This window comes from Rhizobium changzhiense, from assembly GCF_013087625.1.
GTDB lineage: Bacteria > Pseudomonadota > Alphaproteobacteria > Rhizobiales > Rhizobiaceae > Rhizobium > Rhizobium sophorae.
Genome location: NZ_JABFCQ010000003.1, coordinates 916,237 through 973,907 on the forward strand (window position 1 = coordinate 916,237; position 57,671 = coordinate 973,907).

General features: G+C 61.2%; 46 protein-coding genes and 1 pseudogene (1 of these 47 running past the window's edge). 24 read left to right on the plus strand and 23 right to left on the minus strand.

All coding sequences use genetic code 11. The features are described 5' to 3' along the window. Window positions 1-91: 91 nt before the first annotated feature. From G9X68_RS19350 to G9X68_RS19365, 4 genes are all read right to left on the minus strand, one after another. The gene (locus tag G9X68_RS19350) at window positions 92-361 is read right to left on the minus strand and encodes a cyclase (RefSeq protein WP_171603751.1); all 270 of its coding nucleotides are present in this window, start codon (window positions 359-361) and stop codon (window positions 92-94) included. A 44-nt stretch (window positions 362-405) separates the two neighbouring features. After that, entirely contained in the window at window positions 406-669 is a 264-nt protein-coding gene (locus tag G9X68_RS19355; protein ID WP_171603752.1) for a hypothetical protein, read from the minus strand. 228 nt (window positions 670-897) lie between these two features. Further along, window positions 898-1,503: an RES family NAD+ phosphorylase gene (locus G9X68_RS19360; RefSeq protein WP_171603753.1), complete on the minus strand. Its 606-nt coding sequence runs from the start codon at window positions 1,501-1,503 to the stop codon at window positions 898-900. Then, on the minus strand, window positions 1,454-2,263 hold the full coding sequence (locus tag G9X68_RS19365; protein WP_171603754.1) for a hypothetical protein: 810 nt from the start codon (window positions 2,261-2,263) through the stop codon (window positions 1,454-1,456). Before G9X68_RS19365 ends, G9X68_RS19360 begins: the two co-directional genes overlap by 50 nt. A gap of 217 nt (window positions 2,264-2,480) precedes the next feature. Here G9X68_RS19365 and G9X68_RS19370 point away from each other — a divergent pair, with 217 nt between their 5' ends. After that, the gene (locus G9X68_RS19370; protein ID WP_171603755.1) at window positions 2,481-2,987 is read left to right on the plus strand and encodes an HIT family protein; all 507 of its coding nucleotides are present in this window, start codon (window positions 2,481-2,483) and stop codon (window positions 2,985-2,987) included. A 46-nt stretch (window positions 2,988-3,033) separates the two neighbouring features. Here G9X68_RS19370 and G9X68_RS19375 read toward each other — a convergent pair whose 3' ends face one another. From G9X68_RS19375 to G9X68_RS19405, 7 genes are all read right to left on the minus strand, one after another. After that, complete coding sequence (locus tag G9X68_RS19375; RefSeq protein WP_171603756.1) at window positions 3,034-4,884, minus strand: DUF2264 domain-containing protein; 1,851 nt, start codon at window positions 4,882-4,884, stop codon at window positions 3,034-3,036. A gap of 72 nt (window positions 4,885-4,956) precedes the next feature. After that, window positions 4,957-6,231 (minus strand): ABC transporter substrate-binding protein, encoded by a 1,275-nt coding sequence (locus G9X68_RS19380; RefSeq protein WP_171603757.1) that lies wholly within the window; start codon window positions 6,229-6,231, stop codon window positions 4,957-4,959. Between the two features lie 40 nt (window positions 6,232-6,271). Further along, entirely contained in the window at window positions 6,272-6,997 is a 726-nt protein-coding gene (locus G9X68_RS19385) for a DUF624 domain-containing protein (RefSeq protein ID WP_171603758.1), read from the minus strand. Between the two features lie 20 nt (window positions 6,998-7,017). Continuing rightward, a complete protein-coding gene (locus G9X68_RS19390; protein WP_171603759.1) occupies window positions 7,018-8,127 on the minus strand; it encodes an ABC transporter ATP-binding protein in 1,110 nt (369 codons plus the stop codon). Between the two features lie 15 nt (window positions 8,128-8,142). Then, entirely contained in the window at window positions 8,143-9,315 is a 1,173-nt protein-coding gene (locus G9X68_RS19395; RefSeq protein WP_171603760.1) for a glycoside hydrolase family 88 protein, read from the minus strand. Window positions 9,316-9,319: 4 nt separating this feature from the next. After that, on the minus strand, window positions 9,320-10,156 hold the full coding sequence (locus G9X68_RS19400; protein ID WP_171603761.1) for a carbohydrate ABC transporter permease: 837 nt from the start codon (window positions 10,154-10,156) through the stop codon (window positions 9,320-9,322). Further along, window positions 10,153-11,139: a carbohydrate ABC transporter permease gene (locus G9X68_RS19405; RefSeq protein WP_171603762.1), complete on the minus strand. Its 987-nt coding sequence runs from the start codon at window positions 11,137-11,139 to the stop codon at window positions 10,153-10,155. Before G9X68_RS19405 ends, G9X68_RS19400 begins: the two co-directional genes overlap by 4 nt. A 130-nt stretch (window positions 11,140-11,269) precedes the next feature. Between G9X68_RS19405 and G9X68_RS19410 the strand changes: the two genes are divergently transcribed. After that, window positions 11,270-13,066, plus strand: a complete 1,797-nt coding sequence (locus G9X68_RS19410) for a heparinase II/III domain-containing protein (RefSeq protein ID WP_171603763.1) — start codon at window positions 11,270-11,272, stop codon at window positions 13,064-13,066. Between the two features lie 11 nt (window positions 13,067-13,077). Further along, window positions 13,078-13,905, plus strand: coding sequence for a carbohydrate-binding protein (locus tag G9X68_RS19415; RefSeq protein WP_171603764.1), 828 nt, complete (start codon window positions 13,078-13,080; stop codon window positions 13,903-13,905). Here G9X68_RS19415 and G9X68_RS19420 read toward each other — a convergent pair. From G9X68_RS19420 to G9X68_RS19435, 4 genes are all read right to left on the minus strand, one after another. Beyond that, window positions 13,900-14,910, minus strand: coding sequence for a GlxA family transcriptional regulator (locus tag G9X68_RS19420; RefSeq protein WP_171603765.1), 1,011 nt, complete (start codon window positions 14,908-14,910; stop codon window positions 13,900-13,902). The two genes, G9X68_RS19415 and G9X68_RS19420, sit on opposite strands and share 6 nt — an antisense overlap. Continuing rightward, complete coding sequence (locus G9X68_RS19425) at window positions 14,907-15,485, minus strand: isochorismatase family protein (protein ID WP_171603766.1); 579 nt, start codon at window positions 15,483-15,485, stop codon at window positions 14,907-14,909. Before G9X68_RS19425 ends, G9X68_RS19420 begins: the two co-directional genes overlap by 4 nt. A 123-nt stretch (window positions 15,486-15,608) precedes the next feature. Beyond that, window positions 15,609-16,391 carry a FadR/GntR family transcriptional regulator gene (locus tag G9X68_RS19430; protein ID WP_171603767.1) on the minus strand — a complete coding sequence of 261 codons (783 nt, stop codon included), beginning with the start codon at window positions 16,389-16,391 and terminating at the stop codon, window positions 15,609-15,611. A 140-nt stretch (window positions 16,392-16,531) separates the two neighbouring features. Further along, on the minus strand, window positions 16,532-17,539 hold the full coding sequence (locus tag G9X68_RS19435; RefSeq protein ID WP_171603768.1) for a LacI family DNA-binding transcriptional regulator: 1,008 nt from the start codon (window positions 17,537-17,539) through the stop codon (window positions 16,532-16,534). 207 nt (window positions 17,540-17,746) lie between these two features. Here G9X68_RS19435 and G9X68_RS19440 point away from each other — a divergent pair, with 207 nt between their 5' ends. The 6 genes from G9X68_RS19440 (at window position 17,747) to G9X68_RS19465 (ending at window position 25,570) form a co-directional block, all read left to right on the plus strand. After that, a complete protein-coding gene (locus G9X68_RS19440; RefSeq protein WP_171603769.1) occupies window positions 17,747-19,075 on the plus strand; it encodes an alpha-L-fucosidase in 1,329 nt (442 codons plus the stop codon). A 50-nt stretch (window positions 19,076-19,125) separates the two neighbouring features. Next, entirely contained in the window at window positions 19,126-20,349 is a 1,224-nt protein-coding gene (locus tag G9X68_RS19445) for an ABC transporter substrate-binding protein (RefSeq protein WP_171603770.1), read from the plus strand. Between the two features lie 82 nt (window positions 20,350-20,431). Continuing rightward, complete coding sequence (locus G9X68_RS19450; protein WP_171603771.1) at window positions 20,432-21,406, plus strand: carbohydrate ABC transporter permease; 975 nt, start codon at window positions 20,432-20,434, stop codon at window positions 21,404-21,406. After that, entirely contained in the window at window positions 21,396-22,280 is an 885-nt protein-coding gene (locus G9X68_RS19455; protein ID WP_171603772.1) for a carbohydrate ABC transporter permease, read from the plus strand. Before G9X68_RS19450 ends, G9X68_RS19455 begins: the two co-directional genes overlap by 11 nt. Window positions 22,281-22,479: 199 nt before the next feature. Then, window positions 22,480-23,409 (plus strand): substrate-binding domain-containing protein, encoded by a 930-nt coding sequence (locus G9X68_RS19460; RefSeq protein WP_171603773.1) that lies wholly within the window; start codon window positions 22,480-22,482, stop codon window positions 23,407-23,409. 16 nt (window positions 23,410-23,425) lie between these two features. Further along, on the plus strand, window positions 23,426-25,570 hold the full coding sequence (locus G9X68_RS19465; RefSeq protein ID WP_171603774.1) for a methyl-accepting chemotaxis protein: 2,145 nt from the start codon (window positions 23,426-23,428) through the stop codon (window positions 25,568-25,570). 47 nt (window positions 25,571-25,617) lie between these two features. On the opposite strand, the gene G9X68_RS19470 is transcribed toward G9X68_RS19465, so the two are convergent. Together G9X68_RS19470 and G9X68_RS19475 are read right to left on the minus strand one after the other, a co-directional pair. Continuing rightward, window positions 25,618-26,880: a DUF3422 domain-containing protein gene (locus tag G9X68_RS19470; RefSeq protein ID WP_171603775.1), complete on the minus strand. Its 1,263-nt coding sequence runs from the start codon at window positions 26,878-26,880 to the stop codon at window positions 25,618-25,620. 441 nt (window positions 26,881-27,321) lie between these two features. Next, window positions 27,322-28,608: an ABC transporter substrate-binding protein gene (locus G9X68_RS19475; RefSeq protein WP_171603776.1), complete on the minus strand. Its 1,287-nt coding sequence runs from the start codon at window positions 28,606-28,608 to the stop codon at window positions 27,322-27,324. A 191-nt stretch (window positions 28,609-28,799) separates the two neighbouring features. Between G9X68_RS19475 and G9X68_RS19480 the strand changes: the two genes are divergently transcribed. Genes G9X68_RS19480 through G9X68_RS19505 form a run of 6 tightly spaced genes read left to right on the plus strand, consistent with a single transcriptional unit; the run spans window position 28,800 to window position 36,947 of the window. After that, entirely contained in the window at window positions 28,800-31,322 is a 2,523-nt protein-coding gene (locus tag G9X68_RS19480; protein WP_171603777.1) for a hypothetical protein, read from the plus strand. Between the two features lie 17 nt (window positions 31,323-31,339). Continuing rightward, window positions 31,340-32,434 (plus strand): beta-galactosidase BglB, encoded by a 1,095-nt coding sequence (gene bglB / locus G9X68_RS19485; protein ID WP_171603778.1) that lies wholly within the window; start codon window positions 31,340-31,342, stop codon window positions 32,432-32,434. Next, window positions 32,431-33,795, plus strand: a complete 1,365-nt coding sequence (gene pglB / locus G9X68_RS19490; protein ID WP_171603779.1) for a polygalacturonase PglB — start codon at window positions 32,431-32,433, stop codon at window positions 33,793-33,795. Before bglB ends, pglB begins: the two co-directional genes overlap by 4 nt. After that, window positions 33,783-34,889, plus strand: coding sequence for an ABC transporter ATP-binding protein (locus G9X68_RS19495; protein WP_171603780.1), 1,107 nt, complete (start codon window positions 33,783-33,785; stop codon window positions 34,887-34,889). Before pglB ends, G9X68_RS19495 begins: the two co-directional genes overlap by 13 nt. Window positions 34,890-34,891: 2 nt before the next feature. Next, window positions 34,892-35,887, plus strand: coding sequence for a carbohydrate ABC transporter permease (locus G9X68_RS19500; protein ID WP_171603781.1), 996 nt, complete (start codon window positions 34,892-34,894; stop codon window positions 35,885-35,887). 13 nt (window positions 35,888-35,900) lie between these two features. After that, window positions 35,901-36,947 carry a carbohydrate ABC transporter permease gene (locus tag G9X68_RS19505; protein ID WP_171603933.1) on the plus strand — a complete coding sequence of 349 codons (1,047 nt, stop codon included), beginning with the start codon at window positions 35,901-35,903 and terminating at the stop codon, window positions 36,945-36,947. A gap of 277 nt (window positions 36,948-37,224) precedes the next feature. Here G9X68_RS19505 and G9X68_RS19510 read toward each other — a convergent pair whose 3' ends face one another. After that, window positions 37,225-38,376: an ROK family transcriptional regulator gene (locus tag G9X68_RS19510; RefSeq protein ID WP_171603934.1), complete on the minus strand. Its 1,152-nt coding sequence runs from the start codon at window positions 38,374-38,376 to the stop codon at window positions 37,225-37,227. Between the two features lie 283 nt (window positions 38,377-38,659). On the opposite strand from G9X68_RS19510, the gene G9X68_RS19515 reads away from it, so the two are divergent. Beyond that, complete coding sequence (locus tag G9X68_RS19515) at window positions 38,660-39,679, plus strand: helix-turn-helix domain-containing protein (protein WP_206679800.1); 1,020 nt, start codon at window positions 38,660-38,662, stop codon at window positions 39,677-39,679. 43 nt (window positions 39,680-39,722) lie between these two features. On the opposite strand, the gene G9X68_RS19520 is transcribed toward G9X68_RS19515, so the two are convergent. Together G9X68_RS19520 and G9X68_RS19525 are read right to left on the minus strand one after the other, a co-directional pair. Continuing rightward, window positions 39,723-40,802: a LacI family DNA-binding transcriptional regulator gene (locus tag G9X68_RS19520; RefSeq protein ID WP_171603782.1), complete on the minus strand. Its 1,080-nt coding sequence runs from the start codon at window positions 40,800-40,802 to the stop codon at window positions 39,723-39,725. Between the two features lie 75 nt (window positions 40,803-40,877). Beyond that, complete coding sequence (locus G9X68_RS19525) at window positions 40,878-41,510, minus strand: TetR/AcrR family transcriptional regulator (protein ID WP_171603783.1); 633 nt, start codon at window positions 41,508-41,510, stop codon at window positions 40,878-40,880. Window positions 41,511-41,619: 109 nt separating this feature from the next. Between G9X68_RS19525 and G9X68_RS19530 the strand changes: the two genes are divergently transcribed. The 5 genes from G9X68_RS19530 to G9X68_RS19550 all read left to right on the plus strand — a co-directional run bounded on the left by G9X68_RS19530 (window position 41,620) and on the right by G9X68_RS19550 (window position 49,792). Beyond that, a complete protein-coding gene (locus tag G9X68_RS19530; RefSeq protein WP_171603784.1) occupies window positions 41,620-42,693 on the plus strand; it encodes an efflux RND transporter periplasmic adaptor subunit in 1,074 nt (357 codons plus the stop codon). Continuing rightward, a complete protein-coding gene (locus tag G9X68_RS19535) occupies window positions 42,690-43,775 on the plus strand; it encodes an efflux RND transporter periplasmic adaptor subunit (RefSeq protein ID WP_171603785.1) in 1,086 nt (361 codons plus the stop codon). The genes G9X68_RS19530 and G9X68_RS19535 overlap by 4 nt, the downstream gene beginning before the upstream one ends. Next, the gene (locus G9X68_RS19540) at window positions 43,772-46,843 is read left to right on the plus strand and encodes an efflux RND transporter permease subunit (RefSeq protein ID WP_171603786.1); all 3,072 of its coding nucleotides are present in this window, start codon (window positions 43,772-43,774) and stop codon (window positions 46,841-46,843) included. The genes G9X68_RS19535 and G9X68_RS19540 overlap by 4 nt, the downstream gene beginning before the upstream one ends. A gap of 273 nt (window positions 46,844-47,116) precedes the next feature. Next, the gene (locus G9X68_RS19545; protein ID WP_244956223.1) at window positions 47,117-48,202 is read left to right on the plus strand and encodes an alpha/beta hydrolase; all 1,086 of its coding nucleotides are present in this window, start codon (window positions 47,117-47,119) and stop codon (window positions 48,200-48,202) included. A 138-nt stretch (window positions 48,203-48,340) separates the two neighbouring features. After that, a complete protein-coding gene (locus G9X68_RS19550; protein ID WP_171603788.1) occupies window positions 48,341-49,792 on the plus strand; it encodes an NCS1 family nucleobase:cation symporter-1 in 1,452 nt (483 codons plus the stop codon). Window positions 49,793-49,859: 67 nt separating this feature from the next. Here G9X68_RS19550 and G9X68_RS19555 read toward each other — a convergent pair. Beyond that, window positions 49,860-50,183: pseudogene (locus tag G9X68_RS19555) on the minus strand (methyl-accepting chemotaxis protein); the annotation flags it as partial. Window positions 50,184-50,288: 105 nt separating this feature from the next. Here G9X68_RS19555 and G9X68_RS19560 point away from each other — a divergent pair. Together G9X68_RS19560 and corA are read left to right on the plus strand one after the other, a co-directional pair. Continuing rightward, window positions 50,289-50,999 (plus strand): DUF4272 domain-containing protein, encoded by a 711-nt coding sequence (locus G9X68_RS19560; protein ID WP_171603789.1) that lies wholly within the window; start codon window positions 50,289-50,291, stop codon window positions 50,997-50,999. A gap of 157 nt (window positions 51,000-51,156) precedes the next feature. Next, a complete protein-coding gene (gene corA, locus G9X68_RS19565) occupies window positions 51,157-52,200 on the plus strand; it encodes a magnesium/cobalt transporter CorA (protein WP_171603790.1) in 1,044 nt (347 codons plus the stop codon). Between the two features lie 32 nt (window positions 52,201-52,232). On the opposite strand, the gene G9X68_RS19570 is transcribed toward corA, so the two are convergent. Together G9X68_RS19570 and G9X68_RS19575 are read right to left on the minus strand one after the other, a co-directional pair. After that, the gene (locus tag G9X68_RS19570; RefSeq protein WP_171603791.1) at window positions 52,233-53,000 is read right to left on the minus strand and encodes a phosphotransferase; all 768 of its coding nucleotides are present in this window, start codon (window positions 52,998-53,000) and stop codon (window positions 52,233-52,235) included. Beyond that, on the minus strand, window positions 52,997-53,875 hold the full coding sequence (locus G9X68_RS19575; RefSeq protein WP_171603792.1) for an MBL fold metallo-hydrolase: 879 nt from the start codon (window positions 53,873-53,875) through the stop codon (window positions 52,997-52,999). Before G9X68_RS19575 ends, G9X68_RS19570 begins: the two co-directional genes overlap by 4 nt. A 688-nt stretch (window positions 53,876-54,563) precedes the next feature. On the opposite strand from G9X68_RS19575, the gene G9X68_RS19580 reads away from it, so the two are divergent. Continuing rightward, on the plus strand, window positions 54,564-57,671 hold the 5' portion of the coding sequence (locus G9X68_RS19580; protein ID WP_171603793.1) for an alpha-1,4-glucan--maltose-1-phosphate maltosyltransferase. Its footprint extends 117 nt past the window's final position; the window shows 3,108 of its 3,225 coding nt (coding positions 1-3,108); the start codon lies at window positions 54,564-54,566; its stop codon lies beyond the right edge, outside the window.

The window sequence follows — 57,671 nt, forward strand, 5'->3', positions numbered from 1 at the left end:
GGCGTGATCGCGCGCATAACCCCGCTTTCATGTCATGTCCCGGGAGCGACCGTAACCTGCTCCGCTGCGGCGGAGGCCTTCTGGCCCTCTTTCATGCTTTGTTGGTAAACCACACCGTCGGGGCGCCGAGTACGCCTCCCGTGCGCATCGCCGTCTTCAGCTCGTCCAGCTTGCTGAACGACTGAGCCGCTTCCAGCGTGGCAAACTCGTGGGTGACGGTAATATCATTCGGATTATCGACGGCTCGATAAACAGCTTGCGCTGTCACCCCATTGGCCTTCTGCACTGGCGAAAAGGCATCATATACCTTGCGCCAGGCGGTGTAGTCGGAGACCTCGTGCCTTACGAATAACGTCGTCATATCATCCTCCCGCGTTGCATTTCCGGCTTTGGTCGAGACACATGTTACGATTGGACGAGGAACACCATGGTTTCGGGCAAGACGCCGTCACTCGCCATCGCATCGGCCGCTGCCTTGGTCTGCATGAAAGCCATCCACTTATCCATATCAGCAACGTCCATGACCAAGCCGACGCGGTTGGACGTCTGAGGGTCTGTAAACGTGCGAATGTTGGTGACGCCAACGGGTTCCAACACCTGCTTGCGTACAGGTGAAGCGAGCCAGTGCTTCGTGTCTTTGACGTCGTGACAGATCATTATGGTGGGCATTGCGTCCTCCTCTCAAGATTTCGGAAACTGAAAGCTGAGTATGCTGCTGCGCTTGGCCGGATTTCATTACAGCAATGTTGCGAAGAGTGGGTTTTTCTTATTCATTAGTTGAGGATATAAATATAATTATTGAGTAATTCGAAAATATTATGCGGCGGTGTTGAGCGCGCATTGGTTTTTTGAGAATAGCTTTGGTGGCGGTTCCGGAGTCAGCGAGCGTCATTGGCGCTAAGATATGATCGTGATGCCCGCACGGCGCCCATAATCCCGCAGTTCGAGAAGGAGATCGGCGTCCGCACCGACGTCGATGGATTGAACGACGTCGAGCCGGTCCTCTGCCATGCGATCCTCGAACAGGATGATGCATTGCTCGGGGTCGCACTGGCGGGACGTCCAGATCAACCCGTCAACGTCTGCGCGCGCCCGATGAATGGCTTCGGCCCACAGCACGGTCTCGCCATAGGTCGACTTCGGTGTTTCGATGAGATCCGTTCGGGTGAGTTTCCAGGCCTTCAAATCGGGGGCGAAAAGGCTTGCCAACCGTAGATCACGCTTCGGCGCGACGACGCTCACCGTCCGCGCTTCGACAACGGCAAGCCGGACCGTCTTGAAAGCGGCGGCTGGTTCGATGTCGTGAAAGATCGACTCGAAGGCAGCCGCCTCTCTGCTTGTTGCTGCATAGAGCGTTGCGACAGATGGTTTCGATGAAACGCCGTACCTGCCTTGATCGTCCGGATGTTGATCGTTGGAAAAGGCGACGGCGGGCTTGGCAGAGGAGGGTGGCTCACCCAGAGACCTCTTGCCGTTCGCGTGCGGCTGCAGCAGCCACCGCATCGATATCGTCAAGCACATCCATGGGCGCCTTGTCGTCCAGCCAGCCGTTCGTTGAAACGAACCAGAATGCGCGCTGCCATGGAGACAGGTTTTCCGGAAGCGCCGCAAGCGCCTTCTTGATTGAAGGATGCGGCCGTCCGTCCCGGAGCTGAAACGCCGGAAAATATTCGGTGCCGCGATGATGTACCGAGAAAATGTCGCCGGCCTTCTTCCAGCGCGCTGCGGTCGCGTACAGGTTTCTCGCGCTGGAACCGGCGCGGTTTCCAATCTCCGCGCTGGTAAGTTGCGGGACCTCAGCGATGAAGCGGTCCCTGAGTTCCAGATTGTCCGCTGCGAGCGCTCCGCGCGCCTGGGCATGCTCATCGGGCAGGATAACATCCGCAAGCTTGTTGATCGCATTTTCCAGCCGGCTTTCCTCCAATGAGCCGCTGACGCGGACCATCGTCTGGAGGAATGTCTTGACGGATCGGCGATGTCCTTCCGGGAGATCGGGTTTCAAACGGATCACCACGGAATCGCCGACCGCAACATCCGCCATCGCCCTGGCGAGCTTGGCGAGCTCGGGAGCAGCGGAATGCTCAACGGTCAGCTTCGTCAGCGTCTGCAGGAAGGCATTGGTGAACGCATTCCGCAGGGCGTTGTTATCTGATGCCTGTTCGGGAGTGCCTTTGCCCCGGCGGCCAGCCGATGGCGCAGTTTGCCCCGCGCCGGCGGTCGACCGGTCAACCATGAAAAATTCGGAAAAGAGGGCTTCGGTCATGGTGGCCACGTGAGATTAATGATGACTACCTCAATATCACTTAAGTCACGCGAAGTCGATTGCAATAGGGATCGGCAGAATGACATAGCTTCGCATATCCCCCAGCACGCGCATATTTAGCTCAAACGGACATATTGATGCTTGCTCACTCCCTCCGATTGTCGCATCAATCTGGCAATCGGATAAGCCGCCGCGTGCGAGATGGCAAAGGTTTGGAATGATCGAACACCAGCCATTTGATCTCAAAGCCTATGTGCACGACATCGGAACAAGGGCATGCTTTATCTGCGGCTTGGTCAGGAACGATCCTGCCTTCTTTCATCATCGCATTCTCGAAGACGACTATACGATCATTTTCCTCAGCAAATATCCCACTCTGCCCGGCTATTCCCTTGTCTGTCCGAAGGAGCATCGTGAGGATCTGGCGCGGGACATGTCGACGGATGAATATCTTCGACTACAGGAGAAGGTGCATATCTTGTCGCGCGCCCTCAAAAGCGTATTCGACGCCGAGCGAATTTATGTGCTTTCGCTCGGCAGCCAACAAGCCAACAGCCACCTGCATTTTCATGTCGTTCCATTGCCTTCAGGTGTGCCTCTTGAAGAGCAGCAATACCATGCGCTGATGGCGGAGTACGGGGTTCTGCAGATAGCTGACGATCAAATGGCACAGCTGGCGCAGCGCATTGCCGAAGCATACCGTTCTGAGCTGATCGCACGATAATCAACCGCCTGGCCCGCAGTCGAAACCCGGAAGCCAGGGCTCCAAGCTACGTCCCGAGGGCGAATGCCGGCACCCGGGTGCCTTTCTCGCGAAAGAGTCGCTCCACCTCGTCGAGGCGGGGGCAGGTGGGCGGGTTATCGAGCGCTTTTACCCAGTCCTCGCGGCTGGGCAGGGCCATCGCGGCCGTCACGAGCACGGTGGTTCCGGGACCCACGTTACCGCGCAGCTGCGGCAGCAGGGTCTTGGCGTGGATGAGATTGGTGTTCGGGATCGGGCTCATCGCATGGCCGGCCCTCGGATTGGGCGATAGATCGACGATCGCGCTGACGTCGGTCTGTCCGTACCAGACGGCCCGGCCTTCGCTTACATCGGAGCGGTCGGCATTGAAATCCGCGCGCTCGATCGCAAAACCGCCCTCGATGGTGCTGAGGGCGCGCGGCGTGGCGATGCGGTGCATGCGGATGTGCCACGGGTTTTCGGGAAGCAGCCAGGTTTCGATTGCGACGTCGTTCCAGGGGCGCCAGCGCGAATAGAGTAGGCCGCCTGTTATCAGCGCCTCTTCGAGGGTTTCCCGCATGCGGAAATGGACGCCGTCGTCGGAGAGGCCGAGCATGCTGTCGAGGCTTGCGGCGGTGAAATTCCGGTCGTCGGCTTCGATGTTGAAGGCGTAGCGCGTGGAATAGACGAATTTCGAATATTTCTCGTTTGCGCCGAGCATTTTGTCGTGCTGCTGCCCTGAGGAGAGCACGACCACGTTTCCCGGTGTGTGCATGGCGACCATTCCCGCTGGCCTCAACACAACCGGCTCCAGAAACTCCGGCTGCGGTGCCTCCTCGGCGGCCCAGAATGGATGATCCCCTGCAAGGGCGAGCGGCAGGAAGAATTTCAGCGCCCAATAGGGCGAACCGGGCGAGTTGTAGCTCTCGCTCATGAAGAGATTCGGATAGCCGTAGCCGACGGAGAGAACGCCGTCGCGCTCGGCAATCGGCATCGTCGACCACCAGCGGATATGGCGCATGTAATAGCCCTTGATCTCGGCCCAGGGCAGGGCTTCGACGCCGGCAAAGGCAAGTGCGCCCCAAAAACCTCCCGCCGCAAAGCGGTAGGTCTGGCTGCGGCCGAAGGCAAGGGCTGCCCCATCGGGGCCGAACCAGTGGCGGATATCCCTGGCGAATGTCCGCGCGCGATCCCGGAAGCGCTCCTTGCGCGCCTCGTCGCCCTTGGCCAGCACTGCATAGATCAGGCCGTAGAAATGCATGGCGAAGGGAATGTAATGATCGACCCGCCGGACCGGCCCGTCGCGATACCAGCCGTCCCCGAGGTCGAAAGCTTCCAATTCGTCGAGATAGGCGAGGGTTTTCCGGTGATCGAACGCCACGCTCACGCGTTCCAGCCCGAGATCGATGAGCACACGGAAGAATTTCCAGTTGTTGTCGATGAATTCCAGCTCGCGCGCGCTGAGAAGATAGGCGGCGACCGTCTTCTTCTCGCTGTCGTCAAGCGGTTCCCAGATGTGCTCGGGCACGAGCGCCAGGGCGAAGCCGACCGCGGCGAGTTCGACCAGCCGCTGATTGCGGTCGGCAAGATCGCCCCAATATTCGGGATGAGCAGGATTGGTGCCGTTTGCCAGCCCACGGCGATAGAGATCCCAGTGCGGGAACGCGCCGCCGCCGGCAACGAGCGGAACGATCCCCCAGAGCGGCCGCGCAAATCCCTCCAGATCCGCCGCCGCCCGATCGAAGATCGCGCCGGCCGCACCGAGGCGCACACGGGCGCCGCCTTCGGAAAAATACGGCAGCAACGGCTCGAAGAGATCGGTGACGGCCTTGGCGAGGTCGTCGCGTGTCTTCAGCGCATTGCCGAAAAGCGGATTGGCCCGGGCGGGATCATATATCATTGTCAGCTCAATACCTCAAAACGGGATCGGCCGCGGGCAGATGCCGACCCGCGACCGTCGATATTCTTGGGCCTACTTGATGGCCTTCACGCCTTCGGTCATTTCCTTCAATCCGTCGTCGATTGAGGTGTTGTCGGTCATCATCGCGTCATGCACGCGATTGAGCACGACCTCGATCTTGGCGGCGTTCGGATTGACCGCCATCTCCAGATAGGCCTTCGACGGTATCAGCGCTTCCTTGCTGGCCTCGTCCTGCGGGAAGCCGGGCGTTGCTGCGATCTTTGCGCTGACGTCAGCGGTCTTGAGCGCCGGAAAGGTGCCTGTCGACGCAATGACGGCTGCGCCCTCGGGACCGGTGACGAACTTGATGAAATCGAGAGCTGCAGCCTTGTGCTCGGAATTTGTATTGACCGCCAGGCCCGAGATCTGCGCAGCCGTTGTGCCGGCTGCCACGCCGTCCGGATGCGGGAACTTCACGATGCCCCAGTTCTTGCTCTTCGATTCACCCGATTTCACCTTGGCGATCTGCGTGCCGACGAACCAGGTTCCCATCGGCAGCATGCCGATCGTGCCGTTGAAGAACAGCGCCGAATAATGGGTGTTCGATGTCTTCAGGAAGGCATAGGAGGGGATGGCGCCATCCTTCTGCAGGGTGAGCGCCCTCTCGTACCAGGGCTTGAGGAAGGCGTAGTCGCCATCGACGAGCGTGTGTTTTCCGTCGAGGATGCCGGGCAGCTGGACGGTCGAACGCCAGGTATGCAGCAGCGCGCCATAGGTCTTGTTGGTGCCCATGCCACCTGCAAGCTTCTCTGCGGTCGCGTCGAACTGCGCCCAGGTCATGTCATTGGTGGGGTAGGGGACGCCGGCTTTGTCGAATATGTCCTTGTTGTAATAGACAATCCAGAAGTCGGAGCGGAACGGCAGCGAATAGATCTTGCCGTCGATGGTCAGCTCCTCGATCAGACCGCCATAGGGTGCCGGATCGATCTTCTGCTCGGTCACGAAGCTGCTGAGATCGGCGATATTGCCGGCGCGCACCAGATTGGTGTAGCCCGGCACGTCCTTGATGGTGACGATGTCGATGTCTTTCGAGCCGCCCGTCAGCTGCGTCGAGATCATTTGCTGATAGTCCTGCGAGCCGAGGTCCATCGGCTCGAACTTCACGTTGGGGTGTTTGGCCTGATAGGCCTCGATCAACGGCTTGTAGTAGGCGGTCTTGTCCCAGTCCCACAAAGCCCATTTGAGCGTCACGGCGTCCTGAGCAAGCGCTGCTCCGGCCATCGTCGCGGCCAAGGTGAAACTCGCCAAGGCAAGTTTCATCGTCCTCCCGAATTTGCCCAAATACATTTCCGTTCTCCTTCCCTGGATCATCTCTGGATCAGCTGTTTTATAGAGCGTTTCGTGCATGCGGTTCGCGGTGCGGCTGCGTTGCGTTTGGCAGGTCTAGAACCATCACCGCCGCCCGATGGACGCCGAATGCGACGGCGAACATTCCGAGTGAAAAATTGAAGGTTGCCGGCATGAACACCGAAACCGGATAGAAGAGGATATGAGCCAGCCACAGGCTGGCAGCGAAGGCGAGTGCTCCAAGCGCCGGGAGCGGACGGATGACGGAGGCGAGCGCGGCGAGGCGCAGCAACCTCAGAGCCGGCAGATCGCGCATCACCATCAGAACGATGAGATGGCAGGCGAGGACCGCGACATAGGCGGTGGCGACGAGTGCGATCGTCAGCGGTGCGCTGAGCAACAGATTGTCGCGTGCGCCTGCGGCATAGGTGACGATCGCATAGAGGCCGATTGCGAGCGCGCCTGCCAAGGCCAGGCCCCAGACGGTGGAGCGCCAGAAATAGCGCTGGAATGCTTCCGTGAAGTCCCTGAGCAGATAGGTGTTGCGGTCTTCGACGAGGGCGACCGAGACGCGCGCCATGGCGGCCAGTGCTGCCGGCAGCGTCACAATGAGGAGCGAGGCCAGCAGGAACAGGATGTTCAGCTTGACCATCTCCCACCACTCACGGACGAGGATCTCGGCGAACAGGGCAAGGCCGGTCCTCTTCGGCGCATCCTTCGGAATGCCCGGCCCCTCCCTCGTCCACATGTCCCGCAACCACTGCATGGCCGTCTCCCAGAGGCGCCTCAGTATAGAATCGAGCGTTCCGTTTCCTTGTCGAACAGCTGAGCATTGCTCATATCGGCGACCAGCGTCGCCTCCTCGCCGATATCGGGCCGGTAGCGCGGTGAGACGCGGGCGATGAGATTGTGCCCGCCCGCGACCATATTCAGGTGCACTTCCGAACCCATGGGCTCGGCAAGCTCCACCACCGCCTTGAGCGGCGCCAGATTCTGGGGCGGAATGTCGGCCGGCGGCAGTTCGTGGAAATTCTCCGGACGGATGCCGAGCACCAGTTCGCGGCCCTCATAGAGCGCGATCCGGCCCTTGTCGAAATGGGCGGGCAGCGGCAATTCCGTGCCGTCGAATACCGCGACGTAGCCATCGCCTCGGCGCAGGATGGTCGAGGGCAGCATGTTCATCTGCGGCGCGCCGATGAAGCCGGCAACGAACATGTTGACGGGGCGGTCATAGAGGTTCTGCGGTGTGTCGACCTGCTGGATGTGCCCGTCTTTCATGACCACGATCCGGTCCGCCATGGTCATCGCTTCCACCTGGTCGTGGGTTACGTAGATGAAGGTGGCGTTGAGGCGCTTGTGCAGTTTGGTGATTTCGGAGCGCATCGTGCCGCGCAGCTTGGCGTCAAGATTGGAAAGCGGCTCGTCGAGAAGGAAGACGGCCGGATTGCGCACCATGGCGCGGCCGAGCGCGACGCGCTGGCGCTGCCCGCCCGAAAGCGCCTTCGGCTTGCGGTTCAGGAGATGAGAAATGTCGAGGATCCTGGCGGCGTCCTGCACCTGCTTGTCGATGAAATCGCGCGATACCTTCCGGAGTTGCAACCCGAAAGCCATGTTCTTGTAGACGGTCATATGCGGATAGAGCGCATAGTTCTGGAAAACCATCGCGATATCCCGATCCTTGGAAGGGACGTCGTTCATGACGTCGCCGCCGATCTTGAGCTCTCCTCCCGATATTTCCTCGAGGCCGGCGATCATCCTCAGCGTCGTCGATTTGCCGCAGCCCGAGGGGCCGACCAGAATGATGAATTCCTTGTCGGCGATCTCGAGGTCGATGTCGTGGACGACGGTGAGCGCACCGTAGCTTTTGTTCAGCTCTTTAAGCGAAATGCTGGCCATCGGGTTCTCCTGAATTCACCAATAGGAAGACCAGCGGCGCGAAAGGCGCGTCAAAGCTTCCATGTAATAATAATCTCCCCAGGAGACGCATTCATCGACACCCTCACCGCGGCAGGTGTTGAACGGCGATTTCTTCGAATAGGTGGCGTGCAGCACCAGCCCGTTCGAGACGGTCGGGTCTTTGACCGCATAATGATCCGTAAGGCTCTTCATCATGCGGCGCGCCAGCGTGCGATAGCGTGCGGCCGGCTCCGGTTCGACGAGATCGGCCATCTCCAGAAGGCCGCAGGCGACGATGGACGCTGACGAGCTGTCGCGCGGCTCGCCATCGCCGTCCGAAAAAACCAGATCCCAATAGGGCACCATGTCGGCCGGCAGGCGGTTGAGATAGAAGGCGAGCAGCCGGTCGAAGGTTTGGCGATATTCGTCGAGCCGCTCATAACGATAGGAAAGCGCCATGCCTGCTATGCCCCAGGCCTGGCCGCGCGCCCACGCGCTGTCGTCCCGGTAGCCCTGCTTGGTGGCGCCACGCACCGGCGCGCCAGAGATCGGGTCCATGTAGAAGGTGTGGTAGGTGGAATCGTCTGCTCGCACCGAATTGGCGAGCGTGGTGCGGGCGTGCGTGAGCGCGATCTCGCGATATTTGGGATCGCCGGTCTCGCGGCTTGCCCAATAGAGGAGCGGCAGGTTCAAGAGGCAGTCGATGATATAGCGGTATTCTTCTGCCTTGCCCTTGTGGCCCCAGGCCTGGATGAATTGGCCGACCGGCTGGAAGCGTTCGATCAGCTGGTCGGCGGCCAGGATGGCGGCCTTGCGGCCATCCTCGTCTCCGACGAGCTTCCAGGCCGCGATGCAGGAGGGCGAATAGAGAAAGCCCATATCGTGATGATCGGTCTCGATCCGGTTCACGATCCGGTGCAGGAAAGACTGGACCTGGATCTGCGCGGCATAGCGGAAGACCGGATCGCCGCTGTGCTCGAAGGCGAGCCACAGCTCGCCGGGCCAGAAGCCCGCGGTCCATTGGGTATTCGCCACGGCGGGATAGAAATTGCCGACGCTCGAATGGTTCTGCGCGGCGTAGGTGAACTCGGGAAGGTTGCACCGGATCTGGGTGACGGCAAGACCGAGCGCGGCTTTCACCTCTTCGTCGGTGATCGGCTGCGGGGCGACGGACGAGACGGCGTTCATGAATTTAACCCTTCAGTCCCGTCGAGGCGATGCCTTCGACAAAGAAGCGCTGGAGAGAGAGGAAGACGACGAGAACCGGAATGAGGGCGACGACGGAAGCCGCCATGATCAGCCCGTATTCGGCCGAATATTGCGAGATGAACATGCGCAGGCCGATCTGGACGGTCTTCAGCTCTGTCTTGGTGAGATAGATCATCGGCCCGAGGAAATCGTTCCAGGTGCTGACGAAGGTGAAGATCGTCAGCGTCGAGAGCGCGGGTTTCGACAGCGGCAGCATGATGCGCGCCCAGATCTGGTATTCGTTCATGCCGTCGATGCGGGCCGCCTCGCAGAGCTCGGTCGGGATCGACATGTAGAACTGCCGCATCAGGAACACGCCAAAGGCGGTGAAGGCCTGCAGGCAGATCAGCGCCAGATGCGTGTTGTTGAGGCCGAATTCGCGCATCAGCAGGAATTGCGGCACCATATAGACCTGCCAGGGCATGGCGATGGTGGCGATATAGCCGAGGAAGAGCGTGTTTTTGTAGGGAAAATTCAGCTTGGCGAAGGCGTAGGCCGCAAAGCTTGAGGTCAGCAACTGCAGCAGCGTCACGATGATCGTCAGCTTCGAGGTATTGTAGATGAAAAGCGCAAGCGGGATCTTTGTCCAGATGTCGACGTAGTTCTGCCATTGCGGTTGCGACGGTATCCACTCGATCGGGAAGGCGAAGACGTCGCGGCTGAGCTTCAGCGACGCCGAGAGCATCCAGGCGAAGGGCATCGTCATGACGATCGTCACCGTGATGACGATTGCATAGAGGAGGACCGTTTTGATGGTGATTTTGCGCCCGGAGATCCTCATGCCTCGTCCTCCCTCTGGCGGTGGAACTGGAAGACGGTGACGGCGAGCACGAGGAAGAACAGCACCAGCGAAACCATGCTGGAATAGCCGAGATCCCAGGAAATAAAGGCCTCGTTATAGATGTGGTAGACGAGAACGAGCGTCGAGGTGCCCGGGCCGCCCTGGGTGATCATGTAGATCTGGTCGAACACTTTGAAGGACTGGATCGTCAGCATGACGATGACGAAGAAGGTCGTCGGCCCGAGCTGCGGCACGGTGACATGGATGAATTTCTGCCAGGAATTGGCGCCGTCGAGATCGGCGGCCTCGTAGAGCTCCGCATTGATGCCCTGCAGGCCGGCCAGATAGATGACCATGTAATAACCCATGTTCTTCCAGATGCCGAAGAGGATCACCGTCACCATCGCCCAGTGGCGATCGGCCGCCCATCCCGGCATGTTCTTGGGATCGAGGCCGAGCGTGTAGAGGATCATGTTTACCGGTCCCATCTCGGGATTGAAGATCATGTTCCAGACGACCGCGACGGCCACCAGCGAGGCGACATAGGGGAAGAACATCGCCGTGCGGAAGAAATCGCGCCCCGCGATCTTCTGGTTGAGAAGAACGGCGAGGCCGAGCGCGCAGATGAGCGTCGCCGGCACCGAGGCGACCGTATAGATGACCGTATTCCAGAACGCCGCGATGAAGGCCTTGTCTTCGAAGAGCCGCCAGAAATTGTCCAGCCCGGCGAATGTGATCGCATTCGAGCCGTCCCAATGCATGAAGGCGAGCGCGAAGGCGAACAGGATCGGGCCGAGCGTGAAGACCGCAAAGCCGATGAAATTCGGCGCAATGAAGGAGTAGGCGACGAGCGCGCTGCGTATCCTGCGCTGGCGCTTGGATAAGACCGCGACTTTTCGGCCTGGGATTGCCGGAGCGTCATCTGTCGCGATGATCGAATTCGATATGGACACCGATGCCTCCTCTTCCTCCTGCAACGACATAGCACATATCCGGTATTGGTCAAACAAGTTCTGAATAGGTCATACGAATTTCATGGAAAGTGCGAAACACATATGATAGGTGAGCGTGCAGACCAAACGCCATCGATGCTTTTCCGGTACGGGGAGAGACATGTTCAGCGAGATTTCAGCAGAGCTGCCGGATGTGCTGGGCGATTTCACGCCCGGGGCGGTATGCTCCGATCGCGCCAGATGGAGCGCTGTGCCACAAGCGGTCCGGGACCTGGTCGTTGGCGAGGCCGAAGAGACGCTTCCGCGCGCTTGGCCGCTGATTACGGCGTCGGACTACCGGGAGTTCACCGCGACGGGCAACCGCGCGCGCTTCGAGGAGCTATATTTCACGCGCCGCCGGATGCTCAACAATCTGGTGCTTGGCGAACTCATCGAAGGCGAGGGGCGATTCCTGCCGAAGATCGTCGACGGCATCTTCCTGATCGCGGAGGAAAGCGGCTGGCAGCTTCCGGCGCATAATGCCTATGAACGAAGCGGCGCACGCTTGCCGCTTCCCGACAATTCGCAGCCGGTCGTCGATCTCTTCGCCGCCGAGACGGGCGCCCTGCTTGCCACCGTCGTCGCCTTGCTGGGCGACGCGCTCGACGGCATCAGTCCTGAAATTACGGCCCGTGTGGAACGCGAGATCGAGACCCGCATCCTCTCGCCTTATCTCGGCCGGCATTTCTGGTGGATGGGCCGCGGCGAGGAGCGGATGAACAACTGGACGGCATGGATAAGCCAGAACATCCTGTTGACGGTCTTCTCCCTGAAGACAGATCAACCGACGCGCCATGCGGTCGTCGAAAAGGCGCTCGGCAGCCTCGATGCTTTCCTGAAGGACTATGCCGAGGACGGGGCCTGCGAGGAGGGCGTGCTCTATTACCGCCATGCAGCACTCTGCCTGCACGGTGCGTTGACCATCCTGGATGGCGTGGCGCCGGGCCTGTTCGCTAGGCTCTGGCAACAGCCGAAAATCCGCAACATGGCCGAATACATCGCCCATATGCATGTGGCCGGCCGCTATTATTTCAACTTCGCGGATTCCTCCGCGGTGGTCGACCCCTGCAGTGTGCGGGAATATCTGTTCGGGCAGGCGGTCGGTTCGCAGATGCTGGCTGAGTTCGCCGTGGCCGACAGGGCCGCCTCCGGAAGCCCGCACCTGCTCGAAGAATGGAACCTCTGGTATCGCGTGCAGGAACTGCTGGTCGGACCCGCAATCCCCGCCGCCGTCAAGCCGCATCCTGCATCCGGGCGCGATATCTTCTATCCCGGTATCGGCCTGTTCATCGCCCGCGATGAGCAATTTTCGCTTGCGGTCAAGGGCGGCAATAATGGCGAGGGCCACAATCACAACGATGTCGGGAGCGTGACGCTCTACAAGAACGGACGTCCGTTCCTGATCGATGTCGGGGTGGAAACCTATACCGCGAAGACCTTTTCAGTGCGGCGCTACGAGATCTGGACGATGCAGTCGGCGTTCCACAACCTGCCGACATTCGCAGGCGTCATGCAGTCGGCCGGCGAAACATTCGGCGCGCGCGACGTCGAGGTCGGGTTTGACGAGGAGCGCGCGCGCATATCGCTCGATATATCAGGCGCCTATCCCGCCGAGGCAGAGCTGCACAGCTATCGGCGCATCGTTTCCCTGCTGCGCGGCCGCCATGTCGAGATCGTCGACAGCTATGACGGCGGCAAGCCGGCGGTGCTGTCGCTGATGACATGCCTGACGCCGACCGTCACCCCGGACAGGATCGATCTCGCCGATCTCGGCAGCATTTTCGTCGATGGCGGCGGCGCGATCGAAATCGACGAAATCGGCGTGGAGGACGCGCGGCTGAGTTCGGCCTGGCCCGGGAAAGTCTACCGGCTGCGCGTGCCGTTTGCCGGCCGGCTTCTGAGATTGCGGATCGTATGAGGAAGGCGAGCATGGAATTGACGCTGAAGATCGTGGATGCCGATGGGATGGTGCTGGCAAGCTCCACAGGCCGGGACGAGACCTTCCTGGTCTATCGACAGAGCTATCGCGAAGGCGATCGCGTGGTCGTGGAGGTTTCCGAGCCCGGACATGTCTTCCTCGCCCTTGACGGCGCGATCCAACCCTGCCTGGTCTATATGAAGGAATGCGCCTATTCGCTCGCCGTGCCCTTCGGCGACAAACGCAAGCCCTATTCGCCGAATGCCTTCAGGGGCGATATCCACCGGCTTTCAGCGCGAAGCACACGCCCTGACGAGATCGTCCATCGGCGCAATCTCGCCCTGAACCCCTGGGACGATCACGCCAATCGGGCGATGTTTCCGCATGCGCGCGCTAATGTGGAGACCCGGGGCGAAGCGGCCTTTGCCGCGCGCAACGCGATCGACGGTGAGAAGGCTAACGACGATCACGGTTTCTGGCCCTATACGAGCTGGGGCATCAATCGCGATCCGCAAGCAGCACTAGCGGTGGAATTCGGCAGGCCGGTCAGGATCGACGAGATCGTTTTCTATCTCCGGGCCGACTTTCCGCATGATTCCTGGTGGGAAGAGGCCAGCGTCACCTTCTCGAACGGCAGGACCTCCTGTTTTCCGCTGGTGAGATCGGGCGCCGCCCAGGCCTTTCCGATAGAGCCCTGCATCGTCGAATGGGTGGAACTGCACGGTCTGATCAAGGCCGAGGACGCCTCGCCCTATCCGGCGCTGACCCAGATCGAAATCTGGGGAACGGAGGTGCAAGGCACCGACCTCAAGCCGTCCGCCCTTCCTCTCGCGCTATGAGCTTGCGGTCAGCCTCGATCGTGTCGCACTCGGCGGGCCGTCATTCAGACGGTTCCAGGCGCGGCGGAGCTGCCGCGCCGAGCCGAAGCCGGCGCGCATCGCGACGGTCTCCATGTCCATCCGTGAACCGGAGAGCATCTCGCGGGCGAGAGCCACGCGCATGCGGTTGACGAAGTCCGTAACGCTCATGCCTGTCTGCTCGTTGAACAGCCGTGAAAGGTTGCGCGGGCTGGCACCGCTGAGGCGGGCAAGGGACGCCACCGACCAGTCCTGAGTGGGGTTGGCGACCACCGCATCCTGCGCACGGTGAATGACCGGGTGAATATGGTTGCGACCTTCGAGCCAGGGCGAAAGTTGGGGATCCGAGCCGCCGCGCCTAAGATAGACGACAAGATATCGCGCCACCGCGAGCGCGCAGGCATGACCCGCTGCTTCGGCAACGATATGCAGCATGAGGTCTATGCCGGCGGTGATGCCGGCGCTGGTCAGGCGGTCTCCGTCCTCGACATAGAGCCGGTTGTCCCGGACGCGCGCGCTGGGAGCGAGCCTGATCAGATCTTCCATGCAGCCGTGATGGGTGGTGCACTCGCGGCCGTCGAGCATTCCCGCCTCGGCAGCGAGCAATGCGCCCGAGCAGATCGAGACCAGTCGAATTCCTGGACGAATGGCGCGCTTCAGCCACGCGACGATGGCGGCCTGCTCGGCGCGCTCCTGTTCGTCCCACGGGCGGTTGTTTTCTATCGGGGCATCGGCGCTGCCGGCAATGACGACAAGCGCGGTATCGGGCAAGCTCTCGGGTAACCCGGCGACGCCCGTAACGGCAAGACCGATCGAGCTGCCGACCGTCGCCGATGGGCCGATATAGGTGACGGTGAAGCGCACCGTGTGCTGTTCGAGGTTCGCCTTGCGCAGCACTTCGATCGGGCCGGCGATGTCGAGCAGCAGCACGCGCGGCGGCACGACGACGAAGACCGGGATATCGAAGGGCTGCGCGGCGTTCGTCATGCGGCGAGCGGCGCTCCCCGCCCAGCCAGTGCCTGTTCGACGGTCGCGATCCGAGCGAAACGGCCTGACAGGACCAGTTCGGTCCGGTCCCGGATTTCCCTCGCACTCCAGCTGCGCCCAGTGGCGTCGGTCATCGGAAAGGTTAGAGTCGCCTCGCCGACATAGTCGACTTGATAGCCGAGATCGGAGGCGTGGCGGGTGGTGGTCTCGCAGCACTGTTCAGTGCGGATGCCGGAGACGAGGAGACGACGGACGCCGTTCTCGGTCAGCCACACGTCGAGACCCGAACCGACCAGGGCGCTATGGCGGCTCTTCCTGAATGTCGCCTTCGGCGCGATCCTGAGCGGCGCGAGTGTCCTGACGAAACCGGATGCCTCCGAAAACGGCCCGTTTTCATCGACATGGAAGATCTGGACGACGGGTATCCCGTCGGCTTCCGCGCCGTCGATCAGAGCCTGCTGACGATCGATGTAGGCGGATGCCAGATTTTCATCCCAGTAATCGCGTTGTCGGAAGGACTCTTGGGCGTCGATGACGAGAAGGACAGTATCATGGTCGGACATTTCTTGCTCCATGGAGGTTGATCATGAAGCTATATTCGGCGATTTGATGGCATGGGAAAATGCGCGCGCCGGACAAATAGCGGACAATTCGCGCCAATAGCCGCGGACGCTTCCAGGCAGTTCCGGGATCGACTGTCAGCTCGTAAAGCTTCGCAGATCCTTCAGCAGGTTGCGGTATCTTGCCTGGCTGCCGACCAGATGGTCGCGCATGGCGTTGCGGGCGGCCTGGTCGTCTCTGTCCGAGATGGCGACGACGATTGCCTCGTGCTCCCTGTGGATCAGCTTTCGGTAGGCCGTCTGTTCGGCCGTCCTCGATTCTGGGACGAGCCTCGACTGCGGGATGATCGCCGAGCCCTGCGATTCCAGGAACTGCCTGAACAGCGGATTGTTCGTGGCTTCGGCGATTGCGGCATGGAGCTCGAGATCCGCATCGCGAATGGATTGATCGCTCTCGATGCACTGGAGGATTTTCCGGTGACATTCGAATATCGCCTCCTCCTGTGCCGGCGAGCGGCGCAAGGCTGCAAGGCCCGCCGCCTCGATTTCGACAGGTGTTCTGATCTCGAGTACCTCAAGATCGGAGGCGACGCGGGCCTTGTCGACTTTCCGCGCGGAGAGCGCCGGATCGGCGCCGAGTACGAAAATCCCGGCCCCCTGGCGCACCTCGACAAGCCCGTCGGAGCGCAGTGCTGCCACCGCCTCACGCACGACGGTTCGGCTGACGCTGTGCGTTTCGGTCAACTCGTGCTCGCTCGGAAGCTTGTCGCCGGCGGAATACTGGCCGCTCAATATGGCTTGCCGGAGGCTTTCGCCGACCTGTGAGACCAGCGACCCGGAGCCTTTGCTGCGATCCTTCACCTGCATAGCCACGCCTGCCCCCGCATCGACTTTGATCCGAATGCCGTTCAAACGCGGCATTTCGAAATTCACGATTCATCACACATGTATGACAAATTTGGTTGTCTTTCAATGGATAAGGGCCGACCAGTGAAAATCCGGCATTGCGCTTGCATCTCCCGACAGGGCCATGGCATGCGCGTGCCGATCGCCAGAAGCACTCACAGCCGCCTGGTCGACTCTCCGCGTATGAATCTCGGCGTCAGGATGAGATCCTCAGGCGGCGCGGCGGCGCCCTCCGGGCTTGCTATTCTTGCCAGCAGACGCTGTGCTGCCAACTCCCCGAGCTTCTGCGCATCCTGCACCACCATGGTGATGCGAGGCGTGATGACATTGCTCCAGGGCACGTCGTCGACCATCGCCAGCGATACGTCGTCAGGGCAACGGAAACCCATCTCCTGCATCACCTGCAGTGCTGCGAGGCCCGTCATGTTATTGGCGCCGATGATGGCGGTCGGCCGATCGCGGCGGGTGAGCAGGCGCATCGCCTGCGCATGGCCGCCGGTCCTGGTGTAGCCGCCTTCGACCACCAGGGAAGGATCGATGTCCACACCGGCGCCGGCCATCGTGTTCATGAAACCCTTCAGGCGCTCGTCGGCAGTGTGCAGGCCGCTCGGCCCGGAGATGTAGCCGATGCGCCTGTGGCCGAGCTGCAGCAGATGTTCCGTCAGGATGGTGGTGGTCAGCGGGTTGTCGGAGCCGACGAAATCGCGCTCTGCACCCTCCACCTTCTGGTCGAACATCACAATCGGCGTCTTGAAGTCGCGCAGGAAGGTGGCGTATTCCTCGCCGTGCCCGTTTGACGCCAGCGCGATGCCGGCGATCTTCTGCGCCTGCAGCCGCTCCAGCAGCGCCCGTTCGAGATCGGCCCTGCCGGAGGAGTCGGCGATCAGGACGAAATAGCCGTGATCGAGCCCCTGGTGCTCGATCTCGCGGCGGATGTCGCCGAAGAACATGTTGCCGAGATTGGCCGCAACGAAGCCGATCAGCGAACTGCGTCCGCGCGCTAGCGTCTGGGCCACCGGATCGATGCGGTAGCCCGTCGTTTTGATCGCCTGCTGAATGCGGTCGAGCGTCTCGGCGCCGACCCGCTTCGGGCTGTTGAGCGCGAGCGAGACGGTCGAGATGGAAACCCCCGCGAGGCGCGCTACATCTCGTATCGTGGTCATGTTTATCGAACCGGTTCTAATACCTTGTTATGTCCGATTTTATTGGCCTGCGCAACATGCATACTTCAAACCGATTGGTTTGCAGCGCTTGCCTTTCTAATCTTGTGATCTCGAATTTCGACTTGACAGGCGCTGGATCAAGCCGGATGATCAGATACCGAACCGGTTCGATATGATGTCAAACCGGAAAGCAGGGAGGAGAAACCTGTGACGAATTCGGAACGCCTGTCGGAAAATCCGGCATGGGGAGGAGCGGGCAAACATGCCTGGTTCAGCCACAACCGCCTTGGCATGTTCATCCATTGGGGCCTTTACGCCTTGGGGGCCCGGCATGAGTGGTTGAAGAACCGCGAAGAGCTGACTGACGAACATTACCAGCGCTATTTCGACAATTTTGATCCCGATCTCTACGATCCCAAGGAATGGGCGCGCCGTGCGCGTCTCGCCGGCATGAAATATGTCGTGGTGACGACCAAGCATCACGAGGGGTTCTGCCTCTGGGACAGCAAGGTCACCGATTACAAGGCGCCGAACACGCCCTGCGGCAAGGACCTTCTGACGCCGCTGGTCGAGGCCTTCCGCGCCGAGGGATTGAAGATCGGCTTCTATTATTCGCTGCTCGACTGGCATCATCCGGATTTCCCGATCGACCTCCACCATCCCTTGCGCAACCATCCCGAGGCCAAGGCGCTGAATGCCGGTCGCAACGTTGCCAACTACGCGGCCTATATGCGCGAACAGGTGCGCGAGCTTCTGACCGGCTTCGGCCGCGTCGATATCATCTGGTTCGATTTCAGCTATCCCGGGCCTGGGCGCGAATATCGCGGCCTGCCCGGCAAGGGGCGCGCCGATTGGCAGAGCGAGCGGCTGGTCGAACTGGCGCGCGAACTGCAGCCCGAAATCATCATCAACAACCGCCTCGATCTGCCGCCGGGAACCTTGCCCGACATAACCACGCCGGAGCAATATACGCCGCGCGTCGCGCCTGCCCTCGCCAGCCAGGGCGTGCTCTGGGAAGCCTGCCACACCTTCAGCGGCTCCTGGGGCTATCACCGCGACGAGGATAGCTGGAAGAGCCCGGAACAGATCATCCAGCTGCTGATCGATTCGGTTGCGCTCGGCGGCAACCTCCTAATGAATGTCGGCCCGACCGGGCGGGGTACGTTCGATGCTCGCGCCATCGAGGCGCTCGAAGTCTACCAGAACTGGATGGCCGTCAACGCACGCGCCATCTATGGAGCCGGTCCGTCCGAACTTCCGGCACCGGCCGGCTGCCGCTATACCCAGCGCGGCAACCGCCTCTACCTGCATGTCTATAACTGGCCTTACCGCCACATCCACATCGAGGGCATCGCCGACAGGATCGCCTATGTGCAGTTCCTGCATGACGCCAGTGAAATCCACTGGGTCACCCACACGAGGGATGTGGATCCCAATGTCGGCGTGATGGTGCCGGAAGGCATAGTCATGTTGGAACTGCCGGTTCGGCGACCTGATGTCACCGTGCCGGTGATCGAGATCGTCCTCAAGGCGTGAGCTCGATCGCACTTGCGTGTCCATTGCGTTCATGGAGGGAGGAGAAACCCATGAAGGTGTTGAAGAAAACGCTTATGCTTGCCGCAATCGGCGGTAGCCTTTTTGCCACAGCCGCATCGGCCGAACAGGTCAACCTGACCTGGCAGATGTGGACCGGCTCCGAAACCGACACCAAGAGCTGGCAACATCTGGCAGAGATGGTGACCGCCAAGTATCCCGACATCAAGGTAACGCTGACGACGACGGGCTGGGTCGATTACTGGACAAGGCTGCCGGTGCTGGCGGCATCGGGACAGCTCGCCGACATCGTTTCCATGCAGTCGCTGCGCATGCCGAACTTCTATTCGCTGCTCGAGCCCCTGAATGACCGGATCGCGGCCGATAAGTTCGATGTCGGCGCCTTCACGCCCTCGATCATCGGCGGCATGTCCGTCGACAAGCAGCTCTACGGTCTGCCTTATGACGTTGGTCCCTGGGTCATCTATTATAACCAGGACGCGCTCGAAGCCGCCGGCGTTCCGCTGCCAAAGCCGGGTTGGACGCTTGCCGAGTTCACCGATGCCGCCAAGAAGCTGACGAAGGACGGCAAGTACGGCTTCGGTATCACCCCGACCAACTATTCGGTTCTGGCCGCGGCCTGGGGCGATAAATACGTCAACGACGCCGGCGAGCTTGACTTGACCAGTGCGAGCGCAGTCGCCGCCGCCGACAGGCTGATCGGCTTTGCCGCCAAGGATAAGATCGCGCCGCTGGTTCCCACGGGTGGCGCTAATCCTGGTGATGTCGTCCAGGGCCGGTTCAATTCGGGTAACGTTGCCATGTATATCGATGGCCCCTGGTCAATCATCGGCATGAAGGGCCAAGCGAAGTTCAAGATCGGCCTCACCACCCTGCCGCGCGACGAAGGCGAACTTTCGGCCGTCACCGCAGGCTCCGGTTTCGGCATTTCCACGACGAGCAAGAACAAGGATGCGGCCTGGAAGGCGGTCCAGGTGCTGACCAGCCCGGAAGCCTTGTCCTATCTCGCCGAGCAGGGCCGTGCCTTGCCGGCGCGCACGGCGGCGCAATCGGCCTGGTACAAGGTGGCGGCCAAGGACATCACCAATGGCGGCGAGGCCATCGACTATTCCCTGGCGCACTCCGTGCCCTACGTGATCACCAACAACTGGGCGGCAGTGGAAAACCTCTTCAACCAGTATTTCCCGCCGGCTTTCGCCGGCAGCGCCGACGCCAAGCAGACGATGGAGTCCATCCAGAGCCTTGCGCAGCAATAGAGCCAGCGCGCCCGACAGGGCGCGCCGTCGCTTTGAAATCTGCGCATGATCCTTTCGGAAAACCGATTCCGATTTTCGGCTCATGCGCCAGCTCTCGCTGCGGCAGGACCTGCCGCGCATGGAGGAAGACATGTCGCAAAGCGCTGTTGCCGAAGTTCCCTTGCAGCCCGGTCAGCCACGGCGCTTCCTGAAGCCGGAGACGCAGACGGCTATGCTGTTCCTGCTACCGAGTTTCCTCGGCTTCATGGTCTTCATGGCTCTGCCTATTCTGGCGTCGCTGGCGCTCAGTTTTACCAATTGGCAGCTGATCTCGACGCCATCCTTCGTCGGCTTTCAGAATTACATCAGGCTCTTCACTGTCGATCCGGCCTTCTACACCGTATTGAGCAACACGCTGTTCTTCGCCGTCGAGTATCTGGCTGTGAATATCATCGTCTCGCTGACGCTCGCGGTGTGGATATCGAGCCTGAAGCGCGGCAAGGCGATCTTCCGGGTGATCTTCTTCCTGCCGACCTTCACGCCGACGATCGCAGCATCGGTGGTCTGGCTGCTGATTTTCACGCCGGACGGCCTGGCCGATACCATCATCCGCGCACTCGGCCTCGGCCTGCCGAATTTCCTGCTGAGCTCGAGCTGGGCCATGCAGGCTGTCGTGCTCGTCACGCTCTGGGCGAATGTCGGCTATAACGTCGTGATGTTCAACGCCGCGCTCGACCTGGTGCCGAGGCATTATCTCGAGGCGGCGACGATCGACGGCGCCAATGCCTGGCAGCGCTTCTGGCGCATCCGGCTGCCGCTCATCTCGCCGACCATCTTCTTTGGCACCGTGATGACGGCGATCACCTCGCTGCAGGTCTTCGACGAGATATTCGCGATGACGCGCGGCGGCCCGGGCTCGGCGACGGCGACGCTCGGTTTCGCCATCTACCAGAAGGGTTTCACCAACTTCCAGATGGGTTATGCCTCGGCTCTCGCCTGGGTGATGTTCGTCATGATCATGGCGCTCACCATCCTGCAATTCCACATGCAGCGCAAATGGGTGCATTATGACGATTGATCCGACCTCACGGCATCCGCATTCCGTGTCCCAGCATCGTCACCGCATATTGCGGCGCGTCGGCACCTTCGTCAGCTACACGGCACTTTCGCTGATCGCGCTGCTTTTCCTCTTCCCCTTCTTCTGGATGGTGTCGAACGCGGTGCGCTCCAATGCAGAGGTGATGGCCGTGCCGGTCCGCATCTTCCCTGAGGAGTATCATTGGGGGACATTCGTCGAAGCCCTGGTTTCCCTGCCGTTCGGAACCTTCCTGTTGAATTCCTTCGTGGTCGCCTGCGGTGTTACGGCGATCGTCATTGCAGTATCCTGCCTGTCCGCCTACGCTTTCGCCCGACTGCGGTTTCCCGGCCGGGAGGGGCTGCTGCTCACCTATCTCAGCACGCTGATGATCCCGCAGGTGATGCTGGTCATCCCGCTCTTCCTCGTCGTCAGCAAGCTCGGCTGGATCAACACCTATCACGGCATGATCCTGCCGGTCGCCTTCTCGTCCTTCGGCACCTTTCTGCTGCGCCAGTTCATCCTCGGCATTCCCAAGGATCTCGACGAGGCGGCGATGATGGACGGGGCTTCGCGCCTGCGCATCCTGGTTACGGTCATCGTACCACTCGCTATGCCGGCTATCGGCCTGCTGGCGCTGTTCACCTTCATCGCCCAGTGGAAGAGCTTCCTCTGGCCGCTGATCGCCACCAGCGGCGTCGAAATGGCCACGCTGCCGCTCGGGCTCACCCTGTTTCAGACACAACAGGGCACCGCCTGGAACTACATCATGGCCGGTGCGACGATCTCCATGGTCCCGGGCGTGATCCTCGCCATCGTGTTGCAGAGGGTGATCTACAAGGGCATTGCTGTCAGCTCGGGTTTCGGTGGGCGCTAACTTCATAAGATCAAAGATTTAAGGGTATCGGATCAAGCTTGGCTTGATGCCCTTCAAGTCCGGTCGATCGCTGCCGAAGAAGGCGCTGCTGCCGCGGCAAGATCATATCCTCGCGCTTAACTTCTGCCGCCGGTCGAAAAGTAAAATTTAACCAAAATTTGAAATAACGCCTTCCTATCCGAATTGCGCAGGGGAATTCATGAAAACGGCCACGCTTGCATCCATCGCCTTGGCGATATCGATCTCTGCTGCCCATGCCCAGACGATTGGGGTTTCGATGTCCGATCTCGACAAATTCAGAACAGCACTTCTGAACGGCGTCGTCTCGCATGGGCAGACGATATCCGGCCTGAAGCTCGTCACCGAGAATGCCAAGGGCGACAACGAACTCCAGAAGCAACAGGTGCAGAAGCTCATTGCCGACAAGGTCGACGCTATCATCCTTGCCGTCTCCGATGGCGACCTCGGACCGCAAATGACCAAGATGGCGGCAGATGCCGGCATTCCGCTCATCTACATCAACAACGTTCCTTCCAACCTACTCGACCTGCCGGACAATCAGGTGGTGGTCGCCTCCAACGAGAAGGAGTCCGGAACGCTGGAGACCAAGCAGGTCTGCACGCTCCTTAAAGGTAAAGGCCGCGTCGTCGTGCTGATGGGCGAACCCTTCCACGCGGCCGCCCGCGCCCGCACCCAGGACATCTCCGACGTCATCGCCACCCCGGATTGCAAGGGTCTTCAGATCGTTGAGCGGCAGGCGGCCTATTGGTCGCGCGATTATGCCGACCAGCAAATGCAGGAATGGCTGTCGGCCGGCGTCAAGTTCGATGCGGTCATCGCCAATAATGACGAGATGGCGCTCGGCGCGATCCGCGCCATGAAGAAAGCGGGCATGCCGATGAAGGATGTCGTCGTCGCCGGTGTCGATGCGACCGACGATGCGCTGGCCGCGATGGTGGCGGGCGATCTCGACGTGACCATTCTCCAAAGCGCCGTCGGGCAGGGTGCTGCCGCTGTCGACGCTGCCGTCAAGCTGATTCGCAAAGAGAAGGTGCCGCGCGAAAACAACGTTCCCTTCGAACTCGTCACACCTGAGAACATTGCCACCTATCTGCCGAAGAGCCAGTGAGCATAAGAGGACTATGATGTTGCATTTCTGGAATAAATTCGGCATTCGCGCACAGATCACCTCCGGCTTCGTGCCGCTGATCCTGTTGATGAGCCTGCTCACGGTCAGCGCGATCTCGGGCATGAACGGGCTCGCCTCCATCTTCGCGTCCTATCGCGCCACGGCTGGTCAAAGTCTCGCCATCTCGGACTACAGCGGCCAGCTGAACGAGATTCAGATGTCGGCGGAAGCCTTCCGCTCCACGCCGACGCAAGATGTCGTCGACCGCTTCCGCGCCGGCGTAAAGGCGTTCGACGCCGACGACCCGCGTTTTGCCGGCAACAAGGACCTGCAGTCCGGCCTTGCGGCGATCCGCCAGGACATCGCCACCTATGGCAAGGCTTTCGAACAGATCGTCGCCCTGCAGACCAGGCGTGATGCCTTGATCTCCAAGGTTACCGAATTCGGCCCCTGGACCAGCATCGCGCTCAACGACGTCGTGCGCAGCGCCTGGCGCCAGAACGATGTGGCCCTGCTGCAGATGACGGCGGCGACGCTGGAGGCTTTGAACCGCAGCCTCTATTTCTCCGAACGCTTCGTGCACTCCGATGATTTTGCGGCCTATGACACGGCGCAGGCAGCACTGGCCGAAGCGGTCGAACTGAACGAAGCCGCCGCCAAGGCCGCGAAGAACGAGCTGCAGAAGAAGCGCCTGATGGGCGCCGGCCAGCTCATGCAGAATTACACCGCCCGTCTCGGCGACATGAAGGACGTGCTGCAGGCCTCGGGCAACATCCGCCAGACGCAGCTCAGCGTGCTCGCGCCGAAAATCTCAGGCGGCTTCAAGGATCTGCAGGCAACTGTTACTGGCGCGCAGAAGACCCTGGACGGTTCGGTAGACGCAACGGTTGCCTCCGCGACCAGCACGACGCTCGTCATCAGCGGTCTGCTGATCGTCATCGGCCTCGTCCTTTCCTATTTCGTCGGGCGGCTGATTTCCTCGGCAGTGCGCAAGATGGCCAAGTCCATGGAGCAGCTTGCCCGTGGTGAGGAAGGGATCGTGATCACGGGTGTCGAGCATCGCCACGAACTCGGCGCCATGGCCCGCTCGCTGAAGGTGTTCCAGGAAACGGGACGCGCCAAGTTGATCGCGGAAGCCAATGCCGAACGCGCCCGCCTGGCGGCCGAAGAAGAGCGGCTGCGCCAGGAGGCCGAGCGGCTCAGCGACGCGCAGGTGATGGAGCATGCCTTCCGGCAGATCTCTGTCGGGCTGGACGCACTCTCGAAGGGTGATCTCACCGTGCGCGTCGGCGAAGTCGACCATCGCTATGTCAGGATCCGGGACCATTTCAACAATTCGGTTGCGAGCCTCGAGCAAGTGGTCGATTCCGTCATTCGCGCGGTCGCCACCATCCGGTCCGGCCTTGCGGAAATCTCCACTGCGTCCAACGATCTCGCCCGCCGCACCGAGCAGCAGGCAGCTTCGCTGGAGGAAACCGTCGCCGCGCTCGGAGATGTGACCCGCGGTGTCAATGGAACGGCGGAGGGCGCAAGCCGCGCCCAGGGTGTTGTGGCAACCGCCCGAACCAACGCCGAAAAGGGCGGAGAGATCGTTGCCCGCGCCATCGATGCGATGACGGAAATTCAAAATTCGTCGTCGAAGATCGGCAACATCATCAGCGTCATCGACGAGATCGCCTTCCAGACCAACCTGCTGGCGCTGAATGCCGGCGTGGAAGCGGCGCGCGCCGGCGAGGCAGGCAAGGGCTTTGCCGTCGTCGCCCAGGAAGTCCGCGAACTCGCCCAGCGCTCCGCCAACGCGGCAAGGGAGATCAAGCAGCTGATCTCCACCTCGTCGGCGCAGGTCAAGACCGGCGTCCAGCTGGTGGGTGAATCGGGTCTCTCGCTCGAACAGATCGTTGAGCAGGTCACCGCCATGAATGCGACCGTGGCCGAGATCGCCGTTGCCGCCCGCGAGCAGGCGACGAGCCTGCGCGAGGTCTCGGCTGCCGGCGACCAGATGGACAAGGTGACGCAGCAGAACGCCGCGATGGTCGAAGAGACCACGGCGGCGGCCCAGAGCCTGACACATGAAACCGAAAGCCTTGCCGAACTGCTGCGGCGGTTCAAGACGGGCAGCGGCCGGGCATCGGAACATCGCCATTACGCGATGGCATCTTGATGTCCAACCTATCCTAACGAACGCCGCTGCCCGAAAGGGCGGCGGCGTCAGTGGCTTCCGGATACCGGACCGTGCGGCACACCGGCGATGCTCCTGCGGACATGGCGGACAGCGGTCCAGACGGCGAAGAGCACCAGTGGGATCGCGGCCAGCACGGCGAGCTTGATCGTATGCGGATCGACACCCAGTTCGGCAATGCTTTCGAGGCAGATCTTTGCCAGGCCGACGGTGTAATAGGTGATGGCGATGACGGAGAAGCCTTCGACCGCCTGCTGGATATGCACCTGGATGCGTGCCCGTTCTTCCATCGACGTCAGCAGCGACGCGTTCTGATCTTCGAGCTGAACCTGCACGGTGGTTCTGAGCAGGTCGCCGGCGAGACTGACGCGTTCGGCCAGTTCGTCGAGGCGCCGTTCTGCCGCATAGACCGAGCGGACGGCGGGTTGGAAGCGCCGATCAATGAACGTACCCAGCCTCTGCCTTTGCTCGACCCTCTCTTCTCGAAGTTCTGACAGCCTGCTTGCCACGATCTCGGCATAGGCTTTCGTCGCGCCGAAGCGGTGGCGGGCGAGGGCGGAGAAATTGAGCACATCGGAGGAGAGCCTGGTCACCTCGGACAGTAGCGCCTTGTCGACTTTGACAGCGCTTTGCATATGCGCGATCAAGAGATCGAGGCGCCGGTCAAAGGTTGAAAGCTTCGATACTGTCTCGCGCGCCATCGGCAGCGCAAGAAGCGCCATCATCCTATAGGTCTCGATCTCAAGGAAACGCCGGACCATGCGTCCGGTCCTGTAGGCGTTGAGGTTGCGGTTGAAGAACAGGAACTCGACGAAACCGCTTTCGCTCAGGCGGAAGTTCGAATGCACTTCCGCATCGCCGCCGCCAACCTGGGATGCGACATAGTCCAGCTTCGGTTTTTCGGGACGATTTCCGCCCGTCTCGTCGCGCACCAGCACCCGGACGGCGGCGGTCACCTTTCCGTCGATCTGGCGGCAGCAGGCCTGAAAGGCCTCCGGCGGATTGCTGCCGGGTTCGGCCGATGCCGGCACGACGAAGGTGAGGGTCAGGAACTCGGTATGAGCCTCCCATTTCAGCCGGCCGTCGCCGACGCGGCCGATACCGTGGTTGCCCTCGCCGGTCATGGTGACATCTTCCAATCCCGGCAGGGACTTGGGCAGCGAAGGAGGACCATTCTCGCCGACGATGGCGATGTGCCAGACATCGGTGTCGCCATCGAAATAAAGTGACGGGCGCGCATGGAGCTCGTTGTGAAGTTCCCTTCGCAGCGGATGCTCGGAGCCGAGTGGCATGAAAATGCACCTCAATGGGCTGGACTGTCGCCGATTTGCCGACGTTACTAAATTGAGCCTGAGCCGCCGCGCTGCGCAGGCCGACAACGCCTATAGCCTCTCCTGGACCCTGTGTCACGACCGCCTGACGGTCCTCTTGTCTATTAACACTGATGATGTGCCGCGTCGGCTTGGCTGGCTGTCAGAGCGAGCGCCGGACAAGGACGCTTCCGAGCAGTTGAGCGGCAGCGCCTGTCGACATCGCGGCGAGAAAGGCGGCTTCGCCTTCGCCCGAGAAGATCGTTCCGAGCGCCTTCCTTGCGGGAACGTAGCGTGGTTCATCGACAATTCGAAAACGATCGAACTGTCCGGTGTGGGCAAGGGCAAAAAACGATCAGCCACGGCCCGTTGCGAGGCCGTGGCTGATGCAGCGCGCAATCTGTGGGAGACAGGCGCGGCCGGTTACTTGTTGGCGGCGAGGGCCACGTTGACCTTGTCGACGTCGGCGCTCATCGCCTTGAACGTATCGTCGAGGGAAAGCTCGCCGACGATCAGCTGGCTCATCCGCTGGACGATGAGCTGATAGATGGCAGACGAACCCTTGAGCCGTTCCAGATCGCGGGCTGCCTTCGGGGCGCTGTCGCGACTTGCGAGGAAGACGGCCATGGCCTCCTTGGCGTTCTTGCTCTCGAGCTTGTACTGCGGGTCCTTGATGTCGGCGCCGGTCAGGATAACGTAGTTTTCGGCGATTTCACGCTGGACCTTTTCAGAGCCGAGGAACTCGATGAACGAGGCTACGGCCTGCGGGTACTTGGTGCGCTTGAAGCCGACGATCGCGGTGCCGCCGGGCATCGCATAGCAGCCGGCATCGCCGCAGGGTGCGCTGATCGCCGTCCAGTCAAAGGCGTCGCCGATCTTCTTCTGGAACGGATTGACCATCCAGTTGCCGGCGAGATAGGTCACGACATTGCCGTTGACGAACTCGTCACCCATGTTCTTGTACTGGGTTCCGCCGGCGGCACCCCACATTTCCTTGGGGAAAGAGCCGTCCTTCGTCCAGTTGTAGAGATCGGTGATGTAGCGCTTGGCGGCATCGTCGGGGAACGAGAACTTGCCGTCCTTGACGTAGTTCGAGCCGTAGGAGAAGGCAGCACCGGAGAAGCGATGGCCCGAGCGATCCATCGTGAAGGGGATCTGGGCGCCGGTCGCCTTGGCGACGCGCGCCGAGGCTTCGACGATGTCCTTCAGCGTGGCGGTGGGCTTCGGAAGCGGTTCGCTGGCCTGTTCGAAGAGCGTCTTGTTGACGAACGGCAGGTTGAAGGTCTGCGAGGCAACATAGCCGTTGATCGAGTTCGGATCGTTGACGCCGGGGAAGCGAAGCGTGTTCAGGCTGTCGCCGTGCAGCTTGGCGAAGCCGTCCGGATCCTTCATCAGCGGGCGCATGTCGAGATAGTAGGGCGCCAGTTGCCAGTCGGTGATCTTGGCAACGTCGGGACCTTCGCCGATCGCAAGCTGCACCGGCAGCTGCTTGGCGACGGCATCATAGCCCGACGAGACGAAATTCACCTTGATGTCGGGATGCGCCGTCTCGAATTCCTTGCTCAGCGCTTCCATCCGCTCGACATAAGCCTGGTCGTCGTCGGTGAAGAGAAAGGTGATTGTCTGGGTTTCCGCCATAGCCACGCTGGACCATGCGAAAGAAACGGTGGCCAGCGCCAGTGCGAAAGCCCCTGAAAGATAGGTTTTCATTTTCATCCTCCCATGAAAACATTTTCATCAATCGCGGCCTAAGCCATCGATAAGTGAATTTCATATACTTGACATTCGTTCCGTCAAGCTATTTTCTACGCGAATAGCGATGTTTTTGAGCAATTTTCAAAAATCACGCAGCTAAATGACCTAGTGAAAATATTTTCATAGGATTGCGGAGGAGGCGATCTGTGAAAACGGAAAGCATCAAGCAGCCGGGCGACATGGCGCCAGCATACAGCGTGGCCGAGGGGCAGACGGTAACGGCATGGGCCGTTTCCGGCCTCATTGCCAGCTATTTTCCCGGCGAGCCGGCCCCAGCCGAAGATCGCGTGAACTATCGTTTCATCAACGGTTTCGTCGATGTCGGCGACCTGCCTTGCCGCAAGGCCTTCTGGTCGACCATGGTGGGGCGGCCGCTGGCACCCGACACGTCCTGGCCGACCGAAAGCCTCTATCTTCCCGGCTCGAACCGCCGCGTCGAGTTCACCAGCTTCTGGCATGTGCCCACACATGTCAGGCGATGGCTGAAGGGCACGTTCAGGACGGACGCTCCGCGCACGCTCCATCTCGCGCTCAAGACCTGCGGCGGCGTTCGCATCTGGGTCAACGGGCAGGAGGAAGTGCGCTTCGAGCCCTTCAAGCGCAACGTCGAAAGCGCGACTGAGATAACGCTGCCGCTCGAAGCCGGCGACAACGAGATTGTCGTCCATACCGAAGATCTTGCCGAGCGTGACACGACCTGGTTCTTCGAGCTTGAAATGCTGGATGGCGAACCGCTCTCGGTGCTGCTGCCGGTGTCGCTCGACCAGGACGAGGTGCGCGAGCTGGAAGCCCTTTCGCGCGGCGTGCGCCCGGCCCGCGACGTCTTCGTCAACCAGCCGCTGGAAATCATCTTCGACACGGCGCCCGAGCGCGACCTGCCGGTGGAGATCAAGGTTGTCGGCCACGGCCATGAGCGGCCCATTCTCGCCCATTCGAAACTGACCCTGCATGCTCATCAGAGCCGTCTGATCGCCGAGGATATCTGCGGCATTGCGGACGGTTATCACGGCATCCATATGACGATCGGCTCCGGGCCGGGTTCGGTCACCCGCGTCATCGATGCCGCCTTCATGAGCAGCCTTTCGCCATTGCCGACCGAGGCACCGCTTTCCGCCCGCAAGCGGCAGGCGCTGGAATACAGCGCCCGCTTCGGCGCCAACCGCGCCGGGCGCCTGATCGCGATGATGGAAACCGGTCATGACGACCAGGAAAGCTTCGACCGCATCGTCGATGCGACGCTCGCCTCGATCGATGCGCGGGAGGATTGTTCGGACTTCATCATGGTGCCTCTCCTTTGGCTGCTCGGCGCCTATGGCGACCGGATGCCCAAGGCCACGGTCGATCGCATCCGTCGCTCCGTTCTCTCCTACCGCTACTGGGTGGACGAGCCGGGCAATGATGCGATGTGGTTCTGGAGCGAGAACCATGTGCTCTGCTTTCATACCAGCCAGTTGCTGGCCGGACTTCTGCTGCCCGACGAGCTGTTCTCGGCCTCGGGGCGGACGGGACGGCAGCAGGCGGAACTCGCCGTCGGGCGCCTCGGGCGCTGGTTCGACAGCGTCGAGGCCCATGGCCTGGCGGAATGGAATTCGGCCGCCTATTACCCGATCGATTTCATCGGCCTGCTTGCGCTGGAGCGCTGGGCCGAGAGCGAGATCGCCGATCGCGCCCGCGGCCAGATCGATCTCATCTTCCGCATGATCGCCCTTCACACGCTTGCCGGCGTTCCGGCCGGCTCGCAGGGCCGTGCCTACGACAAGGAGCTGCGCGCCGGCCCGCTGACCGAGCTTGCGCCCTTCGCCCAGGTCGCTTTCGACTCCGGCTGGCTCAACAACGGCGTGGCGGCATTGACGATGTTCTGTGCCGGCGGCTACGAGCCGCCCGCCGACCTGACCGAGCTTGCCCTCCTTCCCAGGGGCAGAAACGTCGAGGCGCGTTACAGCCAGGGGCTCGAGAGCGGAAAACTCGTGCTGTTCAAGAACGAGGCGGCGCAGCTTTCGACGGTCGTCGATCACAAGACCGGGCAGAAAGGCCACCAGCAGCATGTCCTCGACATCCGGCTGGCCGGCCATCCGATGGCGAGGTTGTGGGTCAATCATCCCGGCGAGGACGATCCCTGGGGCAATCAAAGACCATCCTATTGGGCCGGCAACGGCATCTTGCCGCGCGTCGCCCAGCATCGCGACGTCGCCCTCCTGATCGAGGACACAAGCGACGCACGCCATGCGTGGACGCATGCCTATATCGGCCGCGACGGCCTGGACGATCTCATCATCGAAGATAAGTGGCTGATCGCGCGATCGGGCCGGGGATTTTCCGCACTCTGGGCGTCGAACGGCCTGGAATTGATCACCGACGGCCCGACCGCCGGCCGCGAGGCGCGCTCCCACGGATCGCTTTGCGGCTGGGCGGCGATCGTCGGATGCGGCAACGGCGACGCCTTCAAGGCGTTCATCGAACGCCTATGCCAGACGACCGTTTCCTTCGACCCCAAGCTTCGGCGTCTCGCGCTGACGCCGCCGGGCGGCCCGGTGATTGGCCTGTCCTATGCCGACGGTCTTTCGATCGGCGGCGAGGCGAGGCCCTTCACCCACGATCAGCCGCACCCGATCCTCACTCACGATAGTGCAGCCTCCGGCGCCGGCACTGACGGGCCGTTCTACTCCTAAAACATAGGTTTTCCAGCATGAACACAACATCTGTCGATAACGCCGCCCTTCTGACGACGATCGATCGCGTGGCAACGGCTTTCAGCCGGCTCAGGGGCATCAAGGAAGGTCTCGTGACGGGAAATTCCGCCTCCGGAATCCAGTTCGACGAATGGGACTGGGAAGTCGGCGTCGGTCTTTACGGCTTCCTGCGCCGTGCCATTTCCACCAATGATCAAAAAGCGTTGCAGGAACTCGTTACCTGGTATGCCGGCCAGATCGAACGCGGCCTGCCGCCGCGCCAGATCAACAGCACGGCGCCGATGCTGCCGCTTGCAATCCTCGTTCAGCATGTCGACCGTCCCGATTTTCGCGCGCTCGTCGAGGACTGGGCCGAATGGCTCGTCAAGGAGTTGCCCAAGACCGAGGACGGCGGCTTTCAGCACGTCGTCAAGGAGCGCCTCAACGACGGCGAATTGTGGGACGATACGCTATTCATGGCCTGCCTGTTTCTTGCCCGGGCCGGCGTGCTCTGCGAGCGCAGCGAATGGATCGACGAGGCCGTCTATCAGTTCGTGATCCACACCCGCTACCTTTCCGACCCGGTCAGCGGGCTCTGGTATCACGGCTGGACGTTCAACGGCCGGCATAATTTCGCCAATGCCTTCTGGGCGCGCGGCAATGCCTGGATCACGGTTGCCATCCCCGAGCTCTTCGATCTTGTTCCGACGCTCGGCGAGAAAGACCGGCGTTTTCTTTCAAACGTCCTCGTCAGCCAGGTGCGCTCCCTGAAGGAATGCCAGCGGCCGGACGGGATGTTCACGACCCTTCTGGACGATCCGTCGTCGCCGCTGGAAACCTCGGCTACGGCAGGCATCGCCTACGGCATATTGCGCGCCATCGATGCCGGCATTCTCGACGAGAGCGACAAGGCTTATGCGGAGCGCGCGCTGGCGGCGGTGCTGGCGCAGATCGACGAGGAAGGTGTCGTGCACGGCGTCTCGGATGGCACGCCGATGGGTCATGACCTCGATTTCTACAGGCGCATCCCGAACGTGCCGACGCCTTACGGCCAGGCGCTGACCATGCTGCTGCTGACGGAAGTCCTCCTCGAGAACGGCCAGCGCCAATGAGCCCCGTGTCTCTTGTCGCGATCGAGCCGGCGGATGGCGACGATACGGTCCGCCTGCAGGCGGCCATCGATGGCCTGTCGGCTTCAGGCGGCGGACGCGTGGAACTCATGGCCGGCATCCATGTCTGCCGCGGGCTCCAGCTCCGATCCGGCATCGACCTTCATCTGGACGCCGGCGCGATCCTGCGTCCCGTTCCGGATTACGCGGCCTATGCGCAGACGACTGTTTCGGTGATCGCCGAAAAGTCGGACCGCGGCATGATCGTCGCCAAGGATGCGCGGCGGATCAGCCTGACGGGGGCGGGCCGCATCGAGGCCGGTTGCGACAGCTTTATCGTGGGAGACGACGAGACAGTCGGAACCTTCATTCCGGCCGAATTTCGTCCGCGCGTCGTGGTGTTTGAGGGCTGCGACGAGGTCGAGATCAGCTCCATCCACATTTGCCGCTCGCCGATGTGGACGCTGCACTTCGTCAACTGCACCGATGTCGCGGTCAGAAACGTGACCATCGACAACGACCGCCGCCTTCCCAACACCGACGGCATCGTGCTGGATGCCTGCCGCGGCGCCGTGATCGAGGACTGCACGATATCGACGGCCGACGACGGCGTATGCCTGAAGACGAGCATCGGCCCCGATCGTGTCGCCATCGGGCGATGCGAAAACATTCTCGTTCGTCGATGCTCCGTTCAGAGCCTCAGCTGTGCGCTGAAGATCGGCACGGAAACACATGGCGACGTCACCAATGTCGTGTTCGAGGATTGCAGCGTCTCATCCTCCAACAGGGCGCTCGGCATATTTTCCCGCGACGGCGGCCGGATATCGAACGTGAGGTTTTCCCGGATTGCGGTAGAGTGCCGCGAAACGCTCGATGGTTTCTGGGGCTCTGGGGAGGCGCTGACCGTCAATGTCGTCGACCGTGTCGCCGAACGCACGGCAGGCGCCATCGAAAACCTCATTGTCGAGGACATTAGCGGATACATGGAAGGGGCGATCACGGTCATTTCGACCTCATCGGCCGGCATCCGCAACGCATCGTTGGCGCGTATCGCCATAGACCAGCAGCCGGGGCAACTCGGCACGGCGCGGTCCTACGACCTGCGTCCGACGAACGCCGACCTTTCCCCGAAAGCCGATGGCGGCGGCCGCGCCAATGCCTGGACCCGTGGGTCGGACGGGCGGGTGATCGGTCTTCAGAACTATCCGGGAGGAATGCCGGCCGTCTACGTGGCTGATGTCACCGGGATGTTGATGGACGAGGTGCGGATCACAAGACCGACACCGCTGCCGCAAGGCTGGAACAAAAACGACGCCGTCTTCGAAACGGCGGCACCTGATGGGAGTGGGGCATGGCAGAACTGAAACTTTCCAACGTCAACAAATCGTATGGCTCGGTCAAAGTCCTGCATGACGTCGAACTCGATATCAAGGACGGCGAGTTCGTGGTCTTCGTCGGTCCGTCGGGATGCGGCAAGTCGACCCTCCTGCGTGTCATTGCCGGCCTCGAAGAGGTCACCTCGGGTGCCATCGCGATCGGGAGCCGCGACGTCAGCGCGCTCTCGCCGGCCGAACGCAAGATCGCCATGGTTTTCCAGTCCTACGCGCTCTATCCGCATATGAGCGTTCGCAAGAATCTCGCTTTCGGCCTGGAGAACCTGAAGTTCAAGCGTGCCGAGATCGAAGCGCGGATTGCCGAAGCCGCCAGGATGCTGGCGATCGAACCCTACCTGGACCGGCGCCCGAAGCAGTTATCGGGCGGCCAGCGCCAGCGCGTAGCGATCGGCCGGGCCATCGTGCGCGAACCGGATATTTTCCTCTTCGACGAGCCGCTGTCGAACCTCGATGCGGCGCTGCGCGTCCAGACCCGGGCCGAAATCACCAAGCTTCATCGCGAGATCAAGACGACGATGATCTATGTCACGCATGACCAGGTCGAGGCGATGACCATGGCCGACAAGATCGTCGTGCTGCGCGCCGGACGGGTCGAGCAGGTCGGAGCACCGCTGGACCTGTTCGACAGCCCGCACAATCTCTTCGTCGCCGGCTTCCTCGGTTCGCCGCGCATGAACATCATCAAGGGTAAGGTATCAGGCATCGGCGAGAGCGGCGTCGTCATCGATGTCGGCAATGGTGGCAGGGTTATCAGTGATGTCGATCCCGCCGGCATCGCGGTCGGACAGGCCGTTCTCGCCGGCATCCGGCCCGCACATTTTTCGCGTTCCAACGAGCAGGGCCTGCCGTTCGTCGTCCAGTATCACGAGGGTCTCGGCACCGAGACCTATGTCTACGGCAACCTTGCAGGCCACGACGAGCAGATCATCATTCACGAGGCCGGCCATTTCGCGCCGGCGCCTGGCGATCACATCCTGATCGATGCCGCACCGGGGCGGGTTCATCTGTTCGATCCCGAAAGCGGCCTGGCTTTTGCCCGACGGCCCGGACAGGGGAGGCGCTGAACATGGCGGCGCTCAACGCAGGTGCATTGCTGTCCCAGGCAGGCGAAACGACGATGCGGGTGGTCGAGGCCCCGATCAATGTGATCGAGCGCATCTTCGGCCGCAAACGCATGCCATGGCTGTTCCTGGCGCCGAACCTCGTTCTCTTCGCCATCTTTACCTTCCTGCCCATCGCCATCGCGGTCGGTTACGCCTTCACCGGCGGCACCAATCTTTTCGTCTCGGAGCGGCCCTTCGTCGGCTTGGACAATTTCCGCACGCTGCTTTCCTGCGGCAATTATCTGCAGCCGGGAACCTGCCAGGAATCGCTGTTCTGGACGGCTGTGTGGAACACGCTCTGGTTCGTGGCATTGAACGTCACCGCCACATTGCTGGTGGCGTTGATCACGGCGCTGATCCTCAATCGCGCGATTTTTGCGCGCGGCTTCTTCCGGGCGATGTTCTTCTATCCCGTCCTGCTGTCGCCCGTCGTCATCGGTCTCATCTGGAAATGGTTCCTCGATCGCAACGGGCTCCTGAATGCCTTCTTCCAGATGATCGGCGTTCCCCCTGAAATCTTCCTGCTCGACGTCGGCTGGTCGCGCTTCTTCGTCGTCGTGGTGTCGGTGTGGTTTCACATGGGCTTTTACACGCTGATCCTCTTGGCCGGCCTCCAGGCCATCCCCAAGGAGCTTTACGAGGCTGCCTCCATCGATGCGGCTTCGCCGCGCCGCACGCTGTTCAGGATCACGCTGCCGCTGCTGGCGCCGAACCTGCTCGTCGTCTTCATCCTTCTGATGATCAAGTCCGTGCAGATCTTCGACGAGGCCTGGGTTCTGACCAATGGCGGCGGCCCCGGCACGGCTAATAGCTTCATCGTCCAATATATCTACCAGATGGCATTCAGCAGCGATCTGCGTCTCTTCGGACTGGCCTCCGCCGCATCGGTTCTCATGGGATTGGTGCTTCTGGTTCTCACCCTCATACAGCTGCGCCTCGGCAAGCGGATGGAGTCCTGAGATGAACAGCTCTATGAACCCGATCCGCTTCATGACGCGCACGCGCCGGGCCGGACGCATCGACATCACCGATATTTTGTCATGGGTCTGGCTGATCGGCGGAACATTGGCGGTGCTCGTTCCCGTCGTCTGGGCCGGCCTCTCCTCGCTTAAGCCGGCGGCCGAAATCACCCGTTTTCCGCCGACCCTGCTGCCGCGCGCCGCCGTAGAGCAGACAGTGCCCGGCTTCGATAAACCGCTCAGTCTCTGGCAAGTCACCATCGACGGCCGCTCGCGCGAAATGGCCATGGTGCGGCGCATCGGCCTCAAGGCCCAGATGGTCGATCCTGCAAATCCGGGACAGCCGGTCAGCGTCGACGTGAAGGGGATCACCCCGGTGCAGCATCTGACCGTCGCCACCGAGAATTACACCGATCCGCTGACGCGCTTCAACTTCCTGACCTTCCTCAAGAATTCCGTGTTCGTCACCTTCGTGGCAACGCTGCTGACGCTGATCGTCAACGCCATGGCGGCCTTTGCGCTGTCGAAATACAAATTTCGCGGCGACACGACGGTTTTCGTCATCATCATCTCGACCCTGATGATCCCGCTCGCCGTCGTCATGGTCCCGGCCTATCTCGTCATCGTCGGGGTCGGTCTTGCCGACAATCTCTGGGGTGTGATCCTGCCGACGATCGCCTCTCCGACTGCCGTCTTCCTGCTGCGGCAATATATGCTGACCATACCGGACGAGCTGATCGAGGCGGCGCGCGTCGATGCGGCGAGCGAATTCTGCATCTTCTGGCGCATAATCCTGCCGCTGACGGCGCCGGCTCTCGCGGTGCTGGCGATCTTTTCGGTGCTCTGGCGATGGAACGATTTCCTCTGGCCGCTCATCGTCCTGAACAGCCGCGAGAATTTCACGCTGCAGGTCGGCTTGAATGCATTCCAGGGAGAGTTCTCGGTGCAGTGGCACTATATCCTGGCGATGACGTTCCTCAGCCTGCTGCCTGTCACCGTCGTCTTCCTGTTCCTGCAGAAGTACATCACCACGGGCATCGCCGGAACAGGCATGAAGTGAACGGCGAGGCGTGGAGATAGACCTCCCCGCAATCGCCGAATGACCCATACCACGTCTCCTCCCGGCTGAGCGCGTCGCATTGAACTTGGTTCATGCGGCGCGTTTCGGTTTTTGTCTTCGCGCATGGCTCCCAAAATCGTCGCCACATTTTGTGGGCGGAATGCGCCGCGGCGAGCGTAGCGCTTCCCACTGAGGCCGGCCGCCTCCGCGACCTGATGGGCGGCGGTTTTAGACTATGTTGACATCGATTTCAAAATGCTACGGCGTCCTGCAAATATCACAAAACGGTTTCGAAGAGCGGGATCAGGGCCGCGCCGATTGCACCGGGGGCATCGGTTATCTGTGCCACGGCAAGCCTGGGGACATCGCGTAAGACGCCATGCCGAGGCAGGTTGTTGAATTCTGTCCGTTCGATCAGCATTGTCGCGAGTGAATGCGGAAGCTCGCCGCCAAGGACGATCAATGCCGGATCAAATATTGCGCAGATCGCATTAATGGCTCGATTGTGCGCCGGCGTGACGCGGTCGACCCACTCCGTAACACCATCCCAGTCCATCAGCTTCTCGTTCTTCAGGTCTTTCAGGGTCAAGTTCAAGCGCCCCTTGGCGCGAAGATGTTCAAGCAGGACACCGAGTGCAGGGCGCTCCTCGTAGTCCTGACGCCCGAAGAGAACGGAGAATTCGCCGGCGTTACCGAACTTGCCGCGAAACGGCATGCCTCCGGAAACCAGGCCGCCGCCATAGCCATGAAGATGGGCGATATAGGCGAAATCCGCGACATCCCGGCCAACGCCGAAAATGGCTTCGGCCAAGGCTGCGGTCCTGCCGACATTGTCTGCCCAGACCGGCAGGCCAAGTTGCTCTCCAAGCAAAGGTGCCAGGTCGATCAACGACCAATGAGCGAGCGGCAAGGGGCAATTGAAGGCCGTCTCCAGCATGCGGTGGCCGGCGACGGCCAGGCCGACGCCGAGGACGTCACGCCGTTCGGCGCCCCGGCGGGCAAGCAGCTCTTCGACCGCCGCTTCGATCCGCTCCATTTCAGCGGATAACGAGGAGCCCGCCTGAGGGATTTCCATTTTTTCCAAAGGCTCGCCGAAACCCATGAGACAAAGGCCGATCGAACCGACATTCACGGAGATGCCCAGGGTTAAACACCATTCTTTGCGAAGGGTCAGCTCCGGGCTGGGCGGCCCCGGCCGCCGGGTTTCCGAATGGGAAAAGACAAGCATTCCTCGCTCATGAAGCCGCGCGACGATCCTGTGCAACGATTGCTGGGTGAGATCGAGCGGCTCTGTCAGGTCGGAACGCTCGATCCCCGGAGACTTCCAGATCAGCCGCAACAGGTCGCGTTCGTTGCGGGAGGCTACGCGCATTGGTTGCGCGTCTCGCAAAAAATGCGCGGCAACATGGTTTAACGGATCATACTTCATTTTCGGTTCGTTTTGATTTACACTGTGAGTGTGAACCACATTGGGAGGGCATTTTGCTTCTGTCAAACAGGGAATTCGATCCCCGGTTTGCCGGCCCTGCTTACTTCATCGAGGTTGGCCAAGCCAGCTGGAATGACGGCAATTCACGAAGGTGGAGGTGATCGTGCCCCAAGCCTTTGGAAGGCACGGTATCGGCGGCGCAGCGATTTCAAACGAGATGGAGCGCTTGAGGCGGTTAGCCGGTCGGGGTGTGGAAAGGGAAACAACCGAGTTGCAGATATCGTTGAGACCCGAAAATACGGCGCGCGCTCCCGAGCGTGAAGCATACGGGTTTGCGCCGACGCATCAAGGCACTGACTTCGAGTCGATGGTTCGAGCCTATTCTGCAGGTTACGGGGTCTTCGGCGCGAAGCCATTGAGCAACGACCGGGCCTTTGCCTGGGCAGCGGAGCTGAGAACAAGTGAGGCATTTACGGTGCTTCATTCGGTTTATCAGAGCTCCTGGACAATTCGGACACTCGATGAGACGCCGCAACACCTTGCGTTTTACATTCCGCACTCGGGATCCTTTCGGCTGTCCATTGGAAAAAAGGTGGTTGAAAGCGGGCCGGGTCATCTTCTCATGGCCAACAACCACGAGGCTGGCGATCGTTTCATCCAAGGCCCACACTGCTCGGATGCTCTCTTCCTGGACTGGAAAATTGTGAGGCGAATGCTTGTTTCACTGGTGGACACGCCGGTCTTCGAGTCGCTTGACCTCGAGCCCGTTGTGGATCTCGCAACACCGTCAGGTCAGCTTATCGGCAGCCTGGTGCAGACGATCGTGCAAGGCATGCGCAATGACGGTCCGCTTCTGTCTTCACCTCTTGCAGTGGCGGCGATGAGCGAAACGCTTGCTAACCTCGTGATCCGATTTGGCCGCCATCGTCTTTCCAGCCATTTGGAAAAACAGAAAGTGTCGTTGGTCGCGCCGTGGCATGTCCGACGTGCTATCGATTATATGCGCGCCAATATCGCAGAGCCGCTCACCATGGCGATGGTTGCGGATGATGTCGGGGTTTCACTTCGCGCGCTGCAAACCGGTTTCAGAGCCTTCCGGGGAACTTCACCGGGCGGCTACTTGCGCACGATCAGGCTGCAAGCAGCCCGCGACCAATTGCGGGATCCGATGAATCAGCGATCCGTCCGCGAAATCTGCGCGATGTGGGGTTTTTCTCATGCCGGCAGGTTCTCTATCATCTACCGCAGCGCCTTTGGTGAAAGCCCGCGCGATACGCGCCTGCGGGCCGAGCGCTTGCGCTAGAGCATGTCGTCCGAAAACCGCCTACACTTTTCGGCGTCATTCTCTAGGAGCGCGGCGGCGCGACACTGCCCCTCAGGACGAGATGGCATCCGAGTTCCAGGCGGTGGGCCGGCCGTTGCGGATCGTTGGCGATCAGTCGCTGTTCGATGAGCGCCAGCGCGGCAGCGCCGAGCCTGTCTGTGGGGACGCTGACCGTCGAAAGCGGCGGACGGCTGAATTCGCCGGGGACGATGTCGTCGAACCCCAGGACTGAAATCGCTTCCGGCACGCGGATGTCACGATCGGCCAATGCCTTCAGGCAGCCGAGCGCCAGATTGTCGGCCGCGCAGAAGACGGCAGTGGCGCCTTTCATCGTGGGATCGCGGTCGAGCAGTGCGTTGATGGCAGCCTCGCCGTGCCGGGGTTCATATCCCTCGGCCTCGACGATCATATTATCAGGCACCGGAAGCTGCGCGGCGAAATAGGCATCGGAAAAGCCGTCATACCGGCGCTGGATGGTCGTGCGGCCCTTCCAGGTCAGATGCAGAATGCGGCGATGACCGAGTGCCAGCAGGTGCTCGATGCCGAGCCTCGCCCCGAAGCGGTTTTCGGGCGTGACCGTATCGACCAGCATGGCGGGATCTTCGCCGTTGACGATGACGACCGGCATATCTGGGGAGGCGAGGCTTCGGATCAGTTCCGGCTGATCGTCGTTCAGGACCACGATGCCGTCGGCGCGCTCCGAAAGCGCGATCTGCCTGACCTGGGCGCCGTCGATGCGGCGGCCGGTGCTGACAAAGGGCACGATCCTGATGCCGCGGCGCTCGCACTCCCTGCGAAGACCGTTGAGGATCGTCCAGCTCACCAGGTTGAGGTCGCTCTCCGGAGCGGCATCGTCGGGAATGGCGAGAAGCAGAACACGCAAGGCCGCGATCGTCGCCTTCTTCCGCCGGCGGTCGAGGTAACCCAGGCGTTTGGCCGAATCCAGAACCCTCTCGCGCACCTCGATCGTCAGGGGCGCGGTTCCGTTCAGTGCGTGCGAGGCCGTGCTCAGCGATACGTCAGCATCGCGCGCGACATCCTTGAGATTGACTTTGCGTTCCACTTTTTCCGTCACGAATTGAGGCCGTACCTTCAAGGGCATGGCTAACTCGATGTTTTTACATAAAAACTTGAGAAAAGCTATGTGCCTGGCGCGGTATTTTTCGTCATTCGGCGATCAATGAGGTGCGACAAGCAGGCCGTTGAGCAGCAGGTCGAAATAGGCCCGCAGGAAGGCCTCCTTGTTGGGCGTGGGCACGCGGCGGTCGTCGAATATCAGCCGCAGAACTGTCGTCGTCAGGATGGGCGCGACCACGATTTCGGAGAATTCCACCGGAATTTCGCGAAACTCCCCCGAGGCCACACCCTCCAGAATGAGAGCGTCGACCTTGGCGATGATCGGCTCAATGAACTGATCGTGGTGGCGGTCGATCAGGTCGGGGAACCGGTGTCCTTCGGCAATGACGAGCCGCGTCAGCTCGCGGGTCGTGCGATCCTCGGCGATTTGTTCGTAGAGCAGGCCGAGAATGGAAATCAGCCGGTCGGTGGCGCTGCCGCTGAGGCCCTCCGTGATCCCCAGCAGCTCGTGAAACGGCACGGAGAAATGGTTGATCATGGCTTCGAAAAGCTTCTCCTTGGTCTCGAAGTAGACGTAGACCGTACCCTTGGTGACACCGACCCTGTCGGCAATGTCTTCGACGCGCGTGCCGGTGAAACCGCTTCTCACGAATTCCTCGAAGGCGGCATCCAGAATCTGGATTGGCCGCAGCGCCTTCTGTTCCGCCCGTGTGATCTTCTTCTGAGCTGCCATTTGCCTCGCCTCCCTTGTTGCGCACGCCTCGTCCCTGCGGCACAAAGTTTCATTGACTAATGCGTCAGTCAATTATATAGGAGCTGCCGTTGAGAGCAAGAGGTCAACTATGAGAACCATTCTGGTCGCCACAGCGATCGCATGCGCCATCGGTCTCGGATCATGCAGCGATGAGCGCGGGCCGACTGAGCCAACCCCACGGCAGGTCGGCATCATCGTCGCCAAGCCTGAGCCGCTGGTCCAAGGTGGCGCAATCACCGGAGAAGTCCGCGCCCGTGTCCAGACCGATCTGTCCTTCCGCGTCAGCGGCAAGATCACCGAGCGGCTGGTGGAAGTCGGACAGTCCGTGAAGGCGGGGCAACTGCTTGCGCGCATCGATCCGGAAGAACAGAAGGCAGACCTGGATGTGGCCGCAGCCAATCTTCAGTCGGCTGAGGCCCAGCAGACCCAGGCGCAGCTCGCCTACGATCGCCAGCAGAGCCTGTTTCGAACCCAGGTGACGACGCGTGCCGCACTCGACCAGGCGCAGGAGGCGCTGCTGACCGCGCAGGCATCGACGAAGTCGGCGCAGGCACTCTTCGAAACCGCCCAGGATACCCTGTCTTATACGGAGTTGAAGGCGGACGCCGACGGAGTGATCACCGCCCGCAATGCCGAGGTCGGGCAGGTGGCACAGGCCGCCCAGGTCGTCTTCACCCTTGCCCATGACGGCGACCGGGATGCCGTGTTTGAGGTGGTCGAAAGCGCGTTCCTGCGCCCGATCGACGGCGACGGCACCGTGACCCTTCTGTCGGACCCGACGCAGAAAATTACGGCGAAGGTTCGCGAGATTTCGCCGACGATCGATTCCTCCACCGGAACCATCAAGGTCAAGGTCGCGATATCGAGCGACACTCCGATCCCGCTCGGCGCTCCTGTCGTCGGAAGATTCAATTACGTCTCTCAGGACGTCATCCAGCTTCCCTGGTCGGCCATGACGTCCAAGGGCGGCAAGCCGGCCGTCTGGATCGTCGATCCCGCATCGTCCGCGGTTTCGGCAAGGGCAGTGGATGTCGCCGGATACGAGACCGGCAGCTTCATCGTGAAGTCAGGCGTGTCGGAAGGAGATGTCGTGGTGACCGACGGGACCAAGTTCCTCAGGGCAGGTGAAATCGTGTCTTATGTCAAGGAAGCTTCCAAGTGAGTATTCGTCTCAACATAGTCGCACTGATGATGGGCACGGCCCTGATCTCCTCCTGCGCACCGCAGGATGAGGAGAAGGGGGAAGCGCCCCGTCCCGTGCTGTCGATGACAGTCAAGCCGACGTCGGCCTCGAGCTTGAGCCTCACCGGCACGATCGAGCCGACGATCGAGACCGAACTCGGGTTCCGGATTCTCGGGCGGATGATCGCCCGCAACGTCAATGTCGGAGATCTCGTCAAGAAGGATGACGTCGTTGCCGCCATCGATCCGCTGGCGCTGGAGCTTGCCGTGCGCAACGCGCAGTCCGACGTCGAGAACAGCGACGCCCAGCTCAGGAATGCGGTGACCACGGAGCAGCGCCAGCGTGCGCTGCTGGAGTCGCGCTCCGGCACCGAAGCCTCGCTCGAAGAGGCCGAGCAGGCAAGGCGGACGGCGGCCGCCGCCGTCGCCAAGGCGCAGGCCAACCTCGACAAGGCGAAGGAGCAGCTCGGTTATGCGCAGCTTCGGGCGGAATTCGATGGTGTTGTGACCGCGACCTCGGCCGAGGTCGGCCAGGTCGTGTCGGCCGGTCAGACGGTCGTGACCATCGCCCGGCCGGACAAGCGCGATGCTGTGGTCGACGTGCCGCAGGCAGCCGCCCAGAAACTGAAAATCGGCGCGCCCTTCGAGGTGACGCTGCAGCTCGATCCGACCATCCGCACGTCCGGGATCGTGCGTGAAATAGCCCCGGAGGCGGAGACCGCAACCCGCACGAGCAGGACCAAGATCGCGCTCACTAGTCCGCCCGAAGCCTTCAGGCTCGGTTCGGTCATCACAGCCTCGGTAACCATTGCCGCCGATCCGCAGATCGTCCTGCCTGCCTCTGCAATCCTTATCGGCACCGACGGCCCGAGCGTCTGGATCGTCGATGCGCCTGCCGGGAAGGTATCGTTTCGCCGCGTGAAGGTCGACGGCGACGTCGAAGACGGCGGCACTGTCCGCGTCACTGAAGGGCTCGCTCCGGGAGAGCGGGTGGTCGTGGCGGGCGTGCATAAACTTGAAGATGGCCAGGCCATCAGGATCGACCAGGAGATCAGCCAGTGAAGTCCTTCAATCTTTCCGACTGGGCGCTCGAACACCGTTCGCTCGTCTGGTACTTCATGATCGTCTTCATTCTCGCCGGCGCCTTCTCCTATGTGAAGCTCGGCCGCGAGGAAGACCCGAACTTCACGATCAAGACGATGGTGATCACCGCCCAGTGGCCCGGCGCCTCCGCCGAGGAAGTGACACGGCAGGTGACCGACAGGATCGAGAAGAAGCTCCAGGAACTGGAATCGCTCGACTACACCAAGAGCCAGACCGTTGCCGGCCAGACGACCGTCTTCGTCGAGCTGCTACCGACGACCAAGGCGAAAGACGTGGTGCCGACCTGGCTGCGAATCCGCAACATGATCGCCGATATCCAGGGCGATTTCCCGAGCGGGGTCGTCGGTCCTTTCTTCAACGACCGCTTCGGCGACGTGTTCGGAAACATCTACGCCTTCACGAGCGACGGGCTGACCCAGCGCCAGCTTCGCGATCTCGTGGAAAATGCCCGCTCCGAGGTCCTGACGGTGCCGAACGTCGGCAAGGTCGACGTGATCGGCGCACAGGACGAGGCGATCTATCTGGAATTCTCCACGCGCCAGATCGCAGCGCTCGGCATCGACCAGCAGTCGGTCATCCAGACCCTGCAAGCGCAGAATGCCGTCACCCAGTCCGGCTTCGTCGATGCCGGGCCGGAGCGCATCGCCTTGCGGGTGAGCGGACAGTTCACCTCCGAGGAAAGCCTCCGGGCGATCAACCTCAGGATCAATGACCGCTTCTTCCCGTTGACCGATGTCGCTACGATCAAGCGCGGCTATGTCGATCCACCCTCGGCACTGTTCCGCTTCAACGGAGAGCCGGCGATTGGTCTTGCCATCGGCATGAAGCAGGGCGCCAACCTGCTGGAATTCGGGGAGGGGCTGGACGCGCAGATGAAACGTGTCGTTGCCGATCTTCCTGTTGGTGTGGATGTCCACCGCGTTTCCGACCAGCCACATGTCGTCGACGAAGCCGTCTCGGGCTTTACCCGGGCGCTCTTCGAAGCGATTGTCATCGTGCTCGTCATCAGCTTCATCAGCCTCGGCCTGCGCGCCGGCATGGTGGTGGCGATCTCCATACCTCTCGTGCTCGCCATCACCTTCGTGGTGATGGAATATTCCGGCATTTCGCTTCAGCGTATCTCGCTCGGCGCGCTCATCATCGCGCTCGGACTGCTTGTCGACGACGCCATGATCGCCGTCGAGATGATGGTAGCCCGCCTGGAGGCGGGCGACGATCTCAGGAAAGCCGCCACCCACGTTTATACATCGACCGCCTTCCCGATGCTGACGGGAACGCTCGTCACCGTTGCCGGCTTCATTCCGGTTGGTCTCAACAACAGTGCTGCCGGTGAATTCACTTTCACGCTTTTCGTGGTCATCGCAGTTTCGCTGATCGTCTCCTGGGTGGTGGCGGTGCTGTTCACGCCGCTTCTCGGCGTTACGATCCTGCCAAAGACGATGAAATCGCATCATGAGAAGAAGGGCCGCTTCGCCTCTGTCTTCTCCCGGCTCCTGGGCCTGGCGATGCGCTGGCGCTGGGTCACCATCATTCTGACGGTCGGCGTTTTCGGGCTTTCGATTGGCGGCATGGGACTGGTGCAGCAGCAGTTCTTCCCCAATTCGGACAGGCCGGAGCTCATCATCGACTGGAACCTCCCTCACAATAGTTCGATCGCCGAAACCAACAGGCAGATGGCGAGATTCGAAAAGGAGATGCTGGCCGACAACAAGGATATCGATCACTGGACGACCTATGTGGGCCAAGGCGCGCCACGCTTCATCCTGTCCTTTGACGTGCAGACGCCCGACGTGTCGTTCGGACAGACGATCATCGTCACAAAGGGGCTCGACGTGCGCGACAAGGTGCGGGCAGAGCTGCAGGCCTATCTGACGAAAACCTTCCCCGGTACCGATGCCTTCGTCAAGCTTCTCGACATCGGTCCGCCGGTGGGCAAGCCGGTTCAGTACCGGATCAGCGGCCCCGATATCCAAAAGGTCCGCGATCTCTCCCAGCAATTTGCCGGCGTCATCGGCACGCATCCGTTGCTGTCGAATATGGTGCTGGATTGGAACGAGCCCTCCCGCGTGGTGAAGGTCGATGTCCTGCAGGACAAGGCGCGCCAGCTCGGCGTATCCTCCGAAGACATCGCCACCGCCCTCAACGGCATCGTCGAAGGCTCGACAGCCACCCAGATCCGTGACGACATCTACCTGGTCAATGTCATCGGCCGGGCCAAGGCATCCGAGCGCGATTCCATTCAGACGCTGCAGAATCTGCAGCTCTCCACCTCCAACGGCAAGGTCGTGCCTCTCTCGGCCGTGGCGAATTTCCGCTACGAACTCGAGCAGCCGACGATCTGGCGTCGCGACCGGCAGCCTACCATCACGCTCAAGGCTGCCGTCATCGGTTCGACGCAGCCGGCCACGATTGTCGACCAGCTGAAGCCCAAGGTGGAAGAGTTCCAGAAAAACCTTCCGGTGGGATACAAGGTGGAAGTGGGCGGTGCGGTCGAATCCAGCGCCGAGGCTCAGGGGCCGATCGCAGCGGTCGCTCCGCTGATGCTGTTTACGATGGCGACGATCCTGATGATCCAGCTGCAAAGCTTCAGCCGCCTCTTCCTGGTATTCGCCGTCGCGCCGACGGCCCTGATCGGCGTGGTCGCAGCACTCTTGTTGAGCAATGCGCCCATGGGCTTCGTCGCAATCCTCGGCATACTGGCGCTCATCGGCATCCTGATCCGCAACTCCGTCATTCTGGTCGTCCAGATCGAACATCTGCGAAGTGAAGGAATGGCGCCCTGGCAGGCGGTCATAGAGGCCACCGAACACCGCATGCGGCCGATCATGCTGACGGCGGCGGCCGCCACCCTCGCGCTGATCCCGATCTCGCGCGAGATCTTCTGGGGGCCGATGGCCTACGCCATGATGGGCGGCATCGTCGTCGGCACGGCGCTCACCCTGCTGTTCCTGCCCGCACTTTATGTCGCATGGTTCCGGATCCCGCGGGATGAAGGCGTCCAGGCCAATGCCGCGGCGGAGGCATGAGGGCAGGCTTCGACGGCTATCGCCTACGGCCGCCGCAGCGGCCCCTGCAACACGGCCGTGAGATAACGGTGGGATGGCGAAGGCGATGCCATCCCACGCCGGAGTGGGAACGACATGCCAGTTGAGGAGAGGGGCAGAGCCATGCGGCCCGAGAGTTTTTGGTTTCCGGGGAACGGATCGATGACGGAACGATATTCTCCGGTACTGCCAACGGCAGGGCTTCAGGGGCTCCTGAAGACAGTTCCGGCGGTCATCGTTGCGGTCAGCCTCGCGATGCTTGCCGGATGCGCCACGAGACCATCGCCGGATGTCTTGAAGCCCGTTCATCTGAGTGGGCCGGTCCATTCGGAGGCGGCTCCGGACAGGGTGAGCGTGCTGGCTGCGACCAACAGAACCCCCGACAGCGTCCGGGGCGGGTTCGGCAGTGCGTCGGCCGAGAACCCAACCTACGAGCAGTACGAGTTTTCGGTTCCTCCCGGCAGGAAGGACACCGCGATCACTTACCCCAGCGCGAAGCCGGATCCGGAACGGCAGTTTGCCGTCATCGGACGCAAACCGTTGCCAAAAGACGCTTTCGTCCAGGAGGCACTCGCCTCCATGCAGCCCGACGGCACCATCGGCATCTTCGTGCATGGCTACAACTACAGTTACCAGGAGGCGCTCTATCGCACCGCGCAGATCGCCGCGGACGCGAAAATACCGGGCGCACCGATCCTGTTTTCCTGGCCTTCGGCCGCCGCCGTCGCCGGCTATGTCGGCGATCGCGATGCAGCACTCTCCTCGCGCAGCGACCTCGATTCGCTCGTCACATCGCTTTCGGCATCCGGCAAGGTGAAACGCATCATTCTTTTCGGCCACAGCATGGGCGGGTTCCTGGTCATGGAAACGGTGCGCCAGCTCAAGCTGCAGCATCGCGACGACGTCATCGCCAAACTGGCGGTCATTCTGGCCGCTCCCGACGTCGACGTCGATGTCTTCCGCGCCCAGTTGAAGGATATCGGACGAATGCCGATCCCAATCTCCCTTCTCGTTTCGAAGGACGACCGGGCGCTGGTGGCTTCGAGCTTCATCGCGGGCGAGCGGCCGCGCGTCGGACGCCTCGATATCGACGATCCCGTCATCAGGGAGGCTGCCTTGAAGGAAAGGCTTCGGGTCATCGACATCACGTCGATCCACGCATCCGACGGGCTGGGGCATGACCGCTACGCATCGCTCGCCAAGTTCGGAGCGCAGCTTGCCTCCTTCGAAAGCGGGAGGCGGTCGAGCGCCGGTGACGTTGGCGCCTATGTCTTCGATGCCGCGGGCGCCGCGGTCGCAAGTCCGTTTCGTCTGGCCGGGCGTGTCGTCGGCTTGCAGTGAGGTGAGAGCGGCGATGGCTAAATCCTCAGGCATCGTCAAGAGATGTGTACAATTTGACTATTAAATTGTCAGATGCACAAATGAAGAGCAGACTTCCGCCTGTGGTCGATTTGGCCTCAAGGACATGGGAGGGCATTCATGAGCGTACGAAATCCGTCTCCCTCGTTATACAACGAGGATCTTGCACCCGCCGAGGAGCGCAAATGGGGTGCATTCAGCATCTTTAACGTCTGGACATCCGACGTCCACAGCCTGTGGGGCTATTATCTGGCGGCGAGCCTGTTCCTGCTGTGCGGCAGCTTCGTCAATTTCGTCATCGCCATCGGCATCGGATCTTTGGTCATCTTTCTTCTGATGAGCCTGGTCGGCAATGCCGGCGTGCGTACCGGCGTCCCCTTTCCGGTTCTGGCGCGCGCCTCCTTCGGCACGTTCGGGGCGAATGTTCCGGCACTGGTCCGGGCCGTGGTCGCCTGCTTCTGGTACGGCGCGCAGACCGCCGCCGCATCCGGCGCCATCGTTGCCTTGCTGATCCGCAATGAAAGCCTGCTTGCCTTTCACCAGAACAGCCACATGCTCGGCCACTCGACCCTCGAACTCATCTGCTACGTCATCGTCTGGGGTCTGCAGCTGCTGATCATTCAGCGAGGGATGGAAACAGTTCGCAAGTTCCAGGATTGGGCGGGTCCCGCCGTCTGGATCATGATGCTCATCCTCGCGGTCTATCTGGTCGTCAAATCAGGCACCTTTTCCTTCGGTTCCGAGATCCCGCGCGACGTGTTGATCGAAAAGACCAAGGATGCCGGCGTGCCGGGCGAGCCTGGCTCCTTTGCAGCCCTTGCCGCCGTGGCCGCCACCTGGATCACCTATTTCGCAGCGCTTTACCTGAACTTCTGCGATTTCTCGCGTTACGCGACGAGCGAGAAGGCGCTGCGGAAAGGCAATCTCTGGGGGCTGCCGATCAACCTCCTGGCCTTCTGCCTCGTTGCAGGCGTCACCACCACGGCCGCATTTACGGTCTACGGCGAGGTCTTGCTGCATCCCGAAATGATATCGGCGAAATTCGACAGCTGGTTCCTGGCGCTGCTTGCGGCGCTGACATTCGCGATCGCAACGCTTGGCATCAACGTCGTGGCGAACTTCGTGTCGCCGGCCTTCGACTTCGCCAATGTCTTCCCGCGCCAAATCAACTTCAAACGCGGCGGATATATTGCCGCATTGATCGCTCTCGTGCTTTACCCGTTTGCTCCATGGGAGACGGGTGCTGCGCATTTCGTCAATTTCATCGGATCGACGATGGGACCGATCTTCGGCATCATGATGGTGGATTACTATCTTATCCGGAAGAGCCAGCTGAATGTCGAAGCGCTCTACCATGAAAATGGCGAGTTCCGGTTCCAGAACGGATGGCACGGCAATGCCTTCATCGCATTTGCGGTGGGGGCGCTGTTCTCCTCGATCCTGCCGACCTTCACCACCATCCTGCCGGCATGGTGGGGCACCTACGGCTGGTTCTTCGGCGTCGCGATCGGCGGGGCGATCTATTTCGTGTTGAGAATGGGCGCGCGGCGCAATCCGGCCTTTGCGTCCTGACCGAATGAAAAGCGCCCGGCAATCGCCGGGCGCCTTTTTATATCGGGGTTTCCTGTCGCCGCCCGTTTCAGCGTCGAGCGGCAACCGCATGCACGGCTGCACGGGCCATGGGCTGCGCCATCGTTCTCGCCGTCGAGCGAAGGGCCGAGGACTGACTGACCGCATCGTCGAGCCTGCACTGGGCGATGAGTTCGCGAAGTTTCTGGGCTTCCTGCGCGAGAGAATTGGACGCCGCGGTCGACTGCTGCACCATGGTTGTGTTCTGCTGCGTGGTCTGGTCCATCCGGTTGACTGCGACGTTGACTTCGCTGAGGCCGATGGATTGCTCTTTCGCAGAGGTGGCGATCGAATCCATATGGTGATTGATCTGGGTGATGAAGCTGCCGACGGTACATTTACCAGTTTTCCTGAAAATCGCCGCCGCCTTTGTGCTCGGGCTCCCGCTAAAGCAGGAAAATGCCTATCGATGCGGCGTCAGGGATGACAGGAGCCAGAAATGATGAAGCGCATATTTTCCGCCCTTCTTGCATTGATCCTTCCGGTGCAGGCAGCCGTTTCGCAACCCGCCGACGAAGCGGGGGCACGCAAAGCTCGGTCTATCGCCCAGCTTCAATCGGAAGGCGTGCCGACCATCGATCATTTGCCGACCATTGAGCCCGAAAGCGAGAGCATCCGCCGAAATACAAAGGCTGTCGTTCAGCGCGCGATCGCCCTTGCGATCGTCGCCGTGAAAGGCGAGACCGGCGACCACGAAATGGGTCAGGCTCTCATCCGGCAGTTCGACGCGACAAGCTTTTTCACCCCGAAAGAACGAGCGTTCATGGACGATCCCGATCCCACGGATCAGGACCGGACGAATTTCGCCTGGCGCTACGAGGGCGTGCACGTCATGTTGTGGGCGCTCGGGATCAGCTCCGATCTCCAACGTCCCGACCATATTTGCGACGTGCCATTCATTGCGAACAAGCTGCGCGAGCTGGGGACGGACGGGCTGATGCGTCGCGCCAGGCTTCGTCCGCAAAAAGAGCTCCTGGACGCCGCCGACCTCATTTACCGCTATGATTGGGCCGCCGTGAACGCGCGGCTGAAGGGAGAGGAGCCACCTGCCGGATTGGACAAGGGCGTGGTTTACGAACGGCATTACGCCCTCAACTGGCTGATTGGCTACATGGACCAGGATTGGGACGATATTTCCCCGGACACGTGATGCTACGCTGGCGCCTGGCCACGGCGGGTCAGACCCCGCACCGACGCGGTGATGCATGTTTTACGAAATAGCATTATGATCGGCTGAGCGCCTGACCGGCGAAGGGATTGGCCCGCGGATATATGATCCCGTGCGGGAATGGAGAGGATAGCTGGATTTGGAACGGCTGAAGGATCTAGAGAGTGCTCGCGCGCGGGCAGGTGGCGATTCCGCATCGCCTCCGTATGAACGGCCGGGCGTCGTGGCTGCCGCCGTTTACCAGCATGGGCAACGCATTCGCGACATCAGGATAGAAGAGGCCGGCGAATGGCGAAGCCGGGAGAATGCCGTCGTCTGGATTGGCCTGCACGAGCCGGATGAAGTGCTGCTGCACCAGGTTCAGGCCGAGTTCAATCTCCATGCCCTGGCGATCGAGGACGCAGCACAGCCTCACCAGCGCCCGAAGCTGGAGATTTATGGGGACGCGATGTTCATCGTCGCCCGGACCGCCCATATGAAGGATGACGAAATCATCTTCGGCGAAACGCATCTGTTCGTCGGTCGCGGTTATGTCGTCTCCGTCCGCCACGGGGATTCGTCCTCCTATCTGGCGGTGCGGCAGCGATGCGAGGCTACGCCGGCGGCACTTGCCCACGGCGAGAACTATATTCTCTATTCCATCCTCGATTTCATCGTCGACAACTACATGCCGGTCATCGAGGTCGTGCAGGAGGAAGTCGAGAAGCTCGAGGATCTGGTGCTGCGCCAACAGCTGGAAAAGTCCGATATCGAGCGGCTTTACCTGTTGCGGCGCAAGCTGCTGCGGCTGCGCAATGCTGTGGTGCCGCTGGTGGACGTCTGTCGGCGGTACGAGCACATCGATCTTCCCGGCATGGACCCGACGCTCCAGTCGCTGTTTCGCGATGTGACCGATCATGTGCGCCGGGTGCAGGAAGATATCGATGCGCTGCGCGAGGTCCTTGCCTTCGCCTTCGAGGCCAGCGTGATGATCGGCCAGACGGAGCAGACGGCGATCGCTCGCAAGCTCGCCGCCTGGGCGGCAATCCTCGCCGTTCCCACGGCGATCGCCGGCATCTACGGGATGAACTTCAACGAGATGCCGGAATTAAAATTCCGGTATGGCTATTTCTTCGTGCTCGGCGTCATCGCCTTCTTGTGCCTGTTCCTCTTCACTTTCTTCCGTCGGAGGAAGTGGCTCTAGATATGAAGCCTGAGGCGCTTGGCGAAGGCGCGTCAGCACAGGGCTTTCAGCAGCCGATCCCGATGGTTTCGAACATAGTCTATATCGCTTAAATACAGCCGGGCATCTCCTGCATTCACGTCCTCGACGAATGTCTCATCCCCGGCCGCCGCACTTGCCTGCATGAAATCGACGAGCGCCTGAAGCCGCCGGCAGATCATCTCGGGGAGCTGGAGCCGATCTTCCCCTGTCGCCCCATATGCCGTGCAGAAGATTTCCGCCCGGCGCAGCTGTTCGTCGAGGCCGAACACGTTTGGATTGGCGGGATCGGAAAGCGGCGCCCAGCGGTAAACTGAATAGGCCAGATCCCATAGGCGCGGTGCGGGATGGGCGGTATCGAAATCGATGATCCCGACAGCTTCATGGTCTGCCGTAGCGACGTTATAGGGCGCATAATCGCCGTGGCATATGATCTCGCACGGTTCCTGCGGCGGCAGCATCCATGTCTGGATCTCGCGATCCGAATCGAGAAACCCTTGAGATGCCGAGTGAAAATCGCGCAGAAGCCTGGCTGCGGAAAGCAGCATGCGTTCCGATCCGACAAATTGGTCGCTTAGATCTTCGCAGACGCGCCCCGTGATGTAACTCACGACTTCCTGGTTTCCGGTTATTTCAATAGGATCCGGCGCTCCCGGAAAACCTCTGCTCCTCAGATGGCGTAAAAACCGATGCACCGTCGGCGTCCATGTGCCCGATGGTCGGATGACGGTATCGCCGTCGCGCCAGATCTGCCCAGTTCGCCCGCCCTCCAACAGTTTCACTGTCCGGCCTCTTCGATATGGGCCTGAACCGTGGCGCCCAGGTTTGTCTCATGGCATTTCCGATAGAAAGCCACCACGTCGGAAGGCATTCCGTCGGGGATGGGGACGAAGTCTTCAAGCCGCAGGCCGCTCGAGCTGCCGAGTTGCGGATCCGCCAGCCGGCTTTCGCTCAAACTGCCGACACGATCGGCCAGGGCCTGGAAATAGGCGAGGTTCTCATCCACCGCCGAAGGGGAGTATGTTCGGCCGTGCGCAGGGATGACCAGTCTGGCATTGAGGTCACGTATCCGCTCGAGCGAGGAACGGATCAGGCGAAGGTCGCCTGCAGTTTTGCTCCAGACTTCGGGAATGGGGTATTCCACCGCGTCGACGGCCAGGCAGGTGCGAAGTTCGGGAATCCATACGGCGACATGATCGGGTGTGTGTCCCGGCGTATGAACGAGCTCCAGCGTCAAATCGCCGCCGTTGAGGGTCATCGAGCCGGCGAACGTGATATCGGGACCGATGATGTCGACATTCCGAAACCTCGACTCCTGGCTCGCCTTGTCCCTCAGGACTTCGCGTGCGGAAGGGTCGCGTAAACGGTCGAGCGCGGCGGCATGCGCGATAATGGGAGCGCGCCCGGCTATGGCGGCATTTCCCCAAAAATGATCCCAATCCATGTGCGAATTGATAACGATCAGCGGACGGGCGTTCGTCTGTACCGCGAGCAGGTCCAGCGCCGCCTTGCAGAGTTCGGGCGTGCCGAGCGTGTCGATCAGGACATTGAAACTCTCGGTCCGGACGAACACGGCATCAACTTCGTCTTCCGCCCTGACGATCACGATTCGATCATCGAGTTCGGGGTATGAACACAATTCCACCGATGGATTCACGTCTGGTCGCCTCTATTGCAATCACAGTGATTTCATTCGGATACATCAAGTCTCGTTCGGGCGCCTGCTTTTTCAGAACGGTGAGAGGCGGCGGGGCTTCCCGTCTGATTTGGCTTCGGCTCGACGGGAACAAGTACATCCCAGCGTCTCATCACGGCGTTCGGCACCGCGACCGTGCATATCACCATGACGCTCCGTTTCGAGCGGCCAAGGCTCTTCGGCGTCCACTGTGTTTTGAGCGGGACCGCACATCGTGGAACCAGTGTCTTCAGGTTGGGCTCCAGCACCTCCCATTGCTGATGCCCCTCGGCGTTTTCGTGCGAAATGAAGCGCCTGGCCTCCTCGCGGATTTCGAACAGGCCATGCGTGTGCTCCGTGGAGCGATCAGTCTCGATGCTCCAGGAAGCCAGGCCGAAGGCGCAAGCAGAAAGGGCAGTGCCAAAGAGTATTGATCGTGCAATGGTGCGCCGTCAGCAGCCAAATGAATCACCCTCCCGGGAGGCGGAAGACTACCCAAATACGGCACGAACCTTCAAGGCCTCGCCGCAGTGCGAGCGCCTCGGAAGGCGCCCCATCGATCCCGCACCAATGCGGTCGACGGTATCTGGCGCATCGCGAAATGCCAGTTTTGGTGGAACAACCGCCGCCAAGAAAAGTTTGCCTCTAAACCAACTCGAGGCGGCGGACGATGTTATTCTCTGCGAACCAGGGTGTGTTGAGCACCCCACCCCGGATCTATTATGTCAATCCACTCCTTCTTCAGGGTATCGATGCGTGGCGCGAGGTTTTCGACCATGCGGCGGATACCGGTTTCGACCGTGTGCTGACGGCACCTCTCTTCGACCGGGGCGGGGAGCGCAGTATCTTTGCATCCCAGGATCTGAATCGCCTTGATCCTCAACTGTCGCTCGGAAGCGCAATCGAGGATGGGGTGGGACGCCTGGCGGAGGCCGCCCGCAAGAGCGGCGTCACCTTGATGATGGACCTGATGCTCGACGGCAAGGCCCGGAATTCCGAGGCGGGCTTTCGCCCCGTCGATCCGAGACGCTCACCATTGGATCCGGCAGAGCCGATGATCGCGATGGAGGCGGAGTCTCGATCCCGGCTATTGGAAGAATGGACGGAACGGCTGCAAGAACTGGCCGGTCTCGGCCTCTCCGGCTACCGGATGCTCGGGATCGATCGCATTGCGCCGGCGGTTTTCAAATCGCTGATTGCGGCGGTGCGCGAGAAGGCGGACGCGCAATTCCTCGCCTGGACGCCCGGCACTGATTTTGGGGCGAGGGACGCGGTCAAGAATACAGGCTTCGATGGATGTTTTTCATCGATGGCCTGGTGGGATTTTGACGAGAGATGGTTCATCGAAGAACACCGCGTGCAGGCGCCGCTTGGCTGGCAGATCGCTTTTCCGGAGCCGCCATTCGCGCGGCGGATCGCGCACGGAACCGAGAGCCGCGAAATCCTCGAACGGCGGGCCATCAGGGCGCTGCGCCTTGCCGCCTCGCTCGGCGGCGGCCTGATGGTTCCGATGGGCTTCGAATATGGCGCAACCACGCCGCTCGATCCGACCCATGGGAATGGAGCCGGCTTGCGGGGAATGCGCCATGATCTGGCTTTCGATATCTCCTCCGAAATTCGCCTTGCGAACACTGACATCGGCAAGAGCCCTCATGCGCGTGCAGCATCGCTGCGGCTCATCCGCAACGCCAACGGACCGGTCTCAGCGCTGCTGCAGTCGGCAGCGGAAGACCTTCGGAGCACCGAAAATGTGCGGTTCATCCTGCTCAACAGGGACCTTCGGAAAAGTGCGCCCGCTCCGGTAGCCGCACTGCGCGAAGCGGCTTCCGGTTTTCTTCCCGTCGCAGCCGACGGTACGGCTCTGCGGCTGCGGGCAGGGGAGACCCTGGTGGTCGAATGCAAGGCGCCGGCTTCGATCACATCGCGACCGATCCTCGATATCGAGCAGGCGGTCGCTTCGCCGCGCCTCGCAATCGAGAGCATCATGCCGCGGGTCGATGACGGGCGCTTTCCCGTCAAGCGGGTGGTCGGCGACATCCTCACCGTCGAGGCCGATATATTCGCCGACGGCCACGATCCGATTGCCGCGGTACTGCTTTGGCGGCCGCTCGATGCGGTGGACTGGAACGAGACGGAAATGCAATTGGTCGAAAACGACCGCTGGCGCGCCGAATTCCTGCTGGAACGCACCGGACGCTACGAATTCGCCGTCGAGGCATGGAAGAACCCGTTTGCGATCTTTCGCTACGAACTGACGAAGAAGAACGATGCCCGGCTGGACCTGAAGCTCGAGTTGCAAGAGGGATTAAACCTGGTTCGTTCGGCTGAGACGCATGCAGATGCCGCGCTCGGCGCCGACTTGAAGGCCCTCGTCAGCCGTCTCGAAAGTGCTCCCGATGCCGAGCGCACGGCAATTCTGCTCGATGCCGGAACATTGGAATTGATGAACAAGGCGGACAAGCGGCCGTTTCGGCTTCGCTCGACGGCAAGCGCCGTCGATGCCGAACGCAAGGAGGCTGCCTTTGCCAGCTGGTACCAGATCTTCCCGCGCTCGCAGAGCGGCGATCCGGACCGGCACGGCACTTTCGACGACGTCATTCCGCGACTGCCCGCCATCCGTGACATGGGCTTCGACGTGCTCTATTTCCCGCCGATTCATCCGATCGGCTCGACCAACCGGAAAGGCCGCAACAACAGCCTGAAAGCTGGGCCGGGCGACCCCGGAAGTCCCTATGCCATCGGCTCCGAGGACGGCGGCCATGACGCTATCCATCCCGAGCTCGGCGAGTTCGAGGATTTCCGCCGGCTGGTGGAGGCGGCAGGCCGGCATGGCCTGGAGATCGCTCTCGATCTCGCAATCCAGGCGTCGCCGGATCACCCCTGGCTGAAGGAGCATCCCGGCTGGTTCGACTGGCGTCCCGACGGCACGATTAAATATGCCGAAAACCCGCCGAAGAAATACGAGGACATCGTCAACGTCGATTTCTACACAGAAGATGCGCTTCCTTCGTTGTGGGTGGAGCTCAGGGATGTCGTCCAGCTTTGGGTGGACCAGGGCGTCAAGCTGTTTCGCGTCGACAATCCGCACACAAAACCCTTTCCGTTTTGGGAATGGCTGATCGGCGATATCAGGGCCCGCCATCCCGATGTCGTCTTCCTCTCGGAAGCCTTCACCAAGCCGAAGGTCATGTACCGGCTGGCAAAGATCGGCTTTTCCCAGTCCTACACCTACTTCACCTGGCGCAATGCCAAGTGGGAGCTCGAGCAATATATGCGGGAGCTGACGGAGACGGCACCGAAGGAATTCTTCCGCCCGCATTTCTTCGTCAACACGCATGATATCAATCCGGATTTCCTGCAGAACGCGCCACGCCCGGCCTTCCTGATCCGCGCAGCACTTGCCGCCACCCTTTCGGGATTGTGGGGTGTCTATAACGGTTTCGAACTTTGCGAGGGGCGTCCCGATGCCAAGCGCAAGGAATATGCCGACAGCGAGAAGTACGAAATCCGCGCCTGGGACTACGACCGGCCGGGCAATATCATCGCCGAAATCAGGACGCTCAATCGCATCCGGAACGAAAACACCGCCCTGCATTCGCATCTCGGGCTGACGCTGCTGAATGCGCGAAATGACAATATCCTGTTTTTCGAAAAGGCAAGCCGTGCCCGCGACAATGTCCTGCTGATCGCCATCAGCCTCGACCCTCACAATTTCCAACAAAGCGACGTCGAGCTGCCGCTCTGGCACTGGTCGCTCGGGGACGGCGGCACGCTGGAT

What these genes read in the sequence shown, in the direction of transcription:
- G9X68_RS19350 (WP_171603751.1), bottom strand. Translation starts at nt 361, where the DNA reads ATGACGACGTTATTCGTAAGGCACGAGGTCTCCGACTACACCGCCTGG.
- G9X68_RS19355 (WP_171603752.1), bottom strand. Translation starts at nt 669, where the DNA reads ATGCCCACCATAATGATCTGTCACGACGTCAAAGACACGAAGCACTGG.
- G9X68_RS19360 (WP_171603753.1), bottom strand. Translation starts at nt 1,503, where the DNA reads ATGCGGTGGCTGCTGCAGCCGCACGCGAACGGCAAGAGGTCTCTGGGT.
- G9X68_RS19365 (WP_171603754.1), bottom strand. Translation starts at nt 2,263, where the DNA reads ATGACCGAAGCCCTCTTTTCCGAATTTTTCATGGTTGACCGGTCGACC.
- G9X68_RS19370 (WP_171603755.1), top strand. Translation starts at nt 2,481, where the DNA reads ATGATCGAACACCAGCCATTTGATCTCAAAGCCTATGTGCACGACATC.
- G9X68_RS19375 (WP_171603756.1), bottom strand. Translation starts at nt 4,884, where the DNA reads ATGATATATGATCCCGCCCGGGCCAATCCGCTTTTCGGCAATGCGCTG.
- G9X68_RS19380 (WP_171603757.1), bottom strand. Translation starts at nt 6,231, where the DNA reads ATGTATTTGGGCAAATTCGGGAGGACGATGAAACTTGCCTTGGCGAGT.
- G9X68_RS19385 (WP_171603758.1), bottom strand. Translation starts at nt 6,997, where the DNA reads ATGCAGTGGTTGCGGGACATGTGGACGAGGGAGGGGCCGGGCATTCCG.
- G9X68_RS19390 (WP_171603759.1), bottom strand. Translation starts at nt 8,127, where the DNA reads ATGGCCAGCATTTCGCTTAAAGAGCTGAACAAAAGCTACGGTGCGCTC.
- G9X68_RS19395 (WP_171603760.1), bottom strand. Translation starts at nt 9,315, where the DNA reads ATGAACGCCGTCTCGTCCGTCGCCCCGCAGCCGATCACCGACGAAGAG.
- G9X68_RS19400 (WP_171603761.1), bottom strand. Translation starts at nt 10,156, where the DNA reads ATGAGGATCTCCGGGCGCAAAATCACCATCAAAACGGTCCTCCTCTAT.
- G9X68_RS19405 (WP_171603762.1), bottom strand. Translation starts at nt 11,139, where the DNA reads ATGTCGTTGCAGGAGGAAGAGGAGGCATCGGTGTCCATATCGAATTCG.
- G9X68_RS19410 (WP_171603763.1), top strand. Translation starts at nt 11,270, where the DNA reads ATGTTCAGCGAGATTTCAGCAGAGCTGCCGGATGTGCTGGGCGATTTC.
- G9X68_RS19415 (WP_171603764.1), top strand. Translation starts at nt 13,078, where the DNA reads ATGGAATTGACGCTGAAGATCGTGGATGCCGATGGGATGGTGCTGGCA.
- G9X68_RS19420 (WP_171603765.1), bottom strand. Translation starts at nt 14,910, where the DNA reads ATGACGAACGCCGCGCAGCCCTTCGATATCCCGGTCTTCGTCGTCGTG.
- G9X68_RS19425 (WP_171603766.1), bottom strand. Translation starts at nt 15,485, where the DNA reads ATGGAGCAAGAAATGTCCGACCATGATACTGTCCTTCTCGTCATCGAC.
- G9X68_RS19430 (WP_171603767.1), bottom strand. Translation starts at nt 16,391, where the DNA reads ATGCCGCGTTTGAACGGCATTCGGATCAAAGTCGATGCGGGGGCAGGC.
- G9X68_RS19435 (WP_171603768.1), bottom strand. Translation starts at nt 17,539, where the DNA reads ATGACCACGATACGAGATGTAGCGCGCCTCGCGGGGGTTTCCATCTCG.
- G9X68_RS19445 (WP_171603770.1), top strand. Translation starts at nt 19,126, where the DNA reads ATGAAGGTGTTGAAGAAAACGCTTATGCTTGCCGCAATCGGCGGTAGC.
- G9X68_RS19450 (WP_171603771.1), top strand. Translation starts at nt 20,432, where the DNA reads ATGCGCCAGCTCTCGCTGCGGCAGGACCTGCCGCGCATGGAGGAAGAC.
- G9X68_RS19455 (WP_171603772.1), top strand. Translation starts at nt 21,396, where the DNA reads ATGACGATTGATCCGACCTCACGGCATCCGCATTCCGTGTCCCAGCAT.
- G9X68_RS19460 (WP_171603773.1), top strand. Translation starts at nt 22,480, where the DNA reads ATGAAAACGGCCACGCTTGCATCCATCGCCTTGGCGATATCGATCTCT.
- G9X68_RS19465 (WP_171603774.1), top strand. Translation starts at nt 23,426, where the DNA reads ATGTTGCATTTCTGGAATAAATTCGGCATTCGCGCACAGATCACCTCC.
- G9X68_RS19470 (WP_171603775.1), bottom strand. Translation starts at nt 26,880, where the DNA reads ATGCCACTCGGCTCCGAGCATCCGCTGCGAAGGGAACTTCACAACGAG.
- G9X68_RS19475 (WP_171603776.1), bottom strand. Translation starts at nt 28,608, where the DNA reads ATGAAAACCTATCTTTCAGGGGCTTTCGCACTGGCGCTGGCCACCGTT.
- bglB (WP_171603778.1), top strand. Translation starts at nt 31,340, where the DNA reads ATGAACACAACATCTGTCGATAACGCCGCCCTTCTGACGACGATCGAT.
- pglB (WP_171603779.1), top strand. Translation starts at nt 32,431, where the DNA reads ATGAGCCCCGTGTCTCTTGTCGCGATCGAGCCGGCGGATGGCGACGAT.
- G9X68_RS19495 (WP_171603780.1), top strand. Translation starts at nt 33,783, where the DNA reads ATGGCAGAACTGAAACTTTCCAACGTCAACAAATCGTATGGCTCGGTC.
- G9X68_RS19500 (WP_171603781.1), top strand. Translation starts at nt 34,892, where the DNA reads ATGGCGGCGCTCAACGCAGGTGCATTGCTGTCCCAGGCAGGCGAAACG.
- G9X68_RS19505 (WP_171603933.1), top strand. Translation starts at nt 35,901, where the DNA reads ATGAACCCGATCCGCTTCATGACGCGCACGCGCCGGGCCGGACGCATC.
- G9X68_RS19510 (WP_171603934.1), bottom strand. Translation starts at nt 38,376, where the DNA reads ATGAAGTATGATCCGTTAAACCATGTTGCCGCGCATTTTTTGCGAGAC.
- G9X68_RS19520 (WP_171603782.1), bottom strand. Translation starts at nt 40,802, where the DNA reads ATGCCCTTGAAGGTACGGCCTCAATTCGTGACGGAAAAAGTGGAACGC.
- G9X68_RS19525 (WP_171603783.1), bottom strand. Translation starts at nt 41,510, where the DNA reads ATGGCAGCTCAGAAGAAGATCACACGGGCGGAACAGAAGGCGCTGCGG.
- G9X68_RS19530 (WP_171603784.1), top strand. Translation starts at nt 41,620, where the DNA reads ATGAGAACCATTCTGGTCGCCACAGCGATCGCATGCGCCATCGGTCTC.
- G9X68_RS19545 (WP_244956223.1), top strand. Translation starts at nt 47,117, where the DNA reads ATGCTTGCCGGATGCGCCACGAGACCATCGCCGGATGTCTTGAAGCCC.
- G9X68_RS19550 (WP_171603788.1), top strand. Translation starts at nt 48,341, where the DNA reads ATGAGCGTACGAAATCCGTCTCCCTCGTTATACAACGAGGATCTTGCA.
- G9X68_RS19560 (WP_171603789.1), top strand. Translation starts at nt 50,289, where the DNA reads ATGATGAAGCGCATATTTTCCGCCCTTCTTGCATTGATCCTTCCGGTG.